This is a genomic window from Streptomyces sp. NPDC015532 (assembly GCF_043078065.1).
Lineage (GTDB): Bacteria > Actinomycetota > Actinomycetes > Streptomycetales > Streptomycetaceae > Streptomyces.
In genome coordinates, this window is sequence record NZ_JBIBSY010000028.1 from 1 (window position 1) to 57,461 (window position 57,461).

Below are 57,461 nucleotides of genomic sequence, written 5' to 3' on the forward strand. Positions count from 1 at the left end.
TGGGCCGGCACGGACAGGGTCACGATCTGCATGTTGACCTTGCGCAGCCGGTCCACGAACGGCACGACCATGGTGAAGCCGGGAGGGCGGACCTCGGAGCGCAGCCTGCCGAGCCGCAGCACCACGCCCCGTTCGTACTGTTTGACGACGCGGGCGGCGGCCGCCGTATAGGCCAGCCCCACGAACACGACGGAGACTCCCGCCGCCACCAGTTCCTCGACCATCACGGCCCCCCAGGGTCCGACGTGGCGCACCGGGCGTGTACAGCGTGCGCTTCGAAGGTAGACCCCTCACCGGAGCAAGGGCGAGCCCCCGCACGCCGGTTGCGTGCGGGGGCTCGCCGGTTGGTCCGCCTGCCGTGGGTCCGGTCGCGCGGAAACCCGTGGGGGGTGCCGGCCCTGTGGGTCGACGAGTCGACGAACGGCCGGTCCGTCGCGCGACCGGACGGTCAGCCGACGCTCACGCCGTAGTAGCTGAGCGCCTCGGTGACCGGCTGGAAGAAGGTCGTACCGCCGGAGGTGCAGTTTCCGCTGCCTCCGGACGTCAGACCGTAGGCCACGCTGCCGCCGTACAGAGGACCGCCACTGTCTCCGCCCTCGGCGCAGACCGTGGTCTGGATCATGCCGTAGACGACGTCACCACTGCCGTAGTTGACCGTGGCGTTCAGCGCGGTGACCCGGCCGCTGTGCGTACCGGTGGTCGAGCCGCGCCGGTAGACCGTCGTGCCCACGCTGGGCGTGGCCGCGCTGCTGATCGTCTGGCTGCCGACCGCACTCGGGTGCGCGACCGTGGTGCTGGTGTACTTGACCAGCGCGAAGTCGTTGGTCGGGAAGCTGTAGCTGACGTTCGTGCCCAGCTTCGTGGTCTGGCCCGAGTTGGAGTACCAGGTGGAGGCGACCTCACCGCAGTGGCCGGCGGTCAGGAAGTAGTAGGTGCTCCCGCTGTGCACGTTGAAGCCGAGCGAACAGCGGTAGCCACCGCCGTAGATGGCGTCGCCGCCGGTGATCAGCTTCTTGAAGGTGCCCGGGGTGTGCTTGATGGTGAGCGCGGCCGCGTTGCCGCCCGCTTCCTGCTTGATCTTCGCGATCTCCGCCTTCGAGACCGTGCTGTCGACGGTGACGACCACACGGTTCGTCTTGGCGTCGACCGCCCAAGCGGTGCCCGCGATGTCGGACTTGAGTACCGACTGCTTGGCACTGCTCAGCTGGGTGGCGCTGAACGTCTGGGCGTCGGACGCGTTCGCGCTGGGGACCGCGAACGCTGCGGCGGCGACGAGTCCGGTGGTCACGGCGATCAGCCGACTCCGTCTCGCGATGCCACTGCGGGGGGTTGTGCGCTTGATCCTCACGTTTCATTCCTCCGAAGGGAAGTAAGGGGCCCCGGGTAGTGGGGTCGGGACCCGTGAGGCGCAGCCGGGAGCCGCCCGTCCGGATTCCGGACAAGCCATGCCCCTGACAAGCGCTGAGGGGGAGTATTCGGCTGTGCGGCCGACAGGCGCAAGGGCGCCTTTCGGCCGTGCAGCGTTCAACTTGCCCTCATCCAACGGAGGTTGATCATCGGACCACTCAAGGCGCCGGATTTCCCGCGCGTCGCCAGGAGACCCGGGGGCCTCAGCCCAATCGGCGCTCCCCCGCGGCGACGGCCACGCGCAGCGCATTTCCGGGCGGCGGGAACGGGCAGACGAAATGGTCGGCGAACGCGCACGGCGGAAGCACGGTCCGGTTGAAGTCCACCGTCGTACGCCCCTCCGCGTCGGGCGCCGCGGGGCGCAGGAAGCGGAAGCGGTAACTGCCGTCCCCGCTGGTGGTGTCGGCGAAGACGGCCCACAGCGTGCCGTCGCTCTCGACCGACACCTGGAGGGTGAGGTCCTGCCCGTCCAGGGTGAAGGCGAGGACGCCGCCGAGGGCGAGCCCGCGGGTCACTCCGTCGGCGTTCTCGACGCGCACGGTACGGCCCTCGCCGTAGGGGGTGAAGTGTCCGGGCACCGCCCAGCGCGCGTCGTACGGGGTCGCCTCGATGCCCGCGAAGGCCTTCCGGGTGGGCGCGTCGGGGTCGTAGACGCGTACGCCCCAGATCCCCTCGCGCACCAGAACGACGAACCGCCGCTCCCCGCGCGCGACCCGGGCCCCGCCGGCCCCTCCGTAGTCGGCGTCCAGCACGATGTCGCCGGTGAAGGGCTCGCCGTCGACCGTGAGCCCTTCCTCGGCGACCGCCGTCAGGACCACTTGCTCGTCCCTGAGCGCCCATTGCCCGGGAGTGTCCGGAAGTCGCCCTTCCGGATAGTCCTCGATCCAGTGGGTTCCGGTGAGCGCGAGCGGTCCGTACGGCGCGGACACCGTCGTCACCCGGTGCTCCTGCCAGTGCTTCCAGTCCTCGGATGCGTCCGTCGTCATGTGATCAACCCTTCCACACGGGCGGCCCGGCCGGGCCGAGGTGCGAGCGCGACGCGGTGCCGCCCTCACAACCCGCAGTCACAGCACGAGCAGCACTCACAGCACTCGCAGCACTGGCACGCCTCGCAGCAATTGCAGTCGCAGTCGTTCAGACACCCTTCGCGCTTCTTGCGCGACCACGGACCCTCGTACTGATCGGCGCAGCACATCTTGCAGGTGCAGCACAGTCCGACGGCGGCGGCGCAGCCGGCCCAGAAGCCGCGCTTTCCCGGGCCGGGTGGCGGGAAGGACGGGCCGCCGCCGAAGGGGTTGCCGCCACCGGTGTACGGATTGCCGCCGTGCTGGGGCGGCCCGAAGGAGCCCTCGGGTCCGAGCAGGACGGCGGAGCCCGGCGCGTCGAGGAGCCGGCCGGACCCGGGAGAACCGAGGGAGCCGTGCGGTCCGTGCGATCCGTCCTCCGCGTGCCCGCACCCCGACGTCCCGAACGCGCGGTCCACCGAGCGGCCCAGTTCGTGGACGAGCAGCACGTGCGCCAGCCGGCCGTCGGTGAACTCGGCCTCCCGCAGCGCGAGCCGTATCCCGTGCAGGGCGTCGTCGGCGAGCCGACGGGCCTCGGTGAGCGAGGTCCCGGTGGCCGCGAGCGGGTTCCAGGCTCCCGACGCGGCGTCAGTTTCCCTGTCCTCGACGGCGTCCAGCAGATGAGCGAGCCGTCCGAAGAGCCGCCCGGCCTCGGCGAGCGGAGCGGCGTTGCCGGGGCGGCCCGCGAGGACGGCGGTGTACGAGAAGGCGGCGGCGGTGGCGGTCTCGGTGGGTTCGGTGACGGTCAGCAACGGCGTTCCCGGCCCGGCCAGCGCCTCGATCCCGACCTGCCGGTCCACCGCGTCGACGAGCACGGCCGTGTCGAAGCCGACGGCGGTTCCCGTTCGCGCCCCGGCCTTGCCCCAGCTCGCGGCCACCCGGCGCGCGGCGATCGCGACCGGCTTGCGCGCCAGGAGTCCGTCCCCGTCGGCGACATGGTCGCGCACCTTCGCCGAGGCGAGGACCAGCGAGACGGCGGCGGCGAGCCGCGCGCCCTCGCCCTGCGCGACGGAGGCGGTCCGCATGCCGCGCAGCGGACAGGGGCCCGCCGTGCGCCGCCCTCCCGTCGCCCGCCCGGCCTGAGCCTCCGTCAGAACCGATATCAGCAGGCCGTCATAGTTGGTGACCACCCGCGCGAACTGACCGTGGTCCCCGCGCAGCGCGAGACAGAGTCCGCACAGATGCGCCATCCACTGCGTCTTGAGCCCCTCACCGAGACGGTGGCTGCAAGGCCTCACGATTCCGAACACGACATTCCCCCGTGACCCGTACGACATTGAGGTCCGGCATCGTATCGACCCTCCCGTTCACCCGTACGCACCGCTCGTCACCCGGTCGCCGCGAGAAATCATATTTCACTCTCAGTCAGCAGCCTTACCCCGTACGACCCTTGGGGGGCGCGGGCTCTCGACGGATTCGCTGTGCACCAGTACCGTCACGAAACCCCCACGCGGCGTCTATCCACTTGGCGCGACATCCGCATCATGGACGACCATGGGGATGCGGAAGCACGAAAGACCGCTGTGAGAGGAGGCGTCCATGGGATCGGTGCGCAAGGCGAGTGCCTGGCTTGGCCTCGTCGACGACAACGATGACGAGCGTTACTACGACGACGACTACGCCGAGGGTCAGGACTCCGGCGACGCCTGGGTCACCGACCCTCGCGTGAAGGTTGCTTCCGAGACGGCGGAGGAGAAGGGCCGCCGGATCGGCACGGTCACCCCGGACAGCTTCCGGGACGCACGCGGTATCGGCGAACTCTTCCGGGAGGGCGTCCCGGTCATCATCAACCTCACGTCCATGGAGGCCGCCGACGCCAAGCGCGTGGTGGACTTCGCGGCCGGCCTGACCTTCGGCCTGCGCGGCACCATCGAGCGGGTGGCGACCCGGGTCTTCCTGCTGACCCCGGCGCATACGGAGATCGTCAGCGGCGACGCCGCGGGCCGTCAGGCGGACGGTTTCTTCAACCAGAGCTGAGGCAGGGCCGCTCACCGGCCCTGCCCGGCCGGGGCTTCACACGCGGGACCGTCACCGGAAGGCGTCGAGCCCGGTGAGCGCCTTGCCCAGCACGAGCTGATGCATCTCGACGGTGCCCTCGTAGGTGAGCACCGACTCCAGGTTCGTGGCGTGCCGCATCACGGGGTATTCGAGCGAGATCCCGTTGGCACCGAGGATCGTGCGCGAGGTACGGCAGATCTCGATGGCCTCGCGTACGTTGTTGAGCTTTCCGAAGCTGATCTGCTCGGGGCGGAGCCGTCCCGCGTCCATACGGCGGCCCAGGTGGTGGGCGAGCAGAATCCCCTTGTGCAGTTCGAGGGCCATGTCGGCGAGTTTGGCCTGGGTGAGCTGGAAACCGCCGATGGGGCGCCCGAACTGCTCACGCGTCCTCGCGTACGCGAGGGCGGACTCGAAGCTGGACCGCGCCGCGCCCATGGCGCCCCACACGATCCCGTACCGCGCGTGCGAGAGGCAGCCGAGCGGGCCCTTGAGGCCGACGACGTCGGGCAGGACGGCGTCGGCCGGCAGCCGCACGTCGTCGAGGACGAGCTCGCTGGTCACGCTCGCCCGCAGGGACCACTTGTGCTTGATCTCGGGGGCGGAGAAGCCGGGCACGTCGGTGGGCACGACGAATCCGCGGATGCCGTCGTCGGTCTGCGCCCAGACGACGGCGACACCGGCGACGGACCCGTTGGTGATCCACATCTTGCGCCCGTTCAGGACCCAGTCCCCGCCGTCGCGCTTGGCGTGCGTCCGCATGGAGGCGGGGTCGGAACCGTGGTCGGGCTCGGTCAGTCCGAAGCACCCGATGATCTCGCCGGAGGCCATGCGCGGCAGCCACGTGAGCTTCTGCTCCTCGCTGCCGAACCGGTGGATGGCGTACATGGCCAGGGAACCCTGGACCGAGACGAGCGAACGGATCCCGGAGTCGGCCGCTTCGAGCTCCAGGCAGGCGAGGCCGTACTGCACGGCGCTGGCCCCCGCGCACCCGTACCCCTGGAGCGACATGCCGAGGGCGCCGATCCCGCCCAGCTCCCGCGCCAGTTCCCGGATGCCGGGCAGCTCGCCCTTCTCGTACCACTCGGCGACGTACGGCAGCACCCGGTCCGCGGCCCAGCTCCGCACGGTGTCACGGACGGCCAGCTCCTCCGCGTCCAGCAGGTCGTCGATCCCGAGCGGGTCGGCGGGGTCGAAGGGCGGCAGCTTCGAGGACGCGGACATACGACAGCCTCCGGCAAGGGGTGATAACTAGCAGCGCTAGTTATGGATCTCGGCCCGACGTTACGACGCAGTGTCCCGCAAGTCCAGGGCACTTCCGCACACCACCCGGGGAGCCCGGCCAGGCCGACCGGCCCAGGGGGCGACCGGGGAACGACCCGGGGAAGGACCGGGGAACGACCGGCGGGCGGGTTCGCCGTTGCGGCACCGGTCCACGCCGGAGGCCCTGGCCCGGAGCGAACCGGACCGGAGCGGACCGGGGAACCTAAGCGGAGACGCGGGTCTCGGCGGTCCCGGCGGCGTCACGGGGACCCGGAATGCCGGCGGGATCCGGCGTGGAGGCCGGGACACCGACGACGCCTGCCGCGGGGCCCGGGATCTCGGCGGGAGCCGGGAGGCCGGCGGCGTCCTTCGCGGGAGCCGGGATCGCGGTGGTGCCGCAGTCCATGACCCGCGGCAGCCGCAGCGCCATCACGGCACCGAGCAGCAACAGGCCGGCGCTCACCAGCAGGGTCACGTGCAGTCCGTGCACGAAGGAGTCCCGGGCGGCCTGCCGCAGGGCACCGCCGGACGCGCCGCCGAGCCGGTCGGCGACCTGGTACGCCTCGCCCAGCGAGTGTCCCGCCGCCGCCGAATCGGCCGCCGGGACCCCGGGGACGGACGACAGCCCGGGCGCGTACGCCGCGTTCATCACGCTGCCCAGCAGCGCGATCCCGATCCCCGCGCCGAGCTGGTACGAGGTCTCGCCGATCGCCGCGGCGCCGCCCGACTGCGCCTGCGGCGCCTCGCTGAGCATGGACTCGTACGCCCCGAAGAGCGTGGTCTCCAGGCCGAAGCCCAGCAGCACGAAGCCGAAGAGCAGCAGCCCGGCGTTGTCGTTCCGGCCCATCGCGGTGAGCGTGACGACGGCCGTCGCGGTGAGACAGAACCCGAAGGAGACCATCGCGCGCGGCCCGAACCTGCGCAGCAGTTTCGCCCCGGCGAGACCGGCGGCCATCGCCGCGATGGTGAGCGGCAGCAGCCGCAGCCCGGTCTGGAGCGGCGACAGACCGAGCACGAGCTGGAGGTACTGCGCGGCGATCAGTTCCAGGCCCACCAGGGCGAGCATGGCGAGGACGATGCACCCCACCGACGTGCTGAAGGCGGGACGCGCGAACATGCGCAGATCGACCAGGGGATGCGCGCGCCGACGCTGCCGCCGCACGAAGGCGGCCATCAGCACGGCGCCGACGAGCAGCGGCACGAGGGTGAAGGGGCTGAAGGGCGCCTCGCCACCGCCGAGGCGCTTCACGCCGAGGACGACTCCGAACAGACCGGCGGCGGCCATGAGCGCGCCGGCCACGTCCCAGGGGCCCTCGCCGTTGCCGCGGGACTCGGGCAGCAGCAGCCGTCCGACCGGCAGGCTGACGATCATCAGCGGAATGTTGACGAGGAAGACCGATCCCCACCAGAAGTGTTCGAGGAGGAAGCCGCCGAGGAGCGGTCCGACCGCGGCGCCCACGGCGGCGACGGCGCTCCAGATGCCGATCGCGAGCGCCCGCTCGCGCCGGTCGGGGAAGACCTCGCGCAGGATCGACAGCGTGGCGGGCATGATCATGGCGCCGCCGATGCCGAGCAGGGCGCGGGCGCCTATCAGAAGCTGCGCGTTCCCGGAGAAGGCCGCGATGCCGGAGGCGACGCCGAAGAGGGCGTAACCGAGGAGGAGGACCCGCCGTCGGCCGATCCGGTCACCGAGGGTGCCGAAGAGGATGAGGAGCGAGGCGCAGACGAGCGGATAGACGTCGACGATCCAGAGCAGTTCTATCGCGCCGGGATTCAGGTCCTCGGTGACGGCGGGCACCGCGACGTGGAGCACGGTGGCGTCGAGGGCGACGAGCAGCAGGCTGACGCACAGGACGACGAGGACGACCCAGCGGTTGGCACCGGCTCCGGTCTCCCGACGGCATCGCGCAGCGGCCGTGGTCGTCCCGGACATGTACGTACCTCCAGAGATTCCCTCGCGTTCTGCGGATCCGCAGGGTGGGGACTCCCTGGGGCTGCGGCCCGGAGAGCGGAATCCCGGGCCCACGCAACAAAGGCGAGTGAGCCGTCAGCGTACGCGAGTTCTCGCCGGTGACACGTGGCGGACCTCTCACGTTCGCCGGCCGGGTGTGTGGCGTACGCCACGCCGTCCGCAGGTCGTCGTGCCCCGCGGCCCGCCGGTTCCGCGGGTCCGCAGATAATCGAGCCCGTGACCGAACCGGAGAGTCCCGCCGCGGCGCCCCGCTGGGGCGCCCTGCGCCGAGCCGCGCCCGCACTGCTCGGGTACGCGGCGGTGCGCGCCCTGGGCATCGTCACGCTCGCCGTGTGGAGCGCGGCGAGCGGCGGGAGCGCCCACCGGCTGCTGTCGATGCGCTGGGACTCGCTCTGGTACACGAGGGTCGCCGAGCTCGGCTACGGCTACGAGGTCCGCCTCCCGAACGGTGACGTGCACGCGAATCTCGCGTTCTTCCCGTTGCTGCCCTGGCTGGAGCGGATCGGCCACGCGGTGACACCGCTGTCGTACGCGGACGCCGGGCTGCTGGTCGCCGCGGTGTCCTCGCTCGCCGCGGCCTGGGGGATCTTCGCGGTCGCCGACCACGTCCACGGCCGCCGGGCCGGGGTGTGCGCGGCGCTGGTGTGGGCGGTCCTGCCCGTCGGCATCGTGCAGTCGATGGCGTACAGCGAGTCACTGTTCACCGCGCTCGCCGCGTGGTCCCTGTACGCGGTGCTGAACGGCCGCTGGCTGACCGCGGGGCTGCTCGCCGCGTTCGCCGGACTGACACGGCCCGTGGGAGCCGCGGTGGCCGCCGCCCTGTGGGTGGCGGCGATTAGCTCGTTCGTGGGAGAACACCGGCGCGGCGGAAGCACGCCCCGGACGGACGGCGCGCGCCCGTGGCGGCGCGCCCTCGCCATGATCATCGCGCCACTGGGCGCCGCCGGTTACGTGCTGTGGGTGGGGCGGCGCACGGGCGGGGGCCCGCTCGGCTATCTCGACGTCCAGGCGGGGTGGCGCAACGGCTTCGACGGCGGTTACGCCTTCGGGCGCTTCGTCGCCGACAAGTTCACCTCGTTCCCGTCCGCCCTGGCCGGTGTCGCCCTGATCGCCGGAGTCGTGCTGGTCCTGTGGCTCTACGTGACAGGCGTACGCCAGGGACAGCCGCCGGCCCTCCTGGTCTACACCGGGATCGTCGTCGCGCTCGCGCTGTGCGCGTCGAGCTACTTCGGCTCGAAGCCGCGCCTGCTGCTCCCCGCCTTCCCTCTCCTGTTCCCTCTCGCCAGGGCCCTGGCAAGGTTGCGTACCTCCAGGTCAGCACTGGTCCTCGGGGGCGTCGCGGTGGCCTCGGCGGTGTACGGGGCCTTCTGGCTGAACGGCTCGGGACCCCCCTGACCCGCCCGGCGGCACCCCGCGCGGGACCGGTGAGCGGGCGGCGAATTCCACGCCATCACCCGGTGAACGAATATAAAAGTGCCATAAACGCGAAGGCTCTCGGAGATCAATGGAATTGAAGGCTCCGCGGTCACGGGATTAGCGATTCATTGGAAATGAACATGATCCTGAGAGGAATCCCACATCACATCGTCATCACAAACCGAGTGAATCGGCCTGGAACGCAGCTCACTCGCTGTAACGTCGATTGAGTGCGTACCGAACGAAACCTCACCCGTCTGGACCGGGTCTTCGCCCGGCTGGACCGTGAGCCGGAACGACCGGCCCACATCGATGTGCCGAAGATGAGTCGGCACAGGGTTGTCCTCTTCGCGGCGACCCTGGCCTTCTATCTGGCGATCGTGTGGGCCGTGGCGATCACGTCGTGGCTGGTCCGGTTCGACTGGCAGGTCATGTTCTTCCGGCCCTACCAGCAGTGGCCGGAGATCCACGCGTTCCTGGACTACTACGTGGTACTCGGCCAGCGCGGCCCCACCGCGGTGATGGTCGCCGCGTGGCTGGGCTGGCGCTCCTGGCGTCAGCACACCCTGCGCCCGCTGCTCACCCTGGGCGCGTCCCTGCTGCTGCTCAACATCACGGTCGGCGCCGCGAAGCTCGGCATGGGCCGTCTCGGTCCGCACTACGCCATCACCATCGGCTCGAACGAGATGGGCCTGGGCGGCGATATATTTCCTTCGGGCCACACCGCCAACGCCGTCGTGACCTGGGGAATCCTGGCCTATCTGGCGTCGACCCCGAGAGCCAGACGCTGGCTCTCGGCGCTGTCCGCCGTGACCTCGCTGGGTGTCGGCCTCACCACCGTCTACCTGGGTACGCACTGGCTGAGCGATGTCCTGCTGGGCTGGGCCGCGGGCCTGCTGATCCTGCTGGCGCTGCCCTGGTGCGAGCCGCTGATCGCGCGCTCCGAGGCCGGGATCTTCGCGCTTCGCGATCTGTGGCGCACCCGTCCGGGCCGTACCGCGCCCGCGCCGGCGCCGGCCCCCTCCCCGGTCCCCGCACCGGTCATGTCCCCGCAGGCCGCCTCGGTGGACAGCGAGATGCCGGCCCGTGGAGCCGCCGTCCCCCGTCCGCCCAGATCCCCCGCGCACCTGGCCCCGGGCCCGCACACCGCCCGCTCGGAACGCACCCCGGTGACACCGGCGGGCAGTCGCCGTCCGGCGCACCCGGACCGCCCGCCCCACCCCGACCGTCCGGCGCGCGCGGCCGCCGCGACGGCCCGCCCGCTGACCGGCGGCTGAGAGCCCGTCGACGGACGGCCGAGAACCGCGGGGCCGGTACGCACGGCCTCTCCCCGCACAGTGAAGGCCCCCGGCTCGTCGAGCCGGGGGCCTTCGCACGTCGTGGCGTGACACCAAGGCCTGCCGTCCGGATCAGGCGGCGGCGGGCGGGGCAGGGCAGGGCGCTCAGCCCTTCCAGCAGCGCGTCACCGTGCCGTCCGTGACCTCGAAGTTGAGCCGCCCCACCAGGTACTCCATGGTGATGATCGCGCCGTGGGGCAACGAGCGGACCGTCGGCCAGCCGTGCTCCTGCGCGCGCTCCCGCGCGCTGCTCACCTCCAGCCCGACATAGCTCTCCGGACTGTCCTGCGGTTCTGGGCGAGAGGGGGGAATGGGTGCCATGACCGCCACGTTAGGCGGCACGCCCCGGCGGTGGAAGCCCGGTCGGCGACGAAGCGTCACCTGTCCCCCGCCGGTCACGCTTCTGTCACAGGATCACGACACGTGTTTCGCCGAACTCGATCACCCGTATGAACGGCTCGTTCCGTGTTCCGCACGCCTTCGAACGTAATTCGGAGTCACCCTCCGGGCGTCCCGAATAACCCTGCGAAATGGGCGGAGCGGGGGACAGGCGGATGCTCGGCGGCGGCTTTTGCATTCCGGTCCGCTCCGATTCCGGCACGCGCCGCGGAAGCTGACGCCGCATAGGAAATACACGCTTCGATCACAGAACCCCCGCACGGCCGCCGTCCGCGCCCGGGACTTCCGCTACGGCACGCGGACCGTGACCGGCACCCCCTCGGGACCCGGCTCCCCGGGACCCTGCTTCTGCGGCCCGGGCTCGGCGGGACCCGGCCTCTCCAGTGCCCGGGACAACCGGTCCCGGGCCGTCCTGATCGCGTCGCCGAGTTCGGCGGGCTCCAGGATCTCGAACTCGAAACCCATGAGCATCACGTGGATGACCATGACATCGAGGCTCGCCGCCCCGGTGCGCAGGACGCAGCTGTCCTGTCCCGAGGCCTCCAGGGTCCCGGCCGAGGGCGAGATCCGCGCGGCGGCCTCCTCCAGCGGCACCAGCAGCCGGACGACGGCGTTCGTGGCGTAGGCGCCGGTGGAGACACCCTTGGAGACGTACTCGGCCAGATTCTCGGCCGGTGGCGTACGGGGCGTGAAGCGCGGTCCGTGCGGTGGCCGGGGCGTGACGCGGTCGGCCCGGAACGTACGCCAGCCGTCGCGGTCGACGTCCCAGGCGACCAGGTACCAGCGGTGCTCGGTGCACACCAGCCGGTACGGCTCGACGGTACGGCGCGTCGAGGAGCCCGCGTGATCGCGGTACTCGAAGCGCAGCCGCTCGCCGTCACGGCAGGCGTTGGCCAGTTCGGTCAGGACGGCGGGGTCGACGGCGGAGGTCCCCGGACCGCGCAGCATCGGCACGGTGAAGGCGTTCAGCGCGCCGACCCTGCGCCGCAGCCGGCCCGGCAGGACCTGTTCCAGCTTGGCGAGCGCGCGGACGGAGGACTCGCCGATGCCCTCGATGCCCTGCCCAGCTGCCGTGCGCAGCCCTACGGCCACCGCGACGGCCTCGTCGTCGTCCAGGAGCAGCGGCGGCAGCTCGGCCCCGGCGCCGAGCTGGTATCCGCCGCCCGTACCCGGGCTGGCGTTGACGGGATAGCCCAGTTCGCGCAGCCGCTCCACGTCACGGCGGACGGTGCGCGCGGTGACGCCCAGCCGCCCCGCGAGGTCCGCGCCGGACCACTCGCGGTGGGCCTGGAGCAGTGAGAGCAGACGCAGCAGTCGTGCGGATGTCTCCAACATGCCGCCGAGTCTGCCAGCGCTTGCGGACAGTGGCTGTCCGCAAGCACCGGGGAAATTTCCCGGGGGGTGCCTCAGGGGCGGTAGGCGATCTGCGGTACGTCGAAGCAGTTCGTGTTCATGTCGCCCTGGGTGACCCAGCCCCTGCCGTCGCGCCAGCGGGCCACCGAGAGACAGGTCCGGCGGGTGCTGGGCGGCTCGGCCGTCCGCTCGTAGGTGACGGGGAGCAGCAGTCCGCCCGCGGTGTAGGGCGTGCCCCGGTTCATGAACGCGTCGACGCACGCCCGGGTGATGCCCGTCCGGACGCAGGACTTCGCCGCGTCCGTGAACCACCGTGCCGCAGCCCAGCCCTCCAGCTGCCACTGGGAACGGGTCGGCAGGGCCTTGGTCGCGTCACGGAACGCCCGTACGGCGGCGTCGCCCGTGTCCTCGTAGTTCCGGCTCGACCCCGTGGCCCACAGCGCGTTGCGGCAGCGCGGCGCGTCCTTGTAGTCCTCGGGCACGGTGGACGTCCAGTTCTGGACGTTGGTCACCTTGGCGGTGACGTGGGCGCCGACCTGGTCCATGGCCTTGCACAGCAGGGCGTTGCCGTGGGTGTCGACGGCGTCGAAGACGAGGTCGGCGCCCTGCGCCTTCAGGTCGGCCGCGGCGGCGCGGAAGTCGGGCAGCGCGAAGTCGACCTGTTCGGTGACGACCCGGTAGCCCTCGGCCCTGAGTCCCCGGGCGACCAGCCGGGCGTAGGCGGCGGAGGCGGACTGGTTGTAGGAGACGACAGCGGCCGTACGCGCTCCGTGGACGCGCTTGAAGTAGCGGTAGACCTCGGTGCCGCCGTAGAGCTCGCCGTTCCAGCCGGGCGTGCCGTCGCGCGGCGCGAGGCTGCCGTAGATCCCGTACAGATGCGGATAGGTGTCGTACGCGGCGCCGATGGGCTGGCCGCCGATGTCGGGCACGCCCGCGCGGGACACCTGGGCGGCGCCCGCGTAGTCGAACGCGGTCGTGGCGACGAGGGCGACGACCTTGTCCTGGTCGATCAGCCGGCGCACGCAGGCGCTGTTGCCGACTCCGCTGCCGCCGTCGTCACACAGCCGCACCTCGACCGGCCGTCCGTCGATGCCGCCCCGGGCGTCGAGCCGGTCGAACCAGGCCTTCGCCCCGTCACGCGGTCCGGTGAACGCGGAGGCGCCGACGGGGCTGGTGGCGCTGCTGATGATGCCGACGCGGATCGGCTCGGCGGATTCCCGGGGCGCGGGCGTGGCGCGGTTCTCGAAGTCGCTCTCGGGGAGCCGGCTGCCGCAGGCCGTGCCGAGCAGGAGCAGCAGGCCCGCGACGGCGGCGCCGGTCGCTGTGCGCCGCACCGCTGATCAGCAGCCCGGGAGGGGACTCGACGACCCGTTGCCGCTCAGCTGCACCAGCGCGCAGAGCGTCTTCACGGAGACCTTCCAGGTGCCGTTCTGCTCGACGGCCGTCCCGGAGGCGTTCGGCAGGGCGGTGGCACCCTTCAGGGTCAGCGTGTAAGTCACGTTCGCCTCGGTCGGCGAGGTGAACTCGATCTTCTCCACCTTCGCCTTCACCTGCTGACCGCGCTGGTCGCCGTTGAAGCCCTGGATCACCGGGCCCATCTGGTCGCCGTTCTCCAGGACGGCCTGCTTCTCCTTGGCGGAGACGGCCGGGTCGAAGAACTTCTCCCAGTTCTGCTTGATCTCCTGCTGGGCCGCAGCCGGGTCGGCCGGAGCCGTGGCGGTCTGCACGCTGGTGGACTGTGCCGCCGAGGGTGTGGGCGACGCGGAACCTCCGCCGCCGTTGTCGTCGCTGCACGCCGTGAGGGTCGCGGCGAGGACGAGTACCGCCGCCACCGCCACTCCTCCGGCGTTCCCCCGCCTGAGGTCGCTCCCGAGAACCATCTGGCTCACCACCGGGTGTCGGTCCGGGCCAAGAGCGCCCGGTGCTTTCAGGGTCAGCTTCCAGAAGGCATAGTGCAAGCCATCGGCTGACATGGACAGATACCCGACGTGTGGGAGTCCGGATGCGGACAGCTCGACTGCGGAGCGTGCACCCCGTCCTGTGGGCCGGCTGGGCCGCGCTGGCCGCCGGTGCGGTGCTGTGCGTCATCGGCTGGTACGGCATCTCGGGTGAGCGGTACGCGGAACGTCAGCTGCCCTACCTCGCGTCCTGCACGGTGCCCGGTGCCGCGCTGATCATCGCCGGCGCGGTGCTGCTCGCCCATGGACGCAACGCCTCGGCCTCGGCGCGCGTCGAGGAGCTGTACGGGCTGCTGGTGGCGGCCGGGGCCGCCGACGCCGAGGAGCCGGGAGCGGCGGCGGCCGGGCCCGTGGCCGTCAGCCGGGACCTCCTCATGGTGCCCGGCGGCACCCTGTACCACCGCGCGGACTGCCCGTTGGTCGCCGGGAAGCCGGAGGCCCTGCCGGCCGACTCGCGCGTCCTCGCGAGCGGGGACCTGGGACCGTGCCCGATCTGCGAGCCCGACGCCGAGGACGCCCCCTCCACCGCTGAGCCGCCCTCCCCCGCCGCCTCGGGAGAGCCCCTCGCCGAACGGCCGGCCGTGCTCGATCCCCCGTCCCCGCCCGATGGCCCCACCGCCCCCGGGCGTCCCTCCGCCGGTCCCGGCGACTGAGGTCCTCGCCGATGTCCTCGCTGACGTACGACCTCACCCTGGCCGGTCTCTCGATCGGCGGTGCCGCCGCGCTCACCGGGATCGGGCTGATCGTCACGTACCGCGCCACCGGTGTGCTCAACTTCGCGCACGGCGCGATCGCGATGGTGTGCGCGTATCTGCTGCGCCAGTTCACGGTCGAGTGGGGCTGGCCGCTCGCGCTCGGCGCGTCGGTGACCCTGCTGCTGGTGGCCCCGGCCATCGGGATGGTCCTGGAACGCTTCGTCTTCCGGCCGTCGGCCCTGCTCGGCGGCGACCCGGCGCGGACCCTGGTCGCGAGCATCGGGGTCTTCGTGCTGCTGGTCGGCGGGGCGGCGCTCGTGTGGGGCACCGGGGCGCGGGCGGACGCGCCGACGCTGGTGTCGGCGGATCCGTGGGGGCAGCTCGCGGTGGCCGTCCTGCTGGCCACGGGTGTGGGCGCGGTGACCCGCTGGACCCGCTTCGGCACGGAACTGCGGGCGGTCGTCGACGACCGGCCGCTCGCGGTGCTCGGCGGAATCGACGCGGACCGGGTGGCCGCGGCGGGCTGGGCCTTCGGCTCGTTCACGGCGGGCCTGACGGGCGTGCTCCTGGCGCCGTACGTGCGGCTGGACCCGTACGGCCTGCCGCTGCTCGTCATCGAGGTGATGGCGGTCGCGGTGGCGGCCCGGATGCGCAGTCTCCCCGTGGCGATCGTGGCCGCGCTCGGTATCGGGGTGGCGCAGAGCCAGCTGACCCGGCTGCATCCCACGGGCTGGGCGGAGCCGCTGCTCCAGGCGGTCGGCGCCAACCTCTTCGTGGTCGCGCTGCTCGTCGCCGCGCTCGTCCTGCCCGGCATCGGCACCCGTGACGCGCTCCCGCGCCCGGCGGCGGTCCGGGCGGCGACGCCGCCCGGGGCCCGGGCCGTGGCCGTCGTGCTGTTCCTGCTGCCGCTGGGGTTCGCGGGCTCGGACCTGCACACGTCGGTGCAGGTGCCCGCGCTCGGGGTCGTCCTGCTGTCGCTGGTCGTGGTCACCGGCCGCGGCGGCCAGATCTCGCTGGGGCAGGCCGCGTACGCCGGTCTGGGCGCCCTCTTCACGGCGCTGCTGGCGGCCGGCCGCTTCCCGGGTCTACCCCGGCTGCCGGAGCTGGCCGCGCTGGCGGTGGCCGTGCTTCTGGTGGCCCCTCTCGGTGTGCTCACCGGGTGGCCGGCGATCCGACGGCACGGTCTGGCGCTCGCGGTGGCCACCTTCGCGGTGGGTGTGGGCGTCAGCCGGTTCGTCTTCGCGCAGCCGTACGCGGTGACCGGTCTGTCCCTGGACCGCCCGGCCGGATTCGGCGGCGACCGCGCGTACTACGTACTCGAACTCGTCCTGCTGGCCGCCGCCCTGCTCGCCGCGCACACGCTGCGCCGGGGCCGGACGGGCCGGGCCCTGGCCGCGATGCGGGATCATGAGGCGGGCGCGTCGGCGGCGGGTGTCCGTGTCCCGGCGCTGAAACTGACCGCGTTCGTCGCGGGGGCCGCGCTGGCCGCGCTGGGCGGCGGCATGCTCGGCATGGGTCTGCGTGCCTTCGACGCCGCCCAGTACGACCCGGTCCGCAGTCTGCTGTGGTTCGCGGCGGTCGTCGTGCTGGGCGCCGACAGTGTCCTCGGGGCGCTCGTCGCCGCGGCGCTGCTGGTCGGGCTGGACGCGGGGGCCAGGGGTGGGGTGGCGGCCGCGCTGATCGGCCTCCTCGCCGTCCTCGTCGGCCGCTTCCCCGAGGGCCCGTACGAGGCCCTGCGCACGGCGGCGTCCCGGCTCCGGCTCCGCCCCCGGGCGACCCTGACCCCCGTGGGCGTCAGGGTCCGCCGGCACCTGCGCACCGCCGACGCGGGGCGGCCCCGGGCACCGGCCACCGCGGGCGCCCCGGCGACGGCCGGCCCCGACCGGGAGCCGGAGCGCCACCCGTCCCTCACACCGACCGGCACCGACCGGCGAACCGGACCACACCCGAGGCCCGCCGCGCCGACCGGCACCCACCGGGAAACCGGACCACACCCAGAACCCACCGCATCGGCCGACGTCGGCCGGGAAATCGGACCACGCCCGGAACCCACCACACCGGCCGACGCCGACCAGGAAACCGGACCACGCCCAGAACCCACCGCACCGGCCGGCGTCGGCCGGGAAACCGGGCCCCGCCCAGAACCCACCGCACCGGCCGGCGTGGACCGGCGCACCGGACCACGCCCGGAACCCACCGCACCGGGTGATGTCGGCCGGGAAGCCGGGTCGCGCCCCGGGGCCGACGCGGGAGTCGCGTCCTCGGGTGGGTCCGGGGCGGGAAGGCGGGTGGTCGCCGGGACGGGGCCGGTGCGGCGGGCGGTCATCGGAGCCGGCCGGCGGGCCGGGGCGGACACGCACCCGCTGGCCACCCGTCGGCTCCGCCTCGACTACGGCGGGTTCACCGCACTCGACGGGGCGACTCTCGACGTCCCGCCGGGCCAGGTCACCGCGGTCGTGGGGCCCAACGGGGCCGGGAAGAGCACCCTGTTCCACTGTCTCGCGGGCACGCTGCGCCCCTCGGGCGGACAGGTGCTGCTCGGAGGGCGGGACATCACACGGCTCGCGGCGCACGCGCGGACGCGGCTGGGGATCGCGCGGACCTTCCAGCAGCTGGCGGTCTTCCCGTCGCTGACCGTGGCCGAGAACGTGCGCGTGGGCGCCGAGCAGGGCCGGACCGCGGACCCGGGGGCGACGGAGCGCGCGCTGCGGCTGCTCGGGCTGGACGGGCCGGTGCGGTCGCTGCCCGCGGCGGGGCTGCCCACCGGGACGCTCCGGCGCGTCGAGCTGGCCCGGGCGCTCGCCGGCAGCCCCCGGGTGCTGCTGCTCGACGAGCCCGCGGCCGGTCTCGACACCGGCGAGGTGGCCGCCCTGGCCCGGGTCCTGCGGGCGCTGGCCGCGGACGGCATGGCCCTCCTGGTCGTGGAGCACGATCTCGACCTGGTCGCCGACCTGGCGCACACCGTGCACGTCATGGCGGCCGGACGGATCGTCGCCTCGGGTCCCGCCGACCGCGTCCTGGACGGGAGCACCGGCGGATGACCATCGCCCTGCGCGCAGCGCGCGTACGCTACGGCCCCCTGGAGGCCCTGCACGGCGTGAGTCTGGCCGCCCCCGGTCCCGGCCTCACCGTGCTGCTGGGCCGCAACGGCTCCGGCCGTACGACCGTGCTGCGCGCCCTCGCCGGGACCGTGCCGCTGGCGGCCGGCGCCGTCGTCTGGGACGGCGCCGACGTGACCCGCCTGCCCGCGTTCGAGCGGGCCCGGCGCGGACTGTGCCTCGTCCCGGAGCGCCGGGCGGTGTTCGGCTCCCTGACGGTCCGGGAGAACCTGGAACTCGGGGCGGCCGGCCTCGCCGCCGCTCTGGAGGCCTACCCGCGGCTGGAGCCGCTCCTCCCCCGCCGGGCGGGCACCCTCTCCGGCGGCGAACAGCGCATGCTGGCCCTCTCCCGTGTCCTGTCGGCCCGCGCGCGCGTGGTGCTCGTCGACGAGCCCGCGCAGGGCATGTCGCCGGCGGTCGCGGCCCGGACGTACGCGCTGCTGGGCGCTCTCGACGCGTGCGTGGTGATCGCCGAGCAGCGGCTGCCGCCGGCTCTGCGGGAGCGGGCGGGCCGGACGACGTACGTGCATGAACTGCGCCGTGGCGCGGTCGTGTTCAGCGGAGAGGCCACCGAGTCGGCGGCGCGGAGCGGTGAGTCACCGGGTTCAGGGGCGGGCCGAACAGGGCGGGGCCGCCGGTACGGGAGGCGCCCGCCGGCTTCGGGATGACGAGCTGGAGGCCCTTGGCCAGCCGGTCGGGGCTGGCGCCGATCTTCTTCTTGTTGACGGTGTAGAGCGTCTGCCAGCCGCCTGTCACCCGGTACTTGCGGGCGATCGACGCGAGCGTCTCGCCCGTCTTCACCACGTGGAAGGGGCCCTGGAGGCCGTAGGACCTGGAACATTCGGGCCAGGCGCCCCAGCCCTGGACGGCCAGCACCTTCTTGGCGACCTTGATCTGCTGGGCGCGGGTGGCGAGATCGGCGCGGGGAGCGTAGGCGAGCCCGCCGAACCGGACCCAGGTGGGCTGCCAGAACTGGAGCCCGCCGTAGTAGCCGTTCCCGGTGTTCGCGTGCCAGCGGCCGCCGCTCTCGCACTCGGCCAGACAGGTCCAGGGCCACTCGTCGTTCGCGCAGTCGAAGGCACCTCGGGCGGACGCGGGACCCGGGAGCGGGGGCGGTGCCGCGGCGGCCGCCTCGCCGGGGCCGAGGGCGGCCAGTACGGCGGCGACCACGGCCGCGTACCGCGCACGTCCGTTCGGCGGCCGGGAAGCGGTTCGGGTACTCGGCGGAATCCGCCTGGTCGGCATGAAGGACATCGGGCCACGCTAAGCAGCGCGTCCCGCTCGGCCGCCCAGCCCGCGCCCGGCACGCCCGGGGCCCCACCCGGTCGGAGGACCGGGCGGGGCCGAGGGACTGCCGTCCGGATCGTGCGGCGGGACGCGGGGCAGGGCACCGCGCCTCGCGCCACCCGATCCGGACGACGGACCCCCGCGCCCGGCGCTGGGGCGAGCGTGGCTCAGATGTCGAGCCGCTGGCCGGGCACGATCAGGTCCGGATCCCCGCCGATCACGGACTCGTTGGCGGCGTAGATCTTCCGCCAGGTGGTCCCGTGCCGCGCGGCGATGACACTCAGGGTGTCGCCTTCGCGGACGGTGTAGTCACCGCGGGACGAGCCGCGGCCGACGTGGCCCGGCGTACGGGCCGGCGTCTTCGCCGGTTCCCGCTTCGCCGGGACGGACCGTGTCGCCGGCTTCGAGGCCGACCCGGTGCCCGCGGATCCGGCGGCCTGCCCGGAACCCGAGGAGCCGGGCGCGTTCCCGTAGGCCCCGGCGCGGGCCGAGCAGGTGGGCCAGGCCCCCCATCCCTGTGCGCTCTGAACCTTGGTCGCGATGGCTATCTGCGCGCTCCTGGAGGCCCTGTCGGCGGTCGGCGCGTACGCCGTGCCGCCGTAGGCGCGCCAGGTGCCCGCGGAGAACTGGAGCCCCCCGTAGTAGCCGTTGCCGGTGTTGATGTGCCAGTTACCGCCGCTCTCGCACTGGGCGATGCGGTCCCACACTCCACTGTCGGCCGCGGCGGCTTCGCCGGTCGCGGCGAGCAGTCCGAGCGGGGCGAGCAGTGCCGCCCCGGCGAGGACCGCCGCCGTACGTGTCTTGTTCGCCGTACGAGCCTTGTGACCGTTCCCGTGAGTGCTGTCGGCACATGCGGACATGTATTTCCCTCTCGAAACACCCGGGGTCCCCCAGGACGGGACGCGGTGACCTGCGCGTAGGACGCGGCCCTCGCGCTCCGACCCGTCCACCGGCGGCGTGCTGTGATCCGAAGCGGATCGGCCGGCGGACGTACCCGAGCGGTGCTCGTTGCACACGGCGCAGGAATCTATGGACCCGGGCGCCCCGATATCAACCAACTCCTTGTCATTCGAGGCCAGTTAGCGGTTACCGCAGGTATCATCGATTTTCGGCCACCCACTTCATTGGGTGATTTCCGGATTTGTCGACCCTCGCCTCTTGTGATCTGTGACTTACTTCACCCAGTCAACTTCCCCCGGACTTCCGGAAGTTGACTGGGAGTAACCAATTCCGGGGGCGCCTTCACCCTGGGCGTCGGATGGTTCGATTCCGTTCGCCCTCGGGCGTGACTCCGGCCACAGATCACCCGTTGACATCTTCATGAGCCGGGAACCCCCGGTTCATGGGCCGGGAGCCACCCGGCACCGCCACGCACCGCATCCCGAGGAGCCACCGTGCCGCGCATGCTCGACGTCAGCGACGACGTACGCGCCGAGATCGGCGACGAAGAAGCCGACCGGCTGCTCGCCGGAGAGAACGCCCCCGGCAGTTACGACTGCACGTCGTGCCGCACCCCGGGCGACTCGGAACAGGAGCGCACCAGCACCGTCCTGTTCATCGGCGACGAGACCGCCGTCCTCGCCTTCGCCCACGCCACCTGCCTGCCCTCGCAGGTCGTGCAGGTCACCGAGGAACAACTCCAGGGCGCCGTCCGCTCGATCCACCCCGACGGCGCGCCCGCCGACCCCGCCCCCGTCCCCGAGCAGGCCGTGCTCGGTGTCACCAGCGGACTCGTCCTGATCCACGGCGAGCTGCACCCCGCACTCGTCGTCGAGCCGACCGGCCCGATCGTGCGACCCGGCTCGACCGACATCGGCGACGACTTCCTGCCCCTGCTGATCGAGCAGGGCTTCATGCCCGCGACCGAGCTCAACTCGGTACCGCCCGTCCTGTACGGCTGGTCCGTGCTGCTCGCGGCGGGCCAACTGCACGCCGTGCTCCAGCCGGGCACGGGCGGCGGTTCGCCCGTCGCCTGGTGGCAGGCCCACCAGGCGCTCCAGGTCACCGACAGCTGGCGCGCCGCCGCGAACAAGCTCCGGCAGGTGCTCCTGTTCGCGGCGCCGGTCGGCTCGATCGGCCGTCAGCCCCGGGAGGACCTGCTGCGCGACGCGCTCGACAAGGCGGCGGCCAACGGCAAGCTGGTCGCGGCGGCGATGCCGCTCGCCGGCATCTGAGGGCAGCGGGACCGCCGACGGAGCGGGGGCGGGGAACCGCGGGCAGGTGGCCGACGCCGGCCTCTGAGGGGTGCCCGCGCGGTTCCCCGCGCCCCCGCGCACGCCGCTCACTCCGGACGGCCCGCGAAATGACCGCTGCGGCCGCATCCGTTGGGCGGTGGGGTCGTTGGCACGTACGTGCACACCTACGACGTCCCCGGCCACCGGCCCTTCCAGCCGGTCCTTCCGTCCGGCTCCCCCCTCCGTTCGAGCAGAGAGGTGCCGGCGTCGCGACCGGTGCAGGACCCTCATCAGGGCGGCTCATCGGCCACACCGATCTACGACGCGCTCTACGCCGAGTGGATCCGAGCGTTCAGGACCCTGCCGGGCGACCGTCACGGTGAGGAGAACCTGGGCTTCACGGCCTTCGGGATCCTCGGGCGCGGTTCGAACTCGTTCAGCTCGTCGGGCACGTACAGCTCGTACAGCGCGGGAGCGCAGACCGCCCGGCAGATCTCCGCACAGCACGGGCACACCACGGCGACGACCGCCGTCTGGCAGCCGGGCGCACGCCAGCACGGCACGGGAATGCATCACATCCCGGCCGCGCTCCCGCCCGCCCCGCGCAGGGGCCTGTGACCGGCGAGGTTCATGAGCGGTGACGCGTGAGGGGCGGCTCCCTGGGGAGCCGCCCCTCACGCTTCGCCCGTGGGCGTTACTTCTTCTTGTTGGTGCCGCGCTTCTCGCGCACCCGCACCGAGATGTGGATCGGCGTGCCCGCGAAGCCGAACTCCTCACGCAGCCGGCGCTCGATGAAGCGGCGGTAGCCGTGCTCGATGAAACCGGAGGCGAAGAGCACGAACCGCGGAGGCTTGGTGCCCGCCTGCGTGCCGAACAGGATGCGCGGCTGCTTTCCGCCGCGGACCGGGTGCGGGTGGGCGGCGACCAGCTCGCCGAGGAAGGCGTTCAGGCGGCCGGTCGGGACACGGGTCTCCCACCCGTCCAGGGCCGTCTCGATCGCCGGGACGAGCTTCTCCATGTGGCGGCCGGTACGGGCCGAGACGTTCACCCGGGGCGCCCAGGCCACCTGGGCGAGCTCGGTCTCGATCTCCCGCTCCAGGTAGTAGCGGCGCTCCTCGTCGAGGGTGTCCCACTTGTTGAAGGCGAGGACGATCGCGCGGCCCGCGTCGACGGCCATGGTGACGATGCGCTGGTCCTGCACGGAGATGGTCTCGGACGCGTCGATCAGGATGACCGCGACCTCGGCCTTCTCCACGGCGGCGGCGGTACGCAGCGAGGCGTAGTAGTCGGCGCCCTGCTGGAGGTGGACGCGCTTGCGGATGCCCGCCGTGTCGACGAACTTCCAGGTGATGCCGCCGAGTTCGATGAGCTCGTCGACCGGGTCACGGGTGGTGCCCGCGACCTCGTTGACGACCACGCGGTCCTCGTTGGCCACCTTGTTCAGCAGGGAGGACTTGCCGACGTTCGGGCGGCCGATGAGGGCGATGCGGCGGGGGCCGCCCACAGCGGTGCCGAAGGTCTGCGCCGGGGCCTCGGGCAGGGCCTCCAGGACGGCGTCGAGCATGTCGCCGGTGCCGCGGCCGTGCAGCGCGGAGACCGGGTGCGGCTCGCCGAGACCGAGGGCCCAGAGGTACGAGGCGTCGGACTCGCCGCTCATGCCGTCGACCTTGTTGGCGCACAGGACGACGGGCTTGCCGGCCTTGCGGAGAAGACGTACGACCGCCTCGTCGGTGTCGGTCGCGCCGACCTTGGCGTCGACGACGAAGACGACCGCGTCGGCGGCCTCGATCGCGTACTCGGCCTGGGCGGCGACGGACGCGTCGATGCCGAGGACGTCCTGCTCCCAGCCGCCGGTGTCGACGAGCTTGAAGCGGCGGCCCGCCCACTCGGCCTCGTAGGTCACGCGGTCGCGGGTGACGCCGGGCTTGTCCTCGACGACCGCCTCGCGGCGGCCGATGATGCGGTTCACCAGGGTCGACTTGCCCACGTTCGGGCGGCCGACGACGGCGAGGACGGGCAACGGGCCGTGGCCCGCCTCCCCGATCGCGCCCTCGACGTCCTCGAGGTCGAAGCCCTCTTCCGCGGCGAGCTCCATGAACTCCGCGTACTCGGCATCGCCAAGCGCCCCGTGATCGTGCTCTGCCGAGCCGTCGGGCTGGATGTGGTCGTTCATGAAGTCCGTACCTCGTCGTTCATTCGTGGTGATCGGTGGATCACCCGTAAACCGGGTGATCCACTACTAAGTGTCGCCTAACGCCCGGCGGGGCGCCCGGCGTTTTCCCGGCGTCCGGTCAGACGCCTGGCCTCGTCCAGGTGGGCACTGAGCTGCTTCTGGATGCGGCCGGTGGCCGCGTCCAGCGCCTGTCGCGTGCGCCGGCCACTGCCGTCGCCCGCATCGAAGGGGTCGCCGAAGACGACGTCGACCCTGCTGCGCAGCGGGGGCAGCGCCTTGGTCAGTCTGCTGTTCCGCTCGGAGCTTCCCAGCACCGCCACGGGGACGATCGGGGCTCCGCTGCGCACCGCGAAGTACGCGAGTCCGGCCCGCAGCGAGGCGAAGTCGCCCTCGCCCCGGGTGCCCTCGGGGAAGATCCCGAGGACTCCGCCGGCCGCCAGGACGCCGAGGGCGTCGGTGATGGCGGCGCGGTCGGCGATCTCCCGGTCGACCTTCAGCTGGCCGATGCCGAGCAGGAACGGGTCGAGCGGGCCGATGAACGCTTCCTTCTTGATCAGGAAGTGGGTGGGCCTGGGCGCGACGCCCATGACCATCGGCCCGTCGATGTTGTGCGAGTGGTTCACGGCCAGGATCGCCGGGCCGGTCGCGGGGACCTTCCAGGCGCCGAGCACGCGCGGCTTGAACAGCCCGTACATCAGGCCGACGCCGATCCGGCGCCCGACCTCGGCGCGTCTCGCTGAGGGTGGGGTCACTTGGCGGCCCGCTTCTCCTCGACGAGGGTGACGACACACTCGATGACCTGCTGGAGCGTGAGGTCGGAGGTGTCCACCTCGACCGCGTCGTCCGCCTTGGCGAGGGGGGAGGTCTTGCGGCTGGAGTCGGCCTCGTCCCGCTTGACCAGCGCCTCACGGGTCGCGTCGATGTCGGCGCCCTTCAGCTCACCGCTGCGCCGGGCGGCACGGGCCTCGGGGGAGGCGGTGAGGAAGATCTTCAGGTCGGCGTCGGGCAGCACGGTGGTGCCGATGTCCCGGCCCTCGACGACGATGCCGGCCGGCGCGGACCCGGCGAGGGCGCGCTGCAGCTCGGTGATGCGGGCACGCACCTCGGGGACGGCGCTGACCGCGCTGACCTTGGAGGTGACCTCCTGCGTACGGATCGGGCCGGCGACGTCGGTCCCGTCGACCGTGATGGTCGGCTCGGCCGGGTCGGTACCGGAGACGATCTCCGGCTTGCCCGCGGCGGCGGCGATCGCGGAGGCGTCCGTGATGTCGATGTCGTTGCTGACCATCCACCACGTGATGGCGCGGTACTGGGCGCCCGTGTCGAGGTAGCTCAGACCGAGCTTCGCGGCCACGGCCTTCGAGGTGCTCGACTTGCCCGTGCCGGAGGGGCCGTCGATGGCGACAATCACAGCCGGAGCGGTACGGGCGGCGCCGTTGTCCACGGTGGGAACACCTTCCTGGTGCGGGGTGGAGGTCTCTGCGGGACGCGATGGCGCCCCGCACAAGGTTACCGGCCCCGCGGACCCCGTCTTACTGGCCCTTCCCGGCGGCGGTGTCGCCGGCCCTTCAGGGGGCGGTGTCACTGGCGCAGTGCCCAGCCCCGCTCCCGCAGTGCCGCGCCGAGCACCGGCACCGCCTTGGGCTCCACCATGAGCTGCACCAGACCGGCTTGCTGGCCGGTCGCGTGCTCGATGCGTACGTCCTCGATGTTGACGCCGGCCATTCCCGCGTCGGCGAAGATGCGGGCGAGCTGACCGGGCTGGTCGTCGATGAGAACGGCCACGACCTCGTAGGCGCGCGGCGCGGAGCCGTGCTTGCCGGGGACACGGACCTGGCCCGCGTTGCCGCGGCGCAGGACGTCCTCGATGCCGCCGGCGCCCTCGCGGCGCTTGGCCTCGTCGGAGGACTGGAGGGAACGCAGGGCCTGGACCGTCTCGTCGAGGTCGGCGGAGACGTCCGCGAGGAGGTCCGCGACGGGGCCCGGGTTCGCGGAGAGGATGTCGATCCACATCCGGGGGTCGGAGGCCGCGATCCGGGTCACATCGCGGATGCCCTGCCCGCAGAGCCGCACCGCGGTCTCCTCCGCGTGCTCCAGGCGCGCGGCGACCATGCTGGACACCAGGTGGGGCATGTGCGAGACGAGCGCCACGGCGCGGTCGTGGGCGTCCGCGTCCATGACGACGGGCACGGCACGGCAGTGCGAGACCAGTTCCAGGGCGAGGTTCAGGACCTCGGTGTCCGTGTCCCGGGTCGGGGTGAGCACCCAGGGACGGCCCTCGAAGAGGTCGCCGCTCGCGGCCAGCGGACCGGACTTCTCGCGGCCGGACATGGGGTGCGTGCCGATGTACGGGGTGAGGTCGAGGCCGAGCGCCTCCAGCTCGCGGCGGGGACCGCCCTTGACGCTGGCGACGTCGAGATAGCCGCGGGCGAGACCGCGCCGCATGGCGTCCGCGAGGGTCGCGGCGACGTGCGCCGGGGGTGCGGCGACGATCGCGAGGTCGACCTGGCCCTCGGGGGCCTCGTCGGTGCCGGCGCCGAGCGCGGCCGCCGTACGGGCCTGCTCCGGGTCGTGGTCGGCGAGGTGGACGACGACGCCGCGGGAGGCGAGCGCGAGGGCGGCGGACGTGCCGATCAGCCCGGTTCCGATGACGAGCGCGGTCCTCACTGGGCGATGTCCTTGCGGAGCGCGCCCGCGGCGCCCAGGTAGACGTGCACGACCTCGGCGCGCGGCCGGTCGGACTCGATGTGGGCGAGAACACGGACCACCCGGGGCATCGCGCCCTCGATGTCCAGCTCCTGCGCGCAGATCAGCGGGACGTCGACGATGCCGAGCTTGCGCGCCGCCGCGGCCGGGAAGTCGCTGTGCAGATCGGGTGTCGCGGTGAACCAGATGCTGATCAGGTCGTCCGTGGTGAGCGCGTTGCGCTCCAGGATGGCGGTGAGCAGCTCGCTGACCTGCTCGTCCATGTGGCCGGCCTCGTCCCGTTCCAGCTGGACGGCGCCCCGGACCGCTCGTACCGCCACGGTGATGCTCCTCGCTGATCTGTGTGCACGTCGTGTCACACCAGCGTAGTCAGCCCCCGGGGCGCCGGTGCGCGGCGCCCGCCTGACGAGACGGGGGCCGGGGGGATCCGGCCCGGACCGGCCGGACGGACGCGCCGATGTCACCCGAATCGCCCTATTCCGCTACATCTGGCGAGAATGCGCCCGTGCGCCTCTGGACGCGGGGGCGCGCGTCCGCTCTCATGGCAGGAGACCGCCCAGGGGGAGGACCGGATGAAGCGACCAGGGCCCCTTCTCACCCTCCTCGCGGGGCTGGTGTTCGGCGTGTTCCTGCTGACGCTCAACGCGACGACGGGGACGAAGAGCACGTCGAACCCGTACCAGGAGGCGTCGCCGGGCGTCTCGGTGTCGGCCACCGCGCCACCGGCCACCGCCTCGCCGTCGCGGAGCGTCCCGCCGAGCCCCTCGCCGTCCCGCGCCGCCGTTCCCAACGCCGACTACGCGGGCCGCACCGACGACGACTCCTCGGCGGTCGCGGTCTCCCTGCGGGGCGGCAAGGCGATCGCGTACTTCTGTGACGGGCACGACAAGGAGTCCTGGCTGAAGGGTGACGTCGAGGACGACGGCACCATGAGGCTCACGGGCAGCCACGGCGACGAGCTGAACGGGACCCTCCAGGGCGGCAAGCTGATCCGCGGCACCGCCGACGTCGGCGGACAGCGGTACGCCTTCACGGCCGACAGGGCCGTCAAGCCCTCCGGCCTGTACCGGGCGACGGCCACCGTGCGCGGCGCGAAGGTCGACGGCGGCTGGATCGTGCTGCCCGGCGGACGGCAGGTCGGCGTCGTCGAGCGCGACGGCACCCCTTCGGCGGCACCGTCGATCGACCCGGAGACCGGCGCCGTGACGATCGACGGCCAGAAGATCATCGCCCGCCCTGTCACCCCCTGACCGCCTCTTTCCACCGGGAGCCGTTCATGACCGTGGACCCGAACGCCGCCACCCAGGGCTTCCCCTCCCCGCCACCCGGCCACGGCCGCGCCGACGCGGCCCGCTACCTCGTCCCGGCCCTGGTCGCCGCGGCCGTCGCGGTCGGCCTCGGTGTCTACGGCAAGGTCCACGACCCCACGGGAACGGCCTTCAATCTCGCCGGCTTCAGCAGCACGGGTGCCGTGAAGTCCTGGCTGGCGACGACGGCGTTCTTCTTCGCCCTCGTCCAGCTCGTCTCGGCGCTCATGATGTACGGGAAGCTGCCGGGCCCGGGCTGGGCGGCGACGCTGCACCGGTGGTCGGGGCGGATCGCGTTCCTGGTGGCGGTGCCGGTCGCGGTCCACTGTCTGTACGCGTTGGGCTATCAGACGTACAGCACGCGCGTCATGTGGCACTCGCTCCTGGGGTGCTTCTTCTTCGGTGCCTTCAGTGCCAAGATGCTGCTGCTCCGCTCGGAGCGCCTGCCCGGCTGGCTGCTGCCCGTCCTCGGCGGCCTCGTCTTCGCCGTGCTCACCGCCGTCTGGCTGACATCCGCCTTCTGGTTCTTCCGTACGTTCGGAGTGACGACATGACCGACCGCTCGACGCGGCGCACGGTGATCCTCGGCGCGGGGGCGTCCGTGCTGCTCGCGGGGTGCAGCGAGTACGGCGACAAGGACAGTTCCTCGGACCCCTCACCGAAGGCCTCCAGCGGCCAGCAGCTCGCCACGACGAGTGACATCCCGGTCGGCGGGGGCACGGTCTTCAAGGACCAGAAGGTCGTGGTCACGCAGCCGGCGAAGGGCGACTTCAAGGCCTTCTCGGCGGTCTGCACGCACCAGGGGTGCCTGGTGGACAAGGTGGCGGACGGAACGATCGACTGCCCCTGCCACGGAAGCAAGTTCGGTGTCGAGAACGGGGCGGTGAAGGCCGGTCCCGCGCCGCGTCCGCTGCCCGCAGAGAAGATCACGGTGGAGGGAAACTCGATCCGCCTGGCGTGAAGTGGCCCGTACGCTCCGGACATGCGCTCCGAGCCCTCCGCGTCCCAGGCAGCCCCGACACCCCGGGCGGCCCCGGCACACCCGGCGTCCCCGGCACCGGTGGTGCCGTCCGGGTCACCCGCCTCGCCCGCCCCGGCGATCCCGGCGGCCGGGATCCCGCTGGTGCGGGACCACACGGTCTACTCCTGTGTGATGGGGTCACGCGCCTTCGGGCTGGCCACGGACGGCAGTGACACGGACCTGAGGGGCGTCTTCCTCGCCCCGACCGAGCTGTTCTGGCGCTTCGAGAAACCTCCGACGCATGTCGAGGGACCGGCGCCGGAGCAGTTCAGCTGGGAACTGGAACGGTTCTGCGCGCTCGCGCTGCGCGCCAACCCGAACATCCTGGAGTGCCTGTACTCCCCGCTCGTCGCGTCCGTGGACGACACCGGCCGCGAACTGCTCGCCCTGCGCCAGGCCTTCCTCTCCCGTCAGGCGCACGAGACGTTCACCCGCTACGCCCTGGGCCAGCGCAAGAAGCTGGAGGCCGACGTCCGCACCCACGGCGCCCCGCGCTGGAAGCACGCCATGCATCTGCTGCGCCTGCTCACGAGTTCGCGCGACCTGCTGCGCACCGGCTCCCTGACGGTCGACGTCGGGGAGCAGCGCGAGCCGCTGCTCGCGGTGAAGCGGGGCGAGGTGTCCTGGAGCGAGGTGGAGCGCCGGATGCTCCGGCTGGCGACGGAGGCCGACGAGGCGGCCGTCGGCAGCCCGCTCCCGCCCGAGCCCGACACCGCCCGCGTCGAGGACTTCCTGGTCCGGGTCCGCCGGGCCTCAGCGCTGAAGGGCGCCGCCGGGGGCCGGTAGCGCCGCCAGGACACCCTCCGCGCCCGGGACGACGTCCTGGCCTCCCCCGAACCCGTCCAGCCGGACCCTGACGACGAAGGCGTGCAGGGCGTCGTACGCGGAGGGGGCGTCCGGCAGTGCCGAGGATTCCTGTGCCTCGTCGAGGAGTACGTGCAGCCGCTCCACGTCCTGCTCCACGCGGGCGCGCGGGATGTCCGCGGGTCCGTGCTCCCGTTCCGCCTTCGCGGTGATCAGGTCCGTGAGATAGGCGGGCGAGGCGATCTGCCCGGCCAGCGTGGGCAGATCGGCCTGCACCTCACCGCTGCGCATGAGGTGGATACCGGTGAGCAGCACACGGAACGTGTAGAGCAGCGGCTTGAGTTCGCCGCTCTTCTCGAACAGCCGCCACTGGGTGGCCGCGAACCCCCGGTAGTGGTGGGCGTGGTGACGGGTGAGGACCTCGGGGGCGAGGGAGATCAGCTCACGGTGCTCGTCGCTCGTGCGCACGACCAGCGGCGACAGGAGCTGCTCCAGCACATAGCCGTTGCGCCGCAGCATGAGGCGTACGAACTTGCGCAGGTCGTGGGTGACCAGGTCCATCTCGGTCCCGTCCTGGAACCACATGCGCGACCGGGTCTCCTCCGGCTCGCGCAGCCCGACCAGGTCGGCCGTCGGCAGCACGTGGACACCGCGCAGGTCGACGTCGGAGTCGCGGGAGGGGAAGCCGTACAGGTGCGCCCCGGAGACGGTGGCGAAGAGCACGGGGTCGGGCTGTTCGCCCACCACACTCGCGAGGTCGGCGCCGGGCCCGAGGATGTCTGTCATGGCTCAAGCATCCCAGAGTGCCCCCAGCGACATCAGGTCGCTCTGGTACTCGATGCGGTCCGCCCAGTCGTTCGGCCAGGCCTCGGAGCCGTGGTGGGCGCCCGCGAACGCCCCGGTCAGGCAGGCGATGGAGTCGGAGTCGCCCGAGGTGCAGGCGGCCCGGCGCAGCGCGGTGACGGGCTCGTCGACGAACATCAGGAAGCACAGCAGACCGGTGGCGAACGCCTCCTCGGCGATCCAGCCCTCACCGGTGGACAGACAGGGGTCGGCCTCGTGCGAGGCGGTGCGCACGGCTCGGCGGACGTTGTCCAGGACGGCGATGCACTCGTCCCAGCCGCGGGAGATGTACTGCTCGGGTGAGGCGTCGTGGCAGAAGGTCCACAGGTCGCCGAGCCAGCGCGAGTGGTAGCGGTGCCGGTTCTCGTGCGCGTACGCGAGGAGCAGGCCGATCAGTTCGGCGGGCTGGGCTCCCTGGGAGAGCAGCCGGACGGTGTGCGCGGTGAGGTCCGAGGCGGCGAGCGCGGTCGGGTGGCCGTGGGTGAGCGCGGCCTGGAGCTGGGCGGCGCCGGCGCGCTGCTCGTCACTGAGTCCGCGGGCGAGGCCGACGGGCGCCACGCGCATGTTGGCGCCGCAGCCCTTGGAACCGGTCTGGCTGGCCTCCTGCCAGCGGCGGTTCTCGTCCTTGAGGAGGTTGCAGGCGACCAGGCAGGTCCGGCCGGGGGCCCGGTTGTTCTCGGGCGACTGGTACCAGTTCACGAACTCCTCGCGGACCGGCCGTTCCATCCGCAGCGGGCCGAGCAGCCCGCGGTCCATGGCGGTGCGCAGTCCGCCGGCCAGCGCCAGGGTCATCTGGGTGTCGTCGGTGACGATCGCGGGCCGGGGCAGCGCCATCTGCCGCCAGGGGCCGCACTTCTCCAGGATGGCGGGAACGGTGCTGAACTCGGTGGGGAACCCGAGCGCGTCTCCGAGGGCCAGGCCGATGAGGGAACCGGTGGCGGCGCGTTTGGTCAGGGTCGTGCTGGTCATCGGGGCCGTCCTTACGAGGTGGGACGCAGCAGTGGCGGGTACAGAACCTTGGCGCCGCCCGCGCGGAAGAGGGCGGCGGGTTTGCCGCGGCCGCCGGTGAGGCGGGCGGCACCTGGGACCTGTTCGACGAACCCCGGCGTGGCGAGGACCTTGCGCCGGAAGTTGGGCCGGTCGAGCGTGGTGCCCCACACCGTCTCGTAGACGTGCTGAAGCTCTCCGAGGGTGAACTCGGGCGGGCAGAAGGACGTGGCGAGACAGGTGTACTCCAGCTTGGCGCCCACGCGTTCATGGGCGTCGGCCAGGATCCGGTCGTGGTCGAAGGCGAGCGGGCCGAGCGCGTCGAACGGCAGCCACCGGGCCTGCGCCGCGTCGCCGCCGCCGTGCGGTTCGGGCGGGTCGGGCAGCAGCGCGGCGAACGCGACGGAGACGACCCTCATACGGGGGTCGCGGTCGGGTTCGCTGTAGGTGCGCAGTTGCTCCAGGTGGAGTCCCGAGAGGTCCGACAGGCCGGTCTCCTCGGCGAGTTCACGCCGTGCGGCCGTCTCGGCGGACTCACGGGGCAGTACGAAGCCGCCGGGCAGGGCCCAGCGGCCGGCGTACGGTTCCCTGCCCCGCTCGATCAGCAGGACCTGGAGTGCGCCCGCGCGCACGGTCAGGACGGCCAGGTCGACGGTGACGGCGAAGGGTTCGAAGGCGTATTTGTCATAGCCCTCGGGTGCCGCGCCCCCCGGCGCGCGGTCCTCGCCTGTTGACACCCCGCACTCCCTTTATGGTCACCCTGACCATGGTCATGACGACTATAAAGGGAGTGCGGGGTGTCAACAAGACTTTCGGCAGGCGAAGTTGCGACTCCCGCGGCCGGCCCGGGAACGGTGACTCCGTTTCGGGCCGGGAGCGGACGGCCTGCGGGTCGCTACACCCGGGCTCGCGACGCCTCCGGCCGCCGGGTGCCGGACCGGGGTGCCTCCGGCTCCCGCGCCGGAGCGCGAGCCGGAGCGAGGGCGGCCACCAGCGCTCCGGCGGCCGCGACTCCCGCCGAGACCCACAGCGCGGGACCGCAGCCGTCGACGAAGTCCCGCGCCGAGCCGTAGCCCCCGAAGTGGGTGAACACGGCCGCCGCGGCGGCGACTCCGAAGACTCCGCCCAGTTCGCGCAGCGCGTTGTTGACGCCGGCCGCGACACCCGCGTCGGCGGGCGGCACCGCGGACGTCACGGCGTTCGCCACGGTGGGGAAGACCATGGAGATGCCGATGCCCGCGACGATCAGGGGCAGCACCAGCCGTCCGTAGGCGACGCCGGGCTGCACCTGCCAGGCCAGGAGCCCGAGTCCGGTCGCCTGGAGGACGAGTCCGCCGAACATGAAGGGACGGTTCCCGAACCGGTCGGCGAGAGCGCCCGCGAGCGGTGCCACGAGCAGCGGCATGCCGGTCCACACCAGGATGCGGACACCGGCCTGGAGCGGCGAGTTCCCGAGGCCGAGCTGGAACAGCTGCGTGATCACGAAGAGCGAACCGAGCAGCGACATGAACGTCAGGAAGGCGACGGCGTTGGCGGTGGAGAAGGCGCGCCTGCGGAAGTAGCCGAGGGGCAGCATCGGGTAGCGCGCCCGCGACCGCTCCCAGCCGAGGAAGGCCGCCACGAAGACGACTCCGACGGCCAGCGCGCCCAGCACCTCGGCACTCCCCCAGCCCGCCTGCGGGGCCCGCACCGGCGCCCAGGCCAGGCCGGTCAGCCCGACGGCGGCCAACAGCAGCCCCACGACGTCGAGTTGCGGACGCGGGCCATGGCTCTCCCGCAGTTTCAGCGCGGCGAGCGGCAGCATCGCGAGCCCGGTCGGCACGTTCAGCCAGAAGATCCACTGCCAGGACAGGCCCTCGGTGACGGCGCCGCCGAGCACGGGCCCGGCCGCGACACCGAGACCGGTCACCCCGCCCCAGACGCCGATCGCGACGCCCCGCTTCTCGGCCGGGAACGCCTCGCTGATCAGGGTCAGGGTGAGCGGCAGCAGGACGGCGGCACCGGCGCCCTGGAGCACCCGCGCGGCGATGAGCTGACCGGGCCCCGGGGCCAGCGCGGCGAGGGCCGAGGCCAGGGTGAAGACGGCGAGCCCGACGACGTACATGCGCCGCCTGCCGAACCGGTCGCCGAGCGCGGCACCGGTCAGGGTGAGGCAGGCGAAGACGAGGTTGTACGCGTTGATCGTCCACTCCAGGTCGGACAGGCTCGCCCCGAAGTCGGCCCGCAGGGCCGGCAGCGCGGTGGCCACGACGACCACGTCGAGGGAACAGAGCAGCGCCCCGAGTCCGGCCAGGATCACGGTCCACCCACGGCGCGCGGGCGGGGCCGACGGCTGCTGGACGGGGGCGCGTGCGGTGGTGTCGGTCATGACGGTTCCTTCCGTGAGGATCACTCACGGAGGACCGACCCGGCCCGCGCGGAAAAGGAATCGCGGCCCGGGTCGGTCGTTCGGATCGGGCCGTCCCGCCGCGCGGCAGGACGCGCACGACAGCTCCCGCCGCGCGCCGGGATCCGCGGGACAGCCCTCAGGCACGCCGGCCGAGGTGCGCGAGGAGCAGGGTGCCGGGCGGGGCCCACCGCGGCACGTCGACGGGGTCGGCGAAGCGCACCCCGCGGTCGGCGTCCGCGACCACGAGGTGTGCCAGCGGCAGCAGTTCCAGGGCCAGCGCGGACGGGATCGGCCGCGCCCGCCCGCAGGCCCGCGCGACGTCCCAGCCGTGCACCGCGATCTCCAGGGCGCCGACCGCCACCAGCAGGCCCGCGTCCAGGGACCGGTCCCCCACGGCCGGGTCGGGCGGCCGCGCGGACACCGCGGCGCAGGCACCGAGCAGGGCGCCCGCCCGCTCGCGGAAGGCGCGCACCGGATCGGCCGCGGGGTGGGCCGGGCACAGCCCGACCCGCCCGTCCGCGACACCCTCGTGGAGGGCTTCGACCGAGTCGTCGAGGTGGTGGAGCAGCTCCCCCAGGTCCCACTCGGCGCACGGCGTCGGCCGCCGCAGACCCTCGCGCTGCACGGCGGCGACGGCGACCGTCGCGTACGCGAGCGACCGCTCCAGGAGCTCTCCGGGAATCACCGGAGCGTCCCGGGCAGGCCGAAGGCGTCGAACAGCCCCGGGTCCAGGAAGACGGTCAGCCGCGCGATGGCGCCCGCCTCTGCCGTGAGCACCTGGACGGAGTGCGCCCGGAGCACACCGTCGATCCCGCGCTCGTACGCCGCCACCGCGGGCTGCCCGTTGGCCCGGACGGCGAACATCCGGATCCATCCGGCCTCACGCCCGGACAGCACCCGTACGCGCAGGAACCGCAGGACGTCCTTCCTGCCGCTGAACCACTCCAGGTGGGGCGGCATCTCCAGCTCGACCCCGTCCCGCAGCAGCCCGAGGAGCGCCTCCATGTCGGCGTTCTCGAAGGCCGACATGTAGCGGTCGAGGAGTTCGCGGTCGTCGGCGCCGTCGGGCTCGACCACCAGGTCCTCCTCCGGCGCGACCTCGTCGAGCCGGGCACGCGCGCGCTGGAGCGTGCTCTTGACCGCCGCGGTCGACGTGCCGAGCAGGGCGGCCACCTCCGCGGCGCGCCAGGCCAGCACGTCCCGCAGGATGAGCACCGCCCGCTGCCGCGGGGGCAGGTTCTGCAGCGCGGCCACCAGGGCGAGCCGCAGACTTCCGCGCGCCGCCACGACCGTCGCCGGGTCGATGAGGGTGTCGGGCAGCGGCTGGAGCCAGGGGATGTCCGTCGCCGGGCCCCGCAGCGGCTCCTCGGGCGCGTCTCCCGGCCCGCCGAGCCCGGTGGGCAGCGGACGGCGCCCCCGCCCCTCCAGGGCCGTCAGGCACGTGTTGGTGGCGATCCGGTAGAGCCAGGTGCGCAGGGAGGCCCGGCCCTCGTACCCCTCGTAGGACCGCCAGGCCCGCAGATACGTCTCCTGCACGAGGTCCTCGGCGTCGTCGGCCGAGCCGAGCATGCGGTAGCAGTGGGCGAGCAGCTCCCGCCGGTACGGATCGGTCAGCCGGACGAAGTCGTCGCGGTCCGTCGTCGCGGTCATCGCCGCTCCCTTCGATCGCACCGGGGCCCGCCGGGGCCACCGGTGGTCCGTTCACCGGTACAGACCGGCGGGGCGGCGAAAACGCATCGGCCGGCCCCGGAGAAGTTCCGGGACCGGCCGTGTCACGCGAGGGATGTCCGCGGGCCGCGGGAGCCGTGCGGGCTCCCGGGCCTCAGAGCGCTTCCGGGGTCAGAGACCGACCTCGGCCATGAGCATGCCGACCTCGGTGTTCGACAGGCGGCGCAGCCAGCCCGACTTCTGGTCGCCCAGGGTGATCGGGCCGAAGGAGACGCGCACCAGCTTGTCGACCGGGAAACCGGCCTCGGCGAGCATGCGGCGCACGATGTGCTTGCGGCCTTCGTGCAGGGTCACCTCGACGAGGTAGTTCTTGCCGGTCTGCTCCACGACACGGAAGTGGTCCGCCTTCGCGTACCCGTCCTCCAGCTGGATGCCGTCCTTGAGCCGCTTGCCCAGGTCACGCGGGATCGGGCCCACGATGTGCGCGAGGTAGACCTTCTTCACGCCGTACTTGGGGTGGGTCAGCCGGTGCGCCAGCTCGCCGTGGTTGGTGAGCAGGATGACGCCCTCGGTCTCGGTGTCGAGCCGGCCCACGTGGAAGAGCCGCGTCTCGCGGTTCGTCACGTAGTCGCCGAGGCACTGGCGGCCCTCGTTGTCCTCCATGGTGGAGACGACACCGGCGGGCTTGTTCAGCGAGAAGAACTGGTACGACTGGGTCGCGACCGTCAGGCCGTCGACCTTGATCTCGTCCTTCTCCGGGTCGACGCGCAGCCCCTGCTCCAGGACGATCTGGCCGTTGACCTCGACCCTGGCCTGGTCGACCAGCTCCTCGCAGGCGCGCCGGGAGCCGTAGCCCGCTCGCGCGAGGATCTTCTGCAGGCGCTCGCCCTCCTCCTCGGCACCCGGGAAGGTCTTGGGCAGCTTGATGTCGGGCTTGCCCGCGTACCGGTCGCGGTTGCGCTCCTCGGTCCGGGTCTCGTACTCACGGGAGCGCGCGTTCTCGGTACGGCCGCCGCGCTGCTGGCCCTGCTTGGGGCCGCCCTTGGCGCCACCGCGCGCCGAGGCTCCGCGCCCGGACTTCGGGCCCTCGTGCGTGCCCCCGGGGCCTACGTCGTAGCGACGCTCCTCGGGACGGGGCTTGCCGGGACGCTTCGGCTGGTCGTCGCGCCCCGCCGCCGAGCTCCTCGGCTGGAAGCCGCCGCCGCCGGACCCACGCGAGCCACCGCCGCCGCTGCCGCCGGTCCCACGCGAGCCACCGCCGCCTCCGGCGCCGCCGCGCGAGCCACCGCCACCGCCGGACCCACGCGAGCCACCGCCGCTCCCGCCGGCCCCACGGGAGCCACCGCCACCGCCGCTCCCGCCGGTTCCCCGCGGGTTGCCGCGCCCGCTGTTCCTGCCACTGCCGCTGCCACTGCTTCGCATCAAAGTTCCGTCGTCGTCGTGTCGTCTGCGTCTGCGTCCGGTGCATCCGGATCGAACGACGGGACCCCTTCCAGCGTCTCTGCCTCGATCGCGTCCGCCTCGGGGAGGAAGGGCGCGAGCTCCGGGAGCTCGTCCAGACCACGCAGGCCCATTCGCTCCAGGAAGTAGTTCGTCGTCGTGTACAGGATCGCACCTGTTTCGGGTTCCGTGCCCGCCTCCTCGACCAGACCCCGCTGGAGGAGGGTCCGCATCACCCCGTCACAGTTGACTCCGCGGACCGCGGAGACCCTGGACCGGCTGACCGGCTGGCGGTACGCGACGACGGCGAGCGTCTCAAGGGCCGCCTGGGTGAGCCGGGCCTGCTGACCGTCCAGGACGAAGCGTTCGACGGCGCCCGCGTACGCGGGACGCGAGTAGAAGCGCCAGCCGCCCGCGATCAGTCTGAGCTCGAATCCGCGGCCCTGGACGGTGTACTCGTCGGCCAGTGCGCGCAGCGCGTCCGCGACCTGCCGCCGGGGCCGCTCCAGGATCTTGGCCAGGTGTTCCTCGGTGGCCGGCTCGTCCACGACCATCAGGACGGCCTCCAGGGCGGCCCCGAGATCGAGGTCGGCGACGGTGTGCGGCCCCGCGGGGGTGCCGGTGCTCTCCTCGCTCACGCCTTCTCCTTCTCGCTCCCGCGCCCCGCCGCGTCCTTCGCCGCTTCCGCCGGCCGGTCGAACTCGTCCGTCACCCGCGGACCCTCGTCGCTCTCCCCGCCCGTCCAGCGCACCACGAGGTCCCCGAGAGCCTCCTCCTGGTCCAGGGCGACGGCCTTCTCCCGGTAGAGCTCCAGCAGGGCCAGGAAGCGGGCGACCACGGTGAGAGTGTCGTCGGTGTCCTCCACGAGCGAGCGGAAGCTCGCCGCGCCGAGTTCCCGGAGCCGCTCCACCACGATGCGGGCCTGTTCCTGCACGCTGACGAGCGGCGCGTGGATGTGGTCGACGTACACCTGGGGCTTGGGCCTGGGCTGCATCGCCTTCACGGCGAGCCTCGCGAAGCCCTCGGGCCCGATGCTGATGACGACCTCGGGCAGCAGTTCGGCGTACTGCGCCTCCAGGCCGACGGTACGGGGGTAGCGGCGGGCCTCCTCGTCGAGGCGGGCGTTGAAGATGTCCGCGATCTGTTTGTACGCGCGGTACTGCAGCAGCCGCGCGAACAGCAGGTCCCGCGCTTCCAGCAGGGCCAGGTCGGCCTCGTCCTCGACCTCGGCGGCGGGCAGCAGCCGGGCCGCCTTCAGGTCGAGCAGGGTCGCCGCGACGACCAGGAACTCGGTCGTCTGGTCGAGATCCCAGTCCGGGCCCATCGCCCGGATGTGCGCCATGAACTCGTCGGTCACCTTGGACAGCGCGACTTCGGTGACATCGAGCTTGTGCTTGGAGATGAGCTGGAGCAGCAGGTCGAAGGGGCCCTCGAAGTTCGAGAGCCGCACCCTGAAGACACCGCCGCCGGAATCGGGATCGGCGGGAGCGTCGTCGGAACCCCCGTCGGCCGTGGGGGCCGGTCCAGCGCCCGCGCCGTCCGTACCGGGCCGCGGGACGTTCCCCGCGCCCTCTCCGGGTCCCTCGGGCGCCCCGGAGGGCGTGCCGGGCGTCTCTCGCGGCTCAGTGGCCTCGCCGGGCGCCGTCGATGGCGTGGATGGCGTGGGTGCCGTCGATGGTGTGGGTGCCGGGGGCGGCTCAGTCGGCTCTCCGTCGGCCTCAGGCGGCTCAGTCGGCTCTCCGTCGGCCGCGGGCGCCCCGGTCGGCTCTCCGTCGGCCGCGGGCGGCTTCGTCGGCCCCTTCGGCGTCGCGGAGGGCTCGGTGGGGCCTCCAGGCGTCCCGGAGGGCTCGACCGTCGTCCCGGGCCCGGCGGACCCCCCGGCGCCCTCCCGGGGCGTCTCGGGCGGCGCTGCGGGGGCCTTCGGAGGTTCGGTGGACGGCCCGGCCGGGCCTTCGGCCGACGGGCCGGCCGGGACGGACGGCCCGGGCGGTGCCTCGGCCGGCGCCGGCGCGGCGCCGGGACCGCGCCCCAGCGCACGCCGACGACCGCCGGAGGCGGCTGACGGAGGCGGGACGTTCGCGGTCATAGCCGTCGAAGGCTACCGCTACCGCCCGCGCAGTCGCCGGACGAGAATGCTCGCGTCCCCGCGGGACTCCAGATCCGCCAGGACCACGGCGACCGCCTCGCGGACGATCCGCCCGCGGTCGACGGCGAGACCGTGCTCACCGCGGAGCACCAGGCGCGCGTGTTCGAGGTCCATCAGTTCCTCGGCGGACACGTACACCGTGATCTTCTCGTCGTGCCGTTCCCGCCCACTGGGCCGGCGGTTCGCGGCGCGCCCCCGCTTGCGGGACGACTGCACGGACGTGGAAGGGGCGGCAGAACCTTCCTGCGCCGGCTGACGCCGCCCCGAACGGTCCGGGGCACCGCCCCGGCTGCGGGACTCTCCCGCGTCGGACTCGGCTCCGGCGGCGACATGTTCGTCGCCCTCGCCGTCACCGCCCTGGACGGGCACCGACTGGGGCGCGTCCTCCCCGGCCGCCGCGTCGCTCTCGCCGGCCGGAGCCGGCACCCGGGCCTCGCCGTTGGTCCGGCGGTTGGGGGAGGACGACTGGAGCGCCATGCCCCCGGTGGTACGGAACAGTTCGTCGGCCCCCGGCAGACTCACTCGGCGTGACACCGGGCGAGCACCTCCCTGGCGAGCTGGCGATAGGCGGCGGCGCCGACGGAGTTGGAGGCGTACGTGGTGATCGGCTCTCCGGCGACCGTGGTCTCCGGGAAGCGGACGGTCCGGCCGATCACGGTGTGGTAGACGTGATCGTCGAAGGCCTCGACGACGCGCGCGAGCACCTCACGGCTGTGCACCGTGCGGGAGTCGTACATCGTGGCGAGGATGCCGTCGAGCTCCAGCTCCGGGTTGAGCCGTTCCTGGACCTTCTCGATCGTCTCGGTGAGCAGCGCGACACCGCGCAGCGCGAAGAACTCGCACTCCAGCGGCACGATCACCTTGTGGGCCGCCGTCAGCGCGTTCACGGTGAGCAGGCCGAGGGAGGGCTGGCAGTCGATCACGATGTAGTCGTAGTCGGCCAACAGCGGCTTCAGGGCCCGCTGGAGCGTGGACTCGCGGGCGACCTCGCTCACCAGCTGTACTTCGGCGGCGGACAGGTCGATGTTGCTGGGCAGCAGGTCCATGTTCGGGACCGCCGTCTTCAGGAGCACCTCGTCGGCCGCCATGCCCCGCTCCATGAGCAGGTTGTAGACGGTGAGGTCGAGCTCCATCGGGTTGACGCCGAGTCCCACGGACAGCGCGCCCTGCGGGTCGAAGTCGACGAGCAGCACCCGGCGTCCGTACTCCGCGAGCGCGGCACCCAGGTTGATGGTCGACGTGGTCTTGCCCACGCCGCCCTTCTGGTTGCACATCGCGATGATCGTCGCGGGGCCGTGACTGGTCAGCGGACCCGGGATCGGGAAGTAGGGCAGCGGGCGCCCCGTCGGACCGATGCGCTCACGGCGCTGACGGGCCGCGTCGGGCGCGAGCGTGGCCGCGTACTCCGGATCGGGCTCGTACTCGGCGTCGGGGTCGTAGAAGTGCCCCTCGGGCAGTTCGTCGTAGTCGGCGAAGTGGGTGTGGTTCTCGCCACTTCCGTTGCCGGCCATGGCGTTCACGTGATGGCCATCCATGCTCGGGTGTGCTGTCTGAGTCGTCCGGGGACTCTGGTGGGCTGCGAAGGTGCGGACAGCGACGGAGCCGACAGCCTCGAGCCCCGTGGGGGCCTGGCCCCGCGCCGGCATTCCTGGTTGACCACCCCCGGGAGTAAATGTCGACTCATTCACAAGTCGTCTTACCTCCTTGGTGACCAGGTAACTTCTCGATAGGTCAGCGTGGCACCATGCCGACGATTGGCGACTCTATGGCGTGTCACCGCTCCGCAGCAACACAATCCGCCGGACCCGACCCGATGTGTCGGCAACCGAACACCCCTCTGTCAAGGGCGTAAGGCCGTCGCACGGCAGGTTTCACCGGTGTGCGAATCGGTCGAAGAGTTACGTTCGTGGCGAGTTGAACGAGTGCCGCAAAGTGACCCGACACACACCCGGCCGGACCTTGTCGGGCAAGGTCCGGCCGGGTGAGCGATGTTGACGACCCGTGTTGACGTATCGCCTTTTGTCAGCGCCGAGTCGGCGGCCGATGCCGACTCCCGGAATCGCTCCGGAAGCCGCCGGGAAAAAATCAGCCGAGCAGGCTCTCCAGCGCGACGTGCTCCAGCCCGTGGGCCTCGGCGACCTCGCGGTAAACAACCTTGCCGTCATGGGTGTTCAGGCCCTTGGCCAGCGAGTTGTCACGGCGCAGGGCCTCGGTCCAGCCGCGGTCGGCGAGCTCGACGATGTACGGCAGCGTGGCGTTGGTCAGCGCGTACGTCGAGGTGTTGGGGACCGCGCCGGGCATGTTGGCGACGCAGTAGAAGACCGAGTTGTGGACCGGGAAGGTCGGCTCGGCGTGCGTGGTGGGACGCGAGTCCTCGAAGCAGCCGCCCTGGTCGATCGCGATGTCGACAAGGACACTCCCGGGCTTCATCCGCGCGACGAGCTCGTTGGTGACCAGCTTCGGCGCCTTGGCGCCGGGGATCAGAACGGCTCCGATCACGAGGTCGGCCTCGAGGCAGGCCTTCTCCAGCTCGAAGGAGTTGGACATGACGGCCTTGACCTTCGTGCCGAAGATCTTGTCGGCCTCGCGCAGCTTGTTGATGTCGCGGTCGAGCAGCGTCACCTCGAAGCCCATGCCGATGGCGATCTGCGCGGCGTTCCAGCCGGAGACACCGCCGCCGATGACGACGGCCTTGGCCGGCAGCACGCCCGGGACACCGCCGGGCAGGACGCCGCGGCCGCCGTTGGCGCGCATCAGGTGGTAGGCGCCGACCTGCGGGGCGAGACGGCCCGCGACCTCGGACATCGGGGCGAGCAGCGGCAGGGCGCGGTTCGGCAGCTCGACGGTCTCGTAGGCGATCGCCGTGGTGCCGGACTCCAGGAGGGCGTCCGTGCACTCCTTCGAGGCGGCCAGGTGCAGGTAGGTGAAGAGCGTCTGGTCCTTGCGGAGGCGGTGGTACTCCTCCGCGATGGGCTCCTTGACCTTCAGCAGCAGGTCGGCGGTGGCCCAGACCTCGTCGGCGGTGGGCAGGATCTGCGCGCCGGCGAGGACGTACTCCTCGTCCGTGATCGAGGAGCCGACACCGGCGTTCTGCTCGACGAAGACCTGGTGGCCGTGGCGCACGAGCTCGTGCACACCGGCGGGGGTGATGGCCACCCGGAACTCGTTGTTCTTGACCTCGCGGGGGATGCCGACCTTCACGTCGATCACGGTCCTTGACTCAGAGGGCTCTGGGGCTATGCATGCCGAGGCGATGCAAGCCAGGCAATGCATGTCATACCCGACGCACGGGAGCACACCGGGAGACACCACGGAAGAACGCGGCGGAGCCAGTCTAATGAAGGGATTCCCTCTGTCTAGCCTTTCAATGCATCAATCTTCAGTCGATGCACTGCGGATTTCGTAGGCGTTAACGTCGCGTTCCCCTCCGGATGCGCTCTCCGGGAGCTCATCTCCCAGCATGCGCTCGGCCGCCGCTCGGTGCAGCCGGGCGGCCGCAGGGTCGCCGAGCCGGTCCAGGGTGTCGGCCAGCCTGACCTGGAGCGCGGCCTGCAGGCGTACGTCGTCCGCGCGGCGCGCCCACTCGACGGCTTCCTGGCAGGTACGCAGCGACTCCTCGGGCCGTCCTGCGTACTCCTGGACCCGGGCCATCTCGCTCAACGCCCTTGCCTGGGAAGCGACATCGCCGTTCTTGCGGTGCCAGGCGACCGCGGCGCGCCAGTTGACCTGTGCCTCTCCGTAACGGGCCGCGTAGGTGTGCGCGGTGGCGATGCGCCCGTAGAGCCGGGCGGCGTCCACGCGCTCGTCCCGGGCGAGCCGCTGGGCGAGCGCCCTGCCGTACCAGTCGGCGGCCCGGTCGTGGTCCCCGAGTTCCTGGTGGGCGCCGCCTACGGATTCCATCGCGCGGCCGGTCGCGTAGGGGTCGTTCGCCTCGCGTCCGGCGTCCAGCGCGGCCCGGTAGCGGGCGAGGGCGTCGGTCCTGCGGCCGGTCTGCGCGTCCAGGTCGGCCAGATTGAGCAGGGCCGCCGCCCTCTCGCGCGGCAGATTCCGGCGCTCGGCGACGTCCAGCACGAGCCGGTGGATGCCGTACAGGTCGGGCACCGCGGCCTGGGTGCCGAAATGAGCCGCCATCGCCCGCACCAGGGCGGCCATCAGCCGCCGGGCGAGGGTGTCCAGCTCCCCGTCGGCGACCGCGAGCCGCGCCGAGGCGAGCAGCGCGGGCCGGCGCACGCGCAGCCAGTCCTCGGCCGCTCCGGGACTGGAGAAGCGCAGGGCGCGCGGCATCCCCGCGAGCTTCTCCCGGGCGGGCGAGCTGTCGGTCTCGGTGATGGCGCGGCAGGACACCAGCAGCCGTACGGTCCGCTCCAGCATCCGGGCGCGGGCGAGCTGCACCTCGGCGGGCCGGTCATGGGTGTCGACGAGCGCCCGGAGCAGCGGATGGAGGCAGCCGGGAACCTCGTACTGCGGCAGCTGCGAGGGGATCGCCCGCACCAGGCCGAGGCCGACGAACTCGTCCAGCGTGGTGTGCGCCGTCTGGACCGAGCAGCCGGCCAGCGCGGAGGCGGTGTGCGGGTCGACGAGGCCCGCGGGGGCCAGCGAGAGCAGTCGCAGTATCCGCGCGGCGGTACCCGGCAGGGAGGCGTACGAGAGCCGGAAGACGCGGTCCATCGGTGTGCCGTCCTCGCCCTCGGTGCGCAGTTGCTTGGCGAGATCGGAGACGGCGGCGGAGGGGCGCGCGGCGAGCCAGCCGCCGGCCAGCACCAGGGCGGTCGGCTGGCCCGCGCACAGTTCGACCAGTCCCTCGGCGGCGAGCGGGTCGACGGTGATGCGGACCGAGCCGGTGAAGTGGCCGAGGAGTTCGAGGGCGGACTTGGTGTCCAGGCCGCCGAGCGTGCAGGGGCGGACGTCCGCGATTCCGGTCAGCGGCCCGCCGGAGACGGCGACGACCAGGCAGTCCGGGGAGTCGGGCAGCAGCGCGTCGACCTGCTCGGCGGCGGCGGCGTCGTCGAGCAGGAGCACCGCCCGGCGGACCACGAGGGCCTCGCGCAGCCGCTCGCCGAGGTCGTCGGCTCCGGCTCCGGGAGGAGCGGACAGGCCGAGGGCGGTGAGCAGTTCCCGCGCGGTGGCCTCGATGGGCACCGGGGTGCCGTCGGGTTCGGTGAGACGGGCGCGCAGGATGCCGTCGGGGTAACTCTCGGCGACCTGCGCGGCGAGCTGGGCCGCCAGCGCGCTCCGGCCGGATCCGGGCTTGCCCGCGATGAGCAGCACCCTGGCCCGCGGGGCCTTGCGGCCGGCGATGGTGTCGAGGCCGGCGCGCTCGATGTCCGCCCGGAGTTCCTTCAACTCTCTTGTACGGCCCAGGAACTGACTCTTCGTAGGAGGGGACCCGGCAGCCGGACGCTGCCCCTGGGACGACACCTTGGTGCCGCCGTCGTCCACCACCTGATCCGCCACGGGCCACGCTCCCGTTCCACTGCGCGCGCAAGCCCGCCGGGACTCCGGTACGGGCGTTTTCCCGAGCCTAGTTCACGCTCTGCGACGATCCGTGCGGAGCGCGGCGGCGACGTCCCCCGATCGGATCAGGAGATCGTAGGACCGGCGCCCCCGGACGGGGGTACGCGGCCCGCCCGGGGCGGGCCTCCGGGACGGCGCGGCCGTCCCGGAGACGGACGTCAGGCCTCGAAGGGGCGCGCGGGCCAGGGCGCCTCGGCCGGACGCAGGGCGTCGAGTCCGGCGCCGTTTCGCGCGGCGAGAAGCGCGAGGACGCCCACGACCAGGCAGTTGTTGTGCAGGTCGCCGGCGAGCACACCGCTGACGAGCTCGCCGAGGGGGACGCGGGCCAGCTCCATGTCGGCCTCCTCGTCCTCGACCTCGAACCGCTCGCCCTCCGCCTGGGAGAGGTCGCGGGCCAGGAAGATCCGGATGGCTTCGTCGCAGCCGCCGGGCGTGGTGTAGACGTCGGTCAGCACGCGCCAGGTCTCCGCCTTGACGTGCGCCTCCTCGTAGAGCTCGCGCTGGGCGGCGTGCAACGGGTTCTCGCCGGGGATGTCGAGCAGGCCCGCCGGGATCTCCCACAGCTTGTGGCGCACGGGGTGGCGGTACTGGCGCAGGACCAGGACGCGGTCCTCGTCGTCCAGGGCGAGCACGGCCACGGAGCCCGGGTGGACCTGGTAGTCGCGGCGGACGACGGATCCCCCGGGCATGACCACATCGTCGGTGCGCACCGAGGTCTTGTTGCCCTTGAAGGGGGTCTCGGTCGCCCGGACCTCCCACTCCTCGGGGGTGTCCTTGATCGTCATGGCCTGTCCTCCCACACGCAAGAAAGAGTCCGGTCCGGTGACGGAACCGGGGCACGCGCCCGCGGGAACTCCCGCGGACCCGCACCCCGGTCACCGTACAACCTGGTGCTACTTGGCCCTACTTGCCCGTCTTGCGTGCCACCGCGGCCTTGACCAGGCCCGCGAAGAGCGGGTGCGGCCGGGTCGGACGGGAGCGCAGCTCGGGGTGCGCCTGCGTCGCGACCAGGTACGGGTGCACGTCGCGCGGGTACTCGACGTACTCGACGAGCTTGCCGTCCGGGGAGGTACCGGAGAACTGAAGGCCGGCCTTCTTCTCCAGCTCGGCGCGGTAGGCGTTGTTCACCTCGTAGCGGTGGCGGTGGCGCTCCTCGACGTACTCCTTGCCGTCGTACACCTCGCGCACGATCGAGCCCTCGGCGAGCTTGGCCGGGTACATGCCCAGGCGCATGGTGCCGCCCATGTCACCCTCGCCCGCCACGATGTCGAGCTGCTCGGCCATCGTGGAGATGACCGGGTGGCCGGTGCCGGAGTCGAACTCGGTGGAGTTGGCGTCGGGGATGTCGGCCAGGTTCCGCGCGGCCTCGATCACGATGCACTGCAGGCCGAGGCACAGGCCGAGCAGCGGGATCTTGTTCTCGCGGGCGTACTGGATCGCGCCGACCTTGCCGGAGACGCCGCGGTCGCCGAAGCCGCCGGGGATGCAGATCGCGTCGACGTCGCCGAGCTGCTTGGCCGCGCCCGCGGCGGTCTTGCAGTCGTCCGAGGTGACCCACTTGATCTTGACGCGGGCCTTGTTGGCGAACCCGCCGGCGCGCAGTGCCTCGGTGACCGAGAGGTAGGCGTCGGGCAGGTCGATGTACTTGCCGACGAGCGCCATGGTGATCTCGTGGACCGGGTTGTGGACGCGGTCGAGCAGGTCGTCCCAGGTCGCCCAGTCCACGTCACGGAACGGCAGGTCCAGCTTGCGCACGACGTAGGCGTCCAGGCCCTCGGTGTGCAGGACCTTCGGGATGTCGTAGATCGACGGGGCGTCGATCGCCGCGACCACGGCGGCCTCGTCGACGTCGCACATCAGCGAGATCTTGCGCTTGATGGCGGTGGGGACCTCGCGGTCGGCCCGCAGCACGATCGCGTCCGGCTGGATACCGATGTTGCGCAGCGCCGCGACCGAGTGCTGCGTCGGCTTGGTCTTGAGTTCGCCGGACGGGCCGATGTAGGGCAGGAGCGAGATGTGCACGACGAACACGTTGTCGCGGCCGACCTCGTGACGGACCTGGCGGACCGTCTCCAGGAAGGGCAGCGACTCGATGTCGCCGACCGTGCCGCCGACCTCGGTGATGACGACGTCGACGTCGTCGGCCGCCATACGGCGGATACGGTGCTTGATCTCGTTGGTGATGTGCGGGATGACCTGCACGGTGTCACCGAGGTACTCGCCGCGCCGCTCCTTGGCGATGACGGTGGAGTACACCTGACCGGTGGTCACGTTGGCCGAGCCGTCCAGGTCCACGTCGAGGAAACGCTCGTAGTGCCCGATGTCCAGGTCCGTCTCGGCGCCGTCGTTGGTGACGAACACCTCGCCGTGCTGGAACGGGTTCATGGTGCCGGGGTCGACGTTCAGGTACGGGTCGAGCTTCTGCATGGTGACGCGCAGACCCCGTGCCTTGAGCAGCGCGCCCAGGCTGGAGGCCGTCAGGCCCTTGCCGAGGGAAGAGGCGACACCCCCGGTGACGAAGATGTGCTTGGTCGTCGTGGCTGTGCTGTTTCGAAAAGCACTGGGCGGCATGGCCAAGAGGGGGCTCCCGTGGTCGGTCTGGGGTGCGTGCCGGCGTGGGGCCCGGAGATTTCCGGGGGTTGCCGTCGCTGCGGTTCGGGGGTTTCTTGCCCACCGGTCCACGGGCTACCAGGGTATCAGCGACCGGACGAGGTCGCTTCCGGCCACGCTCCGCGCACACCTGAGCACCCGGCTCGGCACACACCTCACACACCGCTCACTCGATCGGCTCAGCCGGGTTGTCCGGAGCGGCACGCGGATCTTCCACGTGCGTCGTATCCTGCTCGGACACTCGCTGCCGAGCCTCTCCGGCACACGGCACCATCCCGCACGTAACCGGAACAAAGAGGGCCTGTCCGTTCGTTTCGAAACGACAATCGCATCGCCCATCGCACCGACAACCGGCGTTTCGCAGCGACGCACGACGGACGTCCCCCATCATCGACGTTCCGCAGTTACCGACTCCCATTGCCTACTGTTTTGCAGTACCTACGTTCCCTTTGACCGCAAGAGCGACCGCCCCGCGAAGGGGCGCCGTGGCCGTTCGACTGGAGATGCACGTGGCCGGGCGCATCGAGGACTACGCACTCATCGGAGACATGCAGACAGCCGCGCTGGTCTGCCGGGACGGCACAGTCGACTGGCTGTGCCTGCCCCGCTTCGACTCCCATGCCATCTTCGCGGGGCTCCTCGGCACGGAAGATCACGGATTCTGGCGGATCGGTCCCGCGCACGCGGCCGACGCGCAGCCACCCGCGGCCTCCCGCCGCCATTACCGCGGCGACTCGCTGATCCTCGAATCCGAGTGGGACACACCGCGGGGAACGGTCCGGGTGACCGATTTCATGCCCCCGCGCGACGGCGCGCCGCAGCTGATCCGGATCGTCGAGGGCGTCACGGGCCGGGTGCCGATGCGCTCCACGCTGCGCATGCGGTTCTCGTACGGCCGCGTCGTGCCCTGGGTGCGCCGGCACGAGGGGCGCACGGTCGCCGTCGCCGGACCCGACTCGGTCTGGTTCGACACGAGCTGTCAGACGTACGGCAAGGACCTGACCACCTACGCCGACTTCACCGTGGCGCCGGGCGAGCGCATCGCCTTCACCGTGTCGTGGGAGCCCTCGCACAAGCAGCCGCCGCCGCTGCCCGAGCCGGAGCAGTCGCTGGAGGCGACCGAGGAGTTCTGGCGCGACTGGGTCGACCAGTGCACCTACCACGGCCCCTACCGCGAGGCCGTCGTCCGCTCGCTGATCACGCTGAAGGCCCTGACGTACGCGCCCACGGGCGGCATCGTCGCCGCGCCCACCACCTCCCTCCCGGAGGAGATCGGCGGCGTACGCAACTGGGACTACCGCTACACCTGGCTGCGCGACGCGGCCATCACCCTCTCCTCGCTGCTGCGCACCGGTTATCGCGAGGAGGCCCGCGCCTGGCGCGAGTGGCTGCTGCGCGCGGTCGCCGGCGACCCGGAGAACCTCCAGATCATGTACGGGATCGCGGGAGAACGGGAGTTGGGCGAGGCCGAGCTCGACTGGCTTCCCGGGTACGAGGGTTCGGCACCCGTCCGGGTCGGCAACGGCGCCGCGCACCAGCTCCAGCTCGACGTCTACGGCGAGGTCACCGAGGCCCTGCACCTGGCCCATATGACGGGCCTGTCCCGCAACGACTACGCCTCGCTCCTCCAGTTGAAGCTGATCCGCTACCTGGAGACCCACTGGGACCAGCCGGACGAGGGGATCTGGGAAGTCCGGGGCCCGCGGCGGCACTTCGTGCACTCCAAGGTGATGGCCTGGGTCGCCGTCGACCGCACGATCAAGCTCATCGAGTCCGGGGACGCGCACGGCCCGCTGGAGAAATGGCGCGAACTGCGCGACGACATCCACCGGGACGTGTGCGAGAAGGGCTACGACCAGGAGCGGAACACCTTCACGCAGTCCTACGGCTCGAAGGAGCTCGACGCCTCGCTGCTGCTCATCCCGCAGATGGGCTTCCTGCCGCCGGACGACAAGCGGGTGATCGGCACCATCGAGGCGATCCAGCGCGAGCTGTCCACCTCCGACGGCTTCATCCTGCGCTATCCGACCTCCGGCGAGCACGCGGGCGTGGACGGTCTGGAGGGCGACGAGGGTGCCTTCCTCGCCTGCTCGTTCTGGATGGCCGACGACCTCGCGATGATCGGCCGGGTCGACGAGGCCCGCAAGCTCTTCGAGCGCCTGCTGGCCCTGCGCAACGACCTCGGTCTGCTGGCCGAGGAGTGGGACCCGCGTCTGCAGCGCCAGGTCGGGAACTTCCCGCAGGCCTTCAGCCACGTCCCGCTCATCGACACCGCCCTGCGGCTGACGGCGAGCGGGGCGTACGGCGGCTGAGCCGGCACCTGCCGGCCCGGGCGCGTGGGGGATCCCCTCCCCGACGCGCCCGATGCGCCGGACCCGCCTAGCCTGGAAGCAGTCCTGTCCCCTCATGGAAGGGGGCGGCTTCCATGGCTCCCCTCTCGCATGCCGGCGCGGCACTGGCCGCGTTCCGCGCGGGTCTCTCCGGTGATGTGGTCACCCCCGACGATCCGGGGTACGACGAAGCCCGGACGATCTTCAACGCGATGATCGACCGTCGGCCCGCCGTGATCGCGCGGTGCGAGGGCGAGGCCGACGTGACACGCGCGGTGCGCTTCGCGCGTGACCTCGGTCTGCCGATCGCCGTACGCGGAGGCGGTCACAGCGTCGCCGGCATGTCGCTCAACGACGGCGGTCTCGTCATCGATCTCAGCCGTATGCAGACCGTCACCGTCCACCCCGGGTCCGAGACGGTCCGGATCGAGGGCGGAGCCCTGATGAGCCATCTCGACCGGGCCACCCAGCCGTACGGCCTCGCGACCACCGGCGGCCGCGTCTCGACGACCGGCGTCGGCGGCTTCGTCCTGGGCGGCGGCAGCGGCTGGCTCGACCGCTCCTTCGGCCTCGCCGCCGACAACCTGCTCGGGGTCGAGCTGGTCACCGCCGACGGTTCGCCGGTCCGCGCCACCGACCAGGAGAACCCGGAGCTGTTCTGGGCCCTGCACGGCGGCGGCGGGAACTTCGGGGTCGCCACGGCGCTGACCCTCAAGCTGCACCCGCTGCCCGAGTTCTCGATCGCCATGCTGATGTACCACCCGGAGGCCGGCCCCGACGTGGTCCGGGTCTACCGCGAGATCATCGCGAACGCGCCGGCCGAGGCGAGCGGCGGCGTTCTCTATCTGACCGGTCCGCCCGAGGAGTTCGTGCCGAAGGAGCTGGTCGGTACGCGGCTGTGCGCCGCTCTCGTGACGTACGCCGGCGGCGAGGAGGACCTGCGCAAGGTCGCCCAGCCGCTGCTGGCCCTGCCCCACGAGGTCGAGATCGTCACCACCCTGCCCTACGCCGACTTCCAGTGCATGCTCGACGACCCGCCCGGTCTGCGCAACTACTGGTCTGCGGAGTACGTCACCGGCGCGCCCGACGACTTCGTGGACGTCTTCTGCGCCCTCGGCGACGCCATGCCCGTCCCCACCGGCAACCAGCACGTGCTGTTCCCGCAGGGCGGCGCGATCGCCGCCGGACCGTCCCGGTTCCCGGTCCCCTACCGCGACGCGCCCTGGGCCGTCCACCCCTTCGGGATCTGGGAGGACCCGGCCGACGACGAGCGGTGTGTCGCCTGGGTCAGGAAGGTCCGCGAGGACGTCAGGCCGTGGAGCACCGGCGCGGTCTATCTGAACTTCATCGGGGACGAGGGCACGGACCGCGTCAGGGCCGGGCTCGGCGAGGACAACCTCCGGCGGCTGGCCGCGGTGAAGGCCGAGTACGACCCGGACAACGTCTTCCGCTTCAACCACAACATCGCCCCGGTACCGGCCGCCGCCTGACCTCGGAACTCACCCGGACACCGCCCCGCGGCGGCGCCCGCGGCCGCCCGCCGCGGCCCGGAGATGCCTCCGCGGGCCGTCCGCGGGTAGCGTCCGCTCCATGGACAGCCGTTACGACACCCAGGGCGCCGGAATCACCGTGCAGCGGGCCCTTGAGCTGCCCGGACTGCGCAGCGGGCTGCCGGAGATCATCGCGGGGGCCGACCGGCTGCACCGGACCGTGCGCTGGGTGCACGCGGGCGAGGTGCCCAACATCGCCTCCCTGCTCAAGGGCGGCGAACTGCTGCTGACCACCGGGTACGGTCTCGGCACCCGCCCTGCCGACCAGCGCGCGTTCGTCCGCACCCTGGCCGAGCGCGGGATCGCGGCCCTCGTCGTCGAGCTCGGCCCGCGCTTCACCCGGCTCCCGACCGCGCTCGTGGAGACGGCGCGTTCCACCGGTCTGCCGCTGGTCCAGCTCCACCGCGAGGTGCCCTTCGTGACGGTCACGGAGGAGATCCACACCGAGATCGTCAACGGTCACTACGCACTGCTCCAGCAGGCCGAGGAAGTCCACCGGCGCTGTACCGAGGCCCTGCTCGGTGGCGGCGGAGTGCCTCAAGTCCTGCGCATCCTGGCCGACTTCAGCGGCAACCCGGTCTTCCTGGAGACGGCGGACGGGCAGTTGCTGTACGCGGCCGGGGCCGGCTCCACGGGCGCCGACCCGCTCCAGGTCTGGGAGGGGCTGCGCGGCCAGCACAAGGAGGAGCCGCCCGCGGGGACCACCCTGGTGGACGTGCCCGGCGGCGGCCCCGGCACCGGTTCCGTACGGGCCCGCCTGGTGCTGCTGCCGGTCGGCGCGCCGGTCACCCCGGTGCACCGGATCGCCGCCGAACGGGCCGCCGGCATCCTGGCCGTCGTGCTGATGCAGGCCCGCCAGGAGGAGGAACTGGCCGCCCGGGGGCGCGGCGACTTCCTGACCGACCTCGCCGAGGGCCGTATCGAGGCCGAGGACGCGCCGGCACAGGCCCGGGTGCTCGGGTTCAAGCCCGGCTCCGGCCCGCTCCTGCCGGTCGTGATGCGGCTCGCCGACGGTCTCGCGCCCGGCGGCGGCTGGGCGGTCCTGGCCCGCGCCGTCGCCGAGGAACTGGCCTCGGTGGGCGTCCCGGTGCTGCTGGGCGTACGTCCCGTCGAGGGCCGGGTCCCGCTGCTGCTCGGCCTGCGCTCGGAGTCGGAGCGGCAGGCCGTCGCGGACCGTGTCGCGGCGGCGCTGCGCGCCGGGGTGGAACGCGCGGGCATGCAGCGGCCCGGGGCACAGCCGCCGGTGGTGGTGGTCGGGGTCGCCGGGGGCTGGGCGGCCGCTTCGGCGGGCCTGCGGCACGCGGCGGAGACGGCGACGGCCGCGCAGGGACTGGCGGACCGGCCCTGGTACGACGCCCGCCGTCTGGACATCGACCTGCTGCTGTGGCGACTGCGCGAGCACCCCGACCTGGCCGCCTTCGTGGAGCGTGCGATCGGCCCGCTCCGCGACCACGACGTCCGCTCCAAACCGCCGCTTCTTCCCACCCTCCAGACGTACTTGGCCCACGCGGGCCGCAAGGCGGAGACCGCCCGCGAACTGCATCTCAACCGGCAGACCCTGTACAACCGCCTCGCCAGGATCGGTGAGTTGCTGGGCGTGGACCTGGACGACCCGCAGACCGTCCTGGCGTTGAGCCTGGCGTTGCGGGCACGCAGACATGTTCCCTGAGGGCCGCCCGCCCCACGTCCGGGGTGTCGGGCCCGCGCCGGGTGTCAGGCCAGCGGCCGGAACCGGGTGAACTCGTCGTAGACACTCAGCACTTGGGCGACCGTCTCGTCCTCGGTCGGCCATGTGGCGGCCTGCCGCGCGCCCTTCTCCCGCAGCGTCTCCCGGCGCTGCGGATCGGCGAGCAGTCGCACGACGGCGTCGGCCAACGCCTTCGCGTTCCCGTACGGGACGAGTTCGGCCGCGTCGCCGACCGTCTCGGGGATGCCCCCGACCGCTGTCGCGACGAGCGGAACGCGCGCGTGGAGGGCCTCCTGCGCCAGCACCGAGCGCGACTCCCATCGGCTGGGCAGCAGCACGAGGTCGGCGGCCGCCAGGAGTTCCGTGACGTCCTCGCGCCGTCCGATGAGCCGGACCGGCAGTTCCTCGTCCTCGATCCGGCGCTGGAGAACGGCGCGCAGCGGCCCCTCCCCCGCGATCACCAGCAGCGGCATGGGATCCAGACGGCACCATGCGCGTGAGGCGTCCAGGAGGGTGTGGTAGCCGCGGTGCCGGTCGAGCGAGCCGACCGCGACGAGCAACGGGCGGTCGGTCGCGCCGAGTTCGGCCCGCGCCTTGTGCCGGAACCGGTCGGGTTCCGCCGGTTCGACGGGCAGGCGCGGCGCCGGAAGCGCCACGGCGGCGAGCCGCGCGTCACGCGCTCCCCTTCTGCGGGCCCGGTCCACCAGGTCCGACGAGGTCCCGAGCACCACGGCGGCGGCTCTGGCGACCCTGCGTTCGAGGAGCCGCAGGACATGCGCCCGGGCGCCGTCCGCCTCCGAGCGGGTGTGCCAGGTGACGACGAGGGGAACGCGTCGGCCGCTGAGCGCCAGCACGGCCCGCAGCGCCGCGTGGATCCCGTGCGCGTGCACGAGATCGGCGTCCGCGCAGGCCGCCCGCAGCGCGGACACCGAGGCGGGGTCGCTGCTGCGGGGCACGGGAACGTGGTGCGCGCCGACCCCGGTGAACCCGTACACGCGGTCCGCCTCGGCGGGAGAGCAGACGGTGACCCGGACCCCTCGGGCGACCAGACCCGCGGCCAGCGACCGTACGTGCGCGCTGCTGCCCGCGCTTCCGCCGCCGAGCACCTGCACGGTGCGCAGCGGCGACTGGCCGTGCGCTGAGTGGCTGCTCACGTGGCTCACGCGGCCGGGGCTCCTGGTTCGGCGTCGGACGGTCACGAGGAAACGTACAGAGGGATCGTGCGGAGGAGGAGTACCGCACGTCGTGCACCGCGTACTACGCCAAGGATGCCAGGCCGCCCGGGCGTTCCGGCACCGCCATCACGACGAGGGCACGTCAGACAAGGCAACCCGGCGACGACCGTCACCCGCACGAGTGATGAATAGTCCATTCCGGGGAGGACGGGACCACCAGAGCGAACCAGCCCCCTAGGCCCCGCGCGTCACCTGGGCCTCTGGACGGCCCCCGAGCCTCACCTGTCACCCCGATACCGGAACCGCCTCGGCGCGCCGCACCCACAGGGAAGGTGCACCCGCGCACCAAGGGGCGCACCCGGAAGACCGCACTCCCCCGGCCCGCCTTTCCGGCGCGGGCGCCAGATTTCAGCCCCAGCCCGTTTTCCCGGGCGCGAGGCGGATTTCAGCCCCTCCGGCGTCCCCTCCGGCGTTCGAGGAGCCGGGTCCGGGGCGGAGCCCCGGGTACGGGAAGGCGCCCAGGCGGGGGCAGTCCCCCGCCGGGCGAGCCGGGACCGTCCCGCCGAGGGGAGCGGCACTCCCCCTCGGCGTCGGCTCGGCGCCGGCTAGGCGTCGGCGCGGGCCGCCGCCAGGAGTTCCTCCGCGTGCGCCCGGGCCGTCTCGGAGTCCTCCTGGCCGGCCAGCATCCGGGACAGCTCGCGGATCCGCTCCTCACCCTCCAGCACCTTCACGCCGGACCGGGTCACCGAGCCGTCGTTGGTCTTCTCGACCAGGAGCTGCCGGTCGGCGAAGGCGGCCACCTGGGGCAGGTGCGTCACGACGACGACCTGCGCGCTCTTGGCGAGCTTCGCCAGCCGGCGCCCGATCTCGACCGCGGCCTTGCCGCCGACGCCCGCGTCGACCTCGTCGAAGAGATACGTCGGCACGGGGTCGGTCCCGGCGAACACGACCTCGACCGCGAGCATCACGCGCGAGAGCTCACCGCCGGACGCGCCCTTGGCGATGGGCCGCGGCGGCGCCCCGGGGTGCGGGGCGAGCAGGAGTTCCACCTCGTCGACGCCGGCCGGGCCGTAGGCCACCGGGCGTCCGCCGACCTCGACCCCCTCCGGGTCGTCGGTCTGCCGCAGCTCGAAGGACACGCGCGCGTGCGGCATGGCGAGCGAGGCCAGCTCGGCGGTCACGGCGGCGGCGAACCGTTCGGCGGCCTCCGTGCGCGCGTCCGTCAGTGCCTGGGCGAGACCGCCCAGTTCGCCGCGCAGCGCGTCCCGTTCGGCGGTCAGCTCGCCGAGCCGGTCGTCGTCGCCGTCGAGCTCGGTGAGCCGCTCGGCGCTCCGCTCGGCCCAGGCGAGCACGGCGTCGATGTCCGCGCCGTACTTCCGGGTCAGCTGGGTGAGCGCGGCCCTGCGCTCCTCGACGGCCGACAGCCGCAGCGGATCGGCGTCGAGGTCGTCGGCGTAACCCGCGAGCTCGCCCGCGACGTCGCCGAGCAGGATGGCGATCTCCCCGATGCGCCCGGACAGCGTGGCGAGGGCCGAGTCGTGCGACCGTACGGCCTCGAGAGCACGGTGGGCGCCCGCGACCAGCGTGGCCGCGTCGATGCCCTCCGGGTCCTCGGGATTGCCGGCCAGCGCCGCGTGCGCGGCCGTGGCGGCCGATGCCAGCGCCTCCGCGTGACCGAGCCGCTCCGCCTCCGCCGCCAGCTCGACGTCCTCGCCCGCGCGCGGCTCCACGGCCGCGACCTCGTCGAGTCCGAAGCGCAGCAGGTCGGCTTCCTGGGCCCGCTCCCGGGCGCGCGTGGTGATCTCGTCCAGCTCGGCCGAGACGGCCCGCAGCCGGCGGTAGGCGCCCGTGTACTTGGCCAGCGGCACGGCGACCGCGTCACCCGCGTACCGGTCCAGGGCCTGCCGCTGCCGGGACAGCTTGAGCAGCCCCTGCTGGTCGGTCTGGCCGTGCACCGCGACGAGTTCGTCGGCGAGTTCGGCGAGCACGCCCACCGGCACCGAGCGCCCGCCCAGATGCGCGCGTGAACGCCCCTCTGCCGAAACGGTACGGCTGATCAGCAGCACGCCGTCGTCGAGCTCCGCGCCCGCTTCCTCGGCCCGTACGACGGCCGTCCCGCCCGCGGGTACGCTGATCCGCCCCTCCACGACCGCGCTCTTGGCGCCGATCCGTACGAGGGCCGGGTCCGCACGCCCGCCCAGCAACAGCCCGAGGCTGGTGACCACCATCGTCTTGCCCGCGCCGGTCTCACCGGTCACGGCGGTGAAGCCGGGTGACAGCTCGACGACCGCGTCGTCGATGACTCCGAGCGACCGTATCCGCATCTCCTCCAACACGCCCCCGACCATACGAGGTTTTCCCGGCGCCGTGCGACGCCGCCCCCCGCAAAGAGAACCGAGCGTTACCTTCCGGGGGTGATCTCGTTCGCCGACAGCCCGCGCGAAGGCCCCCGGCACCCGGGAGAAACCGGGTGCCGGGGGCCAGGGGACACCGCTAGTGAGGTGCTCCGCGCCACCCGGAGACCGGGAGCGCGAACTTGGCGACGAGCCGGTCGGTGAAGGACGCGTGGTGCAGCCGGGCGAGCCGCACGGGCACGGCCCCGCGCCGCACCTCGACCCGGGCGCCCGGCGGCAGCTCCACGGTCCGCCGTCCGTCGCACCACAGCACACCCGGCGGGACGTGCGGCAGCACCTCCACGGCGAGCACCGAGTCCGGTGAGGTCACCAGCGGCTTGGCGAACAGGGCGTGCGCGCTGATCGGCACCATCAGCAGGGCCTCGACCTCGGGCCAGACCACGGGCCCGCCCGCGGAGAAGGCGTACGCGGTCGACCCGGTCGGGGTCGCGCAGACGATCCCGTCGCAGCCGAACCCGGTGACGGGCCGCCCGTCGATCTCCAGCACCACTTCGAGGAGCTTCTCGGCGGACACCTTCTGCACGGCCGCCTCGTTCAGAGCCCAGTCGGTGTGCACGATGTCGCCGTTGCGGTGCACGACGACGTCCACCGTCATGCGTTCCTCGACCTCGTAGGCCCTGGTGACGACCCGGTCGACGACCTTGTCCAGATCGTCGCGTTCGGCCTCGGCGAGGAAGCCGACCCGCCCGAGGTTGACGCCGAGCATCGGCACCCCGGAGGCGCGGGCGAACTCCGCGCCGCGCAGCAGCGTTCCGTCACCGCCGAGGACGATGAGCAGCTCACAGCCGTCGAGGCACTGCGGAGTGGCCTCCTGGACCAGCTCCACCTCGTCCGGCAGCGGCAGATCGGCCGCCTCGGCCGCGAGGACCCGCACGCCGATCCCGGAGCGCAGCAGCCCCTGGACGACCAACTCGGCGCTGCGGATGGCTGCCGGCCGCCCGGTGTGGGCCAGCAGGAAAACAGTACGAGCTCGGGTCTGTGTCAACGCGGCCCCTCCGCCACTGCACGGTCAACGTCGGCCGGGTCGAGTTCGGGTGCCCCGGCACGCAGCCACAGAAAATACTCGACGTTGCCCGACGGTCCGGGCAACGGGCTCGCTGTCACGCCCTTCACTCCGAGCCCCAGTTCGTGGGCTCGCCCCGCCACTCCGCGCACGGTCTCCGCGCGCAGTTCCGGACTGCGCACGACACCGCCGCTGCCCAGCCGGTCCTTCCCCACCTCGAACTGCGGCTTGACCATCATCACCAGGTCGGCATCCGGCGCCGTGCACCGCGCGAGG

50 protein-coding genes and 1 pseudogene (1 of these 51 running past the window's edge) are annotated in these 57,461 nt (G+C 72.5%); 15 read left to right on the plus strand and 36 right to left on the minus strand.

Translation table 11 applies throughout. The features are described 5' to 3' along the window. The 4 genes from ACF07B_RS41820 to ACF07B_RS41835 all read right to left on the minus strand — a co-directional run. The coding region (locus ACF07B_RS41820) for an SPFH domain-containing protein (RefSeq protein ID WP_392182802.1) at positions 1-224 on the minus strand (224 nt) is incomplete at its 3' end. Positions 225-448: 224 nt separating this feature from the next. Further along, a complete protein-coding gene (locus tag ACF07B_RS41825; protein ID WP_326788668.1) occupies positions 449-1,348 on the minus strand; it encodes a S1 family peptidase in 900 nt (299 codons plus the stop codon). Between the two features lie 262 nt (positions 1,349-1,610). After that, the gene (locus tag ACF07B_RS41830; protein ID WP_392182803.1) at positions 1,611-2,393 is read right to left on the minus strand and encodes a DUF1684 domain-containing protein; all 783 of its coding nucleotides are present in this window, start codon (positions 2,391-2,393) and stop codon (positions 1,611-1,613) included. Positions 2,394-2,458: 65 nt separating this feature from the next. After that, complete coding sequence (locus ACF07B_RS41835) at positions 2,459-3,721, minus strand: DUF5685 family protein (protein ID WP_392182804.1); 1,263 nt, start codon at positions 3,719-3,721, stop codon at positions 2,459-2,461. 289 nt (positions 3,722-4,010) lie between these two features. Between ACF07B_RS41835 and ACF07B_RS41840 the strand changes: the two genes are divergently transcribed. Next, a complete protein-coding gene (locus tag ACF07B_RS41840) occupies positions 4,011-4,448 on the plus strand; it encodes a cell division protein SepF (protein WP_369485775.1) in 438 nt (145 codons plus the stop codon). A 51-nt stretch (positions 4,449-4,499) separates the two neighbouring features. Here the strand turns inward: ACF07B_RS41840 and ACF07B_RS41845 are convergent, their stop codons facing one another. Then, positions 4,500-5,690, minus strand: coding sequence for an acyl-CoA dehydrogenase family protein (locus ACF07B_RS41845; protein ID WP_369485774.1), 1,191 nt, complete (start codon positions 5,688-5,690; stop codon positions 4,500-4,502). Between the two features lie 262 nt (positions 5,691-5,952). Continuing rightward, positions 5,953-7,662 carry an MFS transporter gene (locus ACF07B_RS41850; protein ID WP_392182805.1) on the minus strand — a complete coding sequence of 570 codons (1,710 nt, stop codon included), beginning with the start codon at positions 7,660-7,662 and terminating at the stop codon, positions 5,953-5,955. A 255-nt stretch (positions 7,663-7,917) separates the two neighbouring features. Here ACF07B_RS41850 and ACF07B_RS41855 point away from each other — a divergent pair, with 255 nt between their 5' ends. Beyond that, the gene (locus ACF07B_RS41855; RefSeq protein ID WP_392182806.1) at positions 7,918-9,096 is read left to right on the plus strand and encodes a glycosyltransferase family 39 protein; all 1,179 of its coding nucleotides are present in this window, start codon (positions 7,918-7,920) and stop codon (positions 9,094-9,096) included. Between the two features lie 251 nt (positions 9,097-9,347). Beyond that, positions 9,348-10,394, plus strand: a complete 1,047-nt coding sequence (locus ACF07B_RS41860) for a phosphatase PAP2 family protein (RefSeq protein WP_392182807.1) — start codon at positions 9,348-9,350, stop codon at positions 10,392-10,394. A gap of 165 nt (positions 10,395-10,559) precedes the next feature. On the opposite strand, the gene ACF07B_RS41865 is transcribed toward ACF07B_RS41860, so the two are convergent. The 4 genes from ACF07B_RS41865 to ACF07B_RS41880 form a co-directional block, all read right to left on the minus strand. Continuing rightward, positions 10,560-10,775, minus strand: a complete 216-nt coding sequence (locus tag ACF07B_RS41865; protein ID WP_369486637.1) for a proteinase inhibitor I78 — start codon at positions 10,773-10,775, stop codon at positions 10,560-10,562. Between the two features lie 366 nt (positions 10,776-11,141). Continuing rightward, complete coding sequence (locus tag ACF07B_RS41870) at positions 11,142-12,188, minus strand: helix-turn-helix transcriptional regulator (RefSeq protein WP_392182808.1); 1,047 nt, start codon at positions 12,186-12,188, stop codon at positions 11,142-11,144. Positions 12,189-12,259: 71 nt separating this feature from the next. Continuing rightward, a complete protein-coding gene (locus ACF07B_RS41875; RefSeq protein ID WP_392182809.1) occupies positions 12,260-13,540 on the minus strand; it encodes an ABC transporter substrate-binding protein in 1,281 nt (426 codons plus the stop codon). A gap of 6 nt (positions 13,541-13,546) precedes the next feature. Then, positions 13,547-14,086: a hypothetical protein gene (locus ACF07B_RS41880; RefSeq protein WP_392182810.1), complete on the minus strand. Its 540-nt coding sequence runs from the start codon at positions 14,084-14,086 to the stop codon at positions 13,547-13,549. A 122-nt stretch (positions 14,087-14,208) separates the two neighbouring features. Here ACF07B_RS41880 and ACF07B_RS41885 point away from each other — a divergent pair. From ACF07B_RS41885 to ACF07B_RS41895, 3 genes and pseudogenes are all read left to right on the plus strand, one after another. Then, positions 14,209-14,679: pseudogene (locus ACF07B_RS41885) on the plus strand (hypothetical protein); the annotation flags it as partial. A gap of 149 nt (positions 14,680-14,828) precedes the next feature. Next, a complete protein-coding gene (locus ACF07B_RS41890) occupies positions 14,829-17,900 on the plus strand; it encodes an ATP-binding cassette domain-containing protein (RefSeq protein ID WP_392182811.1) in 3,072 nt (1,023 codons plus the stop codon). Further along, entirely contained in the window at positions 17,897-18,625 is a 729-nt protein-coding gene (locus tag ACF07B_RS41895; RefSeq protein ID WP_392182812.1) for an ATP-binding cassette domain-containing protein, read from the plus strand. The genes ACF07B_RS41890 and ACF07B_RS41895 overlap by 4 nt, the downstream gene beginning before the upstream one ends. Here the strand turns inward: ACF07B_RS41895 and ACF07B_RS41900 are convergent. Together ACF07B_RS41900 and ACF07B_RS41905 are read right to left on the minus strand one after the other, a co-directional pair. Next, positions 18,513-19,211, minus strand: a complete 699-nt coding sequence (locus ACF07B_RS41900; protein ID WP_392182813.1) for a transglycosylase family protein — start codon at positions 19,209-19,211, stop codon at positions 18,513-18,515. The two genes, ACF07B_RS41895 and ACF07B_RS41900, sit on opposite strands and share 113 nt — an antisense overlap. Before the next feature lie 200 nt (positions 19,212-19,411). After that, a complete protein-coding gene (locus ACF07B_RS41905) occupies positions 19,412-20,104 on the minus strand; it encodes a transglycosylase family protein (RefSeq protein WP_392182814.1) in 693 nt (230 codons plus the stop codon). A gap of 534 nt (positions 20,105-20,638) precedes the next feature. Between ACF07B_RS41905 and ACF07B_RS41910 the strand changes: the two genes are divergently transcribed. Together ACF07B_RS41910 and ACF07B_RS41915 are read left to right on the plus strand one after the other, a co-directional pair. Next, on the plus strand, positions 20,639-21,418 hold the full coding sequence (locus tag ACF07B_RS41910) for a hypothetical protein (protein WP_362400423.1): 780 nt from the start codon (positions 20,639-20,641) through the stop codon (positions 21,416-21,418). A gap of 276 nt (positions 21,419-21,694) precedes the next feature. Continuing rightward, a complete protein-coding gene (locus ACF07B_RS41915) occupies positions 21,695-22,036 on the plus strand; it encodes a hypothetical protein (protein WP_362400426.1) in 342 nt (113 codons plus the stop codon). Between the two features lie 76 nt (positions 22,037-22,112). Here ACF07B_RS41915 and der read toward each other — a convergent pair whose 3' ends face one another. The 5 genes from der to aroH form a co-directional block, all read right to left on the minus strand. Further along, positions 22,113-23,591, minus strand: a complete 1,479-nt coding sequence (der, locus tag ACF07B_RS41920) for a ribosome biogenesis GTPase Der (RefSeq protein WP_369485754.1) — start codon at positions 23,589-23,591, stop codon at positions 22,113-22,115. Between the two features lie 77 nt (positions 23,592-23,668). Continuing rightward, a complete protein-coding gene (locus ACF07B_RS41925; protein ID WP_362400528.1) occupies positions 23,669-24,286 on the minus strand; it encodes a lysophospholipid acyltransferase family protein in 618 nt (205 codons plus the stop codon). A gap of 53 nt (positions 24,287-24,339) precedes the next feature. Continuing rightward, on the minus strand, positions 24,340-25,035 hold the full coding sequence (cmk, locus tag ACF07B_RS41930) for a (d)CMP kinase (RefSeq protein WP_392182815.1): 696 nt from the start codon (positions 25,033-25,035) through the stop codon (positions 24,340-24,342). Between the two features lie 137 nt (positions 25,036-25,172). Further along, complete coding sequence (locus tag ACF07B_RS41935; RefSeq protein WP_369485752.1) at positions 25,173-26,258, minus strand: prephenate dehydrogenase; 1,086 nt, start codon at positions 26,256-26,258, stop codon at positions 25,173-25,175. Continuing rightward, positions 26,255-26,617, minus strand: a complete 363-nt coding sequence (gene aroH, locus ACF07B_RS41940) for a chorismate mutase (RefSeq protein WP_328454065.1) — start codon at positions 26,615-26,617, stop codon at positions 26,255-26,257. Before aroH ends, ACF07B_RS41935 begins: the two co-directional genes overlap by 4 nt. Before the next feature lie 252 nt (positions 26,618-26,869). Here aroH and ACF07B_RS41945 point away from each other — a divergent pair, with 252 nt between their 5' ends. Genes ACF07B_RS41945 through ACF07B_RS41960 form a run of 4 tightly spaced genes read left to right on the plus strand, consistent with a single transcriptional unit; the run spans position 26,870 to position 29,411 of the window. Then, a complete protein-coding gene (locus ACF07B_RS41945) occupies positions 26,870-27,547 on the plus strand; it encodes a hypothetical protein (RefSeq protein WP_392182816.1) in 678 nt (225 codons plus the stop codon). Between the two features lie 26 nt (positions 27,548-27,573). Then, on the plus strand, positions 27,574-28,158 hold the full coding sequence (locus ACF07B_RS41950; RefSeq protein WP_369485750.1) for a DUF6529 family protein: 585 nt from the start codon (positions 27,574-27,576) through the stop codon (positions 28,156-28,158). After that, a complete protein-coding gene (locus tag ACF07B_RS41955) occupies positions 28,155-28,565 on the plus strand; it encodes a Rieske (2Fe-2S) protein (protein WP_392182817.1) in 411 nt (136 codons plus the stop codon). The genes ACF07B_RS41950 and ACF07B_RS41955 overlap by 4 nt, the downstream gene beginning before the upstream one ends. A gap of 21 nt (positions 28,566-28,586) precedes the next feature. Then, entirely contained in the window at positions 28,587-29,411 is an 825-nt protein-coding gene (locus ACF07B_RS41960) for a DNA polymerase beta superfamily protein (RefSeq protein ID WP_392182818.1), read from the plus strand. Here ACF07B_RS41960 and ACF07B_RS41965 read toward each other — a convergent pair. The 15 genes from ACF07B_RS41965 to ACF07B_RS42035 form a co-directional block, all read right to left on the minus strand. After that, entirely contained in the window at positions 29,379-30,215 is an 837-nt protein-coding gene (locus tag ACF07B_RS41965) for a DNA polymerase beta superfamily protein (protein WP_392182819.1), read from the minus strand. The two genes, ACF07B_RS41960 and ACF07B_RS41965, sit on opposite strands and share 33 nt — an antisense overlap. 3 nt (positions 30,216-30,218) lie before the next feature. Next, positions 30,219-31,241 carry an ADP-ribosylglycohydrolase family protein gene (locus ACF07B_RS41970; RefSeq protein WP_369485746.1) on the minus strand — a complete coding sequence of 341 codons (1,023 nt, stop codon included), beginning with the start codon at positions 31,239-31,241 and terminating at the stop codon, positions 30,219-30,221. 11 nt (positions 31,242-31,252) lie between these two features. Continuing rightward, positions 31,253-31,996, minus strand: a complete 744-nt coding sequence (locus ACF07B_RS41975) for an NUDIX domain-containing protein (protein ID WP_392182820.1) — start codon at positions 31,994-31,996, stop codon at positions 31,253-31,255. 158 nt (positions 31,997-32,154) lie between these two features. After that, a complete protein-coding gene (locus tag ACF07B_RS41980) occupies positions 32,155-33,627 on the minus strand; it encodes a DHA2 family efflux MFS transporter permease subunit (protein ID WP_392182821.1) in 1,473 nt (490 codons plus the stop codon). A gap of 157 nt (positions 33,628-33,784) precedes the next feature. Beyond that, positions 33,785-34,333, minus strand: coding sequence for a TIGR03086 family metal-binding protein (locus ACF07B_RS41985; protein WP_392182822.1), 549 nt, complete (start codon positions 34,331-34,333; stop codon positions 33,785-33,787). Next, a complete protein-coding gene (locus ACF07B_RS41990) occupies positions 34,330-35,298 on the minus strand; it encodes a sigma-70 family RNA polymerase sigma factor (RefSeq protein ID WP_369485742.1) in 969 nt (322 codons plus the stop codon). The genes ACF07B_RS41985 and ACF07B_RS41990 overlap by 4 nt, the downstream gene beginning before the upstream one ends. 189 nt (positions 35,299-35,487) lie before the next feature. Then, on the minus strand, positions 35,488-36,738 hold the full coding sequence (locus ACF07B_RS41995) for a pseudouridine synthase (RefSeq protein ID WP_392182823.1): 1,251 nt from the start codon (positions 36,736-36,738) through the stop codon (positions 35,488-35,490). Then, entirely contained in the window at positions 36,738-37,394 is a 657-nt protein-coding gene (gene scpB, locus ACF07B_RS42000; RefSeq protein WP_392182824.1) for an SMC-Scp complex subunit ScpB, read from the minus strand. The genes ACF07B_RS41995 and scpB overlap by 1 nt, the downstream gene beginning before the upstream one ends. Continuing rightward, positions 37,391-38,842 (minus strand): segregation/condensation protein A, encoded by a 1,452-nt coding sequence (locus ACF07B_RS42005; protein ID WP_392182825.1) that lies wholly within the window; start codon positions 38,840-38,842, stop codon positions 37,391-37,393. The genes scpB and ACF07B_RS42005 overlap by 4 nt, the downstream gene beginning before the upstream one ends. A gap of 18 nt (positions 38,843-38,860) precedes the next feature. Next, on the minus strand, positions 38,861-39,436 hold the full coding sequence (locus ACF07B_RS42010; protein WP_362400477.1) for a hypothetical protein: 576 nt from the start codon (positions 39,434-39,436) through the stop codon (positions 38,861-38,863). Further along, complete coding sequence (locus ACF07B_RS42015) at positions 39,421-40,548, minus strand: ParA family protein (RefSeq protein ID WP_392182826.1); 1,128 nt, start codon at positions 40,546-40,548, stop codon at positions 39,421-39,423. Before ACF07B_RS42015 ends, ACF07B_RS42010 begins: the two co-directional genes overlap by 16 nt. Positions 40,549-40,987: 439 nt before the next feature. After that, complete coding sequence (gene ald / locus ACF07B_RS42020) at positions 40,988-42,112, minus strand: alanine dehydrogenase (RefSeq protein WP_362400483.1); 1,125 nt, start codon at positions 42,110-42,112, stop codon at positions 40,988-40,990. A gap of 162 nt (positions 42,113-42,274) precedes the next feature. After that, positions 42,275-44,356: a tetratricopeptide repeat protein gene (locus tag ACF07B_RS42025; RefSeq protein ID WP_392182827.1), complete on the minus strand. Its 2,082-nt coding sequence runs from the start codon at positions 44,354-44,356 to the stop codon at positions 42,275-42,277. A 218-nt stretch (positions 44,357-44,574) separates the two neighbouring features. After that, the gene (locus ACF07B_RS42030; protein WP_369485295.1) at positions 44,575-45,201 is read right to left on the minus strand and encodes an NUDIX domain-containing protein; all 627 of its coding nucleotides are present in this window, start codon (positions 45,199-45,201) and stop codon (positions 44,575-44,577) included. A 118-nt stretch (positions 45,202-45,319) separates the two neighbouring features. Further along, entirely contained in the window at positions 45,320-46,987 is a 1,668-nt protein-coding gene (locus ACF07B_RS42035) for a CTP synthase (RefSeq protein ID WP_369485293.1), read from the minus strand. 548 nt (positions 46,988-47,535) lie between these two features. Between ACF07B_RS42035 and ACF07B_RS42040 the strand changes: the two genes are divergently transcribed. The 3 genes from ACF07B_RS42040 to ACF07B_RS42050 all read left to right on the plus strand — a co-directional run bounded on the left by ACF07B_RS42040 (position 47,536) and on the right by ACF07B_RS42050 (position 52,575). Next, positions 47,536-49,338, plus strand: a complete 1,803-nt coding sequence (locus ACF07B_RS42040; protein WP_392182836.1) for a glycoside hydrolase family 15 protein — start codon at positions 47,536-47,538, stop codon at positions 49,336-49,338. A 113-nt stretch (positions 49,339-49,451) separates the two neighbouring features. Beyond that, the gene (locus ACF07B_RS42045) at positions 49,452-50,846 is read left to right on the plus strand and encodes an FAD-binding oxidoreductase (RefSeq protein WP_392182828.1); all 1,395 of its coding nucleotides are present in this window, start codon (positions 49,452-49,454) and stop codon (positions 50,844-50,846) included. A 100-nt stretch (positions 50,847-50,946) separates the two neighbouring features. Further along, positions 50,947-52,575, plus strand: coding sequence for a PucR family transcriptional regulator (locus tag ACF07B_RS42050; protein ID WP_392182829.1), 1,629 nt, complete (start codon positions 50,947-50,949; stop codon positions 52,573-52,575). 44 nt (positions 52,576-52,619) lie between these two features. Here ACF07B_RS42050 and ACF07B_RS42055 read toward each other — a convergent pair whose 3' ends face one another. The 4 genes from ACF07B_RS42055 to ACF07B_RS42070 all read right to left on the minus strand — a co-directional run. Next, on the minus strand, positions 52,620-53,756 hold the full coding sequence (locus ACF07B_RS42055) for a glycosyltransferase family 4 protein (RefSeq protein ID WP_369485288.1): 1,137 nt from the start codon (positions 53,754-53,756) through the stop codon (positions 52,620-52,622). A gap of 617 nt (positions 53,757-54,373) precedes the next feature. Next, positions 54,374-56,116: a DNA repair protein RecN gene (gene recN, locus ACF07B_RS42060; RefSeq protein WP_369485287.1), complete on the minus strand. Its 1,743-nt coding sequence runs from the start codon at positions 56,114-56,116 to the stop codon at positions 54,374-54,376. Positions 56,117-56,261: 145 nt separating this feature from the next. Continuing rightward, positions 56,262-57,167 (minus strand): NAD kinase, encoded by a 906-nt coding sequence (locus tag ACF07B_RS42065; protein WP_328556344.1) that lies wholly within the window; start codon positions 57,165-57,167, stop codon positions 56,262-56,264. After that, a protein-coding gene (locus ACF07B_RS42070; protein ID WP_369485284.1) for a TlyA family RNA methyltransferase crosses the window boundary here: on the minus strand, positions 57,164-57,461 show its final stretch. 518 nt of this gene lie beyond the right edge of the window; the window shows 298 of its 816 coding nt (coding positions 519-816); its start codon lies beyond the right edge, outside the window; it ends in the stop codon at positions 57,164-57,166. Before ACF07B_RS42070 ends, ACF07B_RS42065 begins: the two co-directional genes overlap by 4 nt.

Excerpts from the sequence above, each read along its gene's own strand:
- ACF07B_RS41830 (WP_392182803.1), bottom strand. The coding sequence starts at position 2,393 with ATGACGACGGACGCATCCGAGGACTGGAAGCACTGGCAGGAGCACCGG.
- ACF07B_RS41840 (WP_369485775.1), top strand. The coding sequence starts at position 4,011 with ATGGGATCGGTGCGCAAGGCGAGTGCCTGGCTTGGCCTCGTCGACGAC.
- ACF07B_RS41845 (WP_369485774.1), bottom strand. The coding sequence starts at position 5,690 with ATGTCCGCGTCCTCGAAGCTGCCGCCCTTCGACCCCGCCGACCCGCTC.
- ACF07B_RS41850 (WP_392182805.1), bottom strand. The coding sequence starts at position 7,662 with ATGTCCGGGACGACCACGGCCGCTGCGCGATGCCGTCGGGAGACCGGA.
- ACF07B_RS41865 (WP_369486637.1), bottom strand. The coding sequence starts at position 10,775 with ATGGCACCCATTCCCCCCTCTCGCCCAGAACCGCAGGACAGTCCGGAG.
- ACF07B_RS41870 (WP_392182808.1), bottom strand. The coding sequence starts at position 12,188 with ATGTTGGAGACATCCGCACGACTGCTGCGTCTGCTCTCACTGCTCCAG.
- ACF07B_RS41880 (WP_392182810.1), bottom strand. The coding sequence starts at position 14,086 with ATGGTTCTCGGGAGCGACCTCAGGCGGGGGAACGCCGGAGGAGTGGCG.
- ACF07B_RS41890 (WP_392182811.1), top strand. The coding sequence starts at position 14,829 with ATGTCCTCGCTGACGTACGACCTCACCCTGGCCGGTCTCTCGATCGGC.
- ACF07B_RS41895 (WP_392182812.1), top strand. The coding sequence starts at position 17,897 with ATGACCATCGCCCTGCGCGCAGCGCGCGTACGCTACGGCCCCCTGGAG.
- ACF07B_RS41900 (WP_392182813.1), bottom strand. The coding sequence starts at position 19,211 with ATGTCCTTCATGCCGACCAGGCGGATTCCGCCGAGTACCCGAACCGCT.
- ACF07B_RS41905 (WP_392182814.1), bottom strand. The coding sequence starts at position 20,104 with ATGTCCGCATGTGCCGACAGCACTCACGGGAACGGTCACAAGGCTCGT.
- der (WP_369485754.1), bottom strand. The coding sequence starts at position 23,591 with ATGAACGACCACATCCAGCCCGACGGCTCGGCAGAGCACGATCACGGG.
- ACF07B_RS41925 (WP_362400528.1), bottom strand. The coding sequence starts at position 24,286 with ATGTACGGGCTGTTCAAGCCGCGCGTGCTCGGCGCCTGGAAGGTCCCC.
- ACF07B_RS41945 (WP_392182816.1), top strand. The coding sequence starts at position 26,870 with ATGAAGCGACCAGGGCCCCTTCTCACCCTCCTCGCGGGGCTGGTGTTC.
- ACF07B_RS41950 (WP_369485750.1), top strand. The coding sequence starts at position 27,574 with ATGACCGTGGACCCGAACGCCGCCACCCAGGGCTTCCCCTCCCCGCCA.
- ACF07B_RS41955 (WP_392182817.1), top strand. The coding sequence starts at position 28,155 with ATGACCGACCGCTCGACGCGGCGCACGGTGATCCTCGGCGCGGGGGCG.
- ACF07B_RS41960 (WP_392182818.1), top strand. The coding sequence starts at position 28,587 with ATGCGCTCCGAGCCCTCCGCGTCCCAGGCAGCCCCGACACCCCGGGCG.
- ACF07B_RS41965 (WP_392182819.1), bottom strand. The coding sequence starts at position 30,215 with ATGACAGACATCCTCGGGCCCGGCGCCGACCTCGCGAGTGTGGTGGGC.
- ACF07B_RS41970 (WP_369485746.1), bottom strand. The coding sequence starts at position 31,241 with ATGACCAGCACGACCCTGACCAAACGCGCCGCCACCGGTTCCCTCATC.
- ACF07B_RS41980 (WP_392182821.1), bottom strand. The coding sequence starts at position 33,627 with ATGACCGACACCACCGCACGCGCCCCCGTCCAGCAGCCGTCGGCCCCG.
- ACF07B_RS41990 (WP_369485742.1), bottom strand. The coding sequence starts at position 35,298 with ATGACCGCGACGACGGACCGCGACGACTTCGTCCGGCTGACCGATCCG.
- ACF07B_RS41995 (WP_392182823.1), bottom strand. The coding sequence starts at position 36,738 with ATGCGAAGCAGTGGCAGCGGCAGTGGCAGGAACAGCGGGCGCGGCAAC.
- ACF07B_RS42005 (WP_392182825.1), bottom strand. The coding sequence starts at position 38,842 with ATGACCGCGAACGTCCCGCCTCCGTCAGCCGCCTCCGGCGGTCGTCGG.
- ACF07B_RS42015 (WP_392182826.1), bottom strand. The coding sequence starts at position 40,548 with ATGCCGGCGCGGGGCCAGGCCCCCACGGGGCTCGAGGCTGTCGGCTCC.
- ACF07B_RS42030 (WP_369485295.1), bottom strand. The coding sequence starts at position 45,201 with ATGACGATCAAGGACACCCCCGAGGAGTGGGAGGTCCGGGCGACCGAG.
- ACF07B_RS42035 (WP_369485293.1), bottom strand. The coding sequence starts at position 46,987 with ATGCCGCCCAGTGCTTTTCGAAACAGCACAGCCACGACGACCAAGCAC.
- ACF07B_RS42045 (WP_392182828.1), top strand. The coding sequence starts at position 49,452 with ATGGCTCCCCTCTCGCATGCCGGCGCGGCACTGGCCGCGTTCCGCGCG.
- ACF07B_RS42050 (WP_392182829.1), top strand. The coding sequence starts at position 50,947 with ATGGACAGCCGTTACGACACCCAGGGCGCCGGAATCACCGTGCAGCGG.
- recN (WP_369485287.1), bottom strand. The coding sequence starts at position 56,116 with ATGGTCGGGGGCGTGTTGGAGGAGATGCGGATACGGTCGCTCGGAGTC.